Annotated in this window: 52 protein-coding genes and 1 tRNA gene; 25 read left to right on the top strand and 28 right to left on the bottom strand. The window is 71.8% G+C overall.

From position 1 onward, the window contains the following. Together DEJ02_RS16865 and DEJ02_RS16860 are read left to right on the top strand one after the other, a co-directional pair. A partial coding sequence (locus tag DEJ02_RS16865) for a M23 family metallopeptidase (protein ID WP_111033895.1) occupies nucleotides 1-792 on the top strand: 792 nt, incomplete at its 5' end. A gap of 61 nt (nucleotides 793-853) precedes the next feature. Beyond that, nucleotides 854-1,702 carry an NAD(P)-dependent oxidoreductase gene (locus tag DEJ02_RS16860; protein ID WP_258378768.1) on the top strand — a complete coding sequence of 283 codons (849 nt, stop codon included), beginning with the start codon at nucleotides 854-856 and terminating at the stop codon, nucleotides 1,700-1,702. Nucleotides 1,703-1,778: 76 nt separating this feature from the next. Here DEJ02_RS16860 and DEJ02_RS16855 read toward each other — a convergent pair whose 3' ends face one another. Next, nucleotides 1,779-1,982: a hypothetical protein gene (locus DEJ02_RS16855; RefSeq protein WP_017886198.1), complete on the bottom strand. Its 204-nt coding sequence runs from the start codon at nucleotides 1,980-1,982 to the stop codon at nucleotides 1,779-1,781. 10 nt (nucleotides 1,983-1,992) lie between these two features. After that, complete coding sequence (locus DEJ02_RS16850) at nucleotides 1,993-2,511, bottom strand: MarR family winged helix-turn-helix transcriptional regulator (RefSeq protein WP_111033889.1); 519 nt, start codon at nucleotides 2,509-2,511, stop codon at nucleotides 1,993-1,995. A gap of 131 nt (nucleotides 2,512-2,642) precedes the next feature. Here DEJ02_RS16850 and DEJ02_RS16845 point away from each other — a divergent pair, with 131 nt between their 5' ends. Continuing rightward, entirely contained in the window at nucleotides 2,643-3,536 is an 894-nt protein-coding gene (locus tag DEJ02_RS16845; protein ID WP_111033888.1) for an alpha-E domain-containing protein, read from the top strand. A 196-nt stretch (nucleotides 3,537-3,732) separates the two neighbouring features. Here the strand turns inward: DEJ02_RS16845 and DEJ02_RS16840 are convergent, their stop codons facing one another. After that, entirely contained in the window at nucleotides 3,733-5,070 is a 1,338-nt protein-coding gene (locus DEJ02_RS16840; RefSeq protein WP_372444931.1) for an MFS transporter, read from the bottom strand. Next, entirely contained in the window at nucleotides 5,067-5,477 is a 411-nt protein-coding gene (locus DEJ02_RS16835) for a MarR family winged helix-turn-helix transcriptional regulator (RefSeq protein WP_111033887.1), read from the bottom strand. The genes DEJ02_RS16840 and DEJ02_RS16835 overlap by 4 nt, the downstream gene beginning before the upstream one ends. A gap of 95 nt (nucleotides 5,478-5,572) precedes the next feature. Between DEJ02_RS16835 and DEJ02_RS16830 the strand changes: the two genes are divergently transcribed. After that, entirely contained in the window at nucleotides 5,573-6,325 is a 753-nt protein-coding gene (locus DEJ02_RS16830) for an SDR family NAD(P)-dependent oxidoreductase (RefSeq protein WP_111033886.1), read from the top strand. A 180-nt stretch (nucleotides 6,326-6,505) separates the two neighbouring features. Here DEJ02_RS16830 and DEJ02_RS16825 read toward each other — a convergent pair whose 3' ends face one another. The 3 genes from DEJ02_RS16825 to DEJ02_RS16815 all read right to left on the bottom strand — a co-directional run bounded on the left by DEJ02_RS16825 (nucleotide 6,506) and on the right by DEJ02_RS16815 (nucleotide 9,047). Continuing rightward, nucleotides 6,506-7,447, bottom strand: coding sequence for an acetamidase/formamidase family protein (locus DEJ02_RS16825; protein WP_111033885.1), 942 nt, complete (start codon nucleotides 7,445-7,447; stop codon nucleotides 6,506-6,508). A gap of 161 nt (nucleotides 7,448-7,608) precedes the next feature. Further along, nucleotides 7,609-7,878 carry a hypothetical protein gene (locus tag DEJ02_RS16820; protein ID WP_111033884.1) on the bottom strand — a complete coding sequence of 90 codons (270 nt, stop codon included), beginning with the start codon at nucleotides 7,876-7,878 and terminating at the stop codon, nucleotides 7,609-7,611. 11 nt (nucleotides 7,879-7,889) lie between these two features. Beyond that, nucleotides 7,890-9,047, bottom strand: coding sequence for an inorganic phosphate transporter (locus tag DEJ02_RS16815; protein WP_111033883.1), 1,158 nt, complete (start codon nucleotides 9,045-9,047; stop codon nucleotides 7,890-7,892). Between the two features lie 105 nt (nucleotides 9,048-9,152). Between DEJ02_RS16815 and DEJ02_RS16810 the strand changes: the two genes are divergently transcribed. From DEJ02_RS16810 to DEJ02_RS16800, 3 genes are all read left to right on the top strand, one after another. Further along, complete coding sequence (locus DEJ02_RS16810) at nucleotides 9,153-10,022, top strand: alpha/beta hydrolase (RefSeq protein ID WP_111033882.1); 870 nt, start codon at nucleotides 9,153-9,155, stop codon at nucleotides 10,020-10,022. A gap of 131 nt (nucleotides 10,023-10,153) precedes the next feature. Further along, complete coding sequence (locus DEJ02_RS16805; RefSeq protein WP_027465073.1) at nucleotides 10,154-11,203, top strand: biotin/lipoate A/B protein ligase family protein; 1,050 nt, start codon at nucleotides 10,154-10,156, stop codon at nucleotides 11,201-11,203. A 166-nt stretch (nucleotides 11,204-11,369) separates the two neighbouring features. Then, on the top strand, nucleotides 11,370-11,699 hold the full coding sequence (locus DEJ02_RS16800) for a hypothetical protein (RefSeq protein ID WP_111024936.1): 330 nt from the start codon (nucleotides 11,370-11,372) through the stop codon (nucleotides 11,697-11,699). Between the two features lie 37 nt (nucleotides 11,700-11,736). Here the strand turns inward: DEJ02_RS16800 and DEJ02_RS16795 are convergent, their stop codons facing one another. After that, nucleotides 11,737-12,027, bottom strand: coding sequence for a GNAT family N-acetyltransferase (locus DEJ02_RS16795; protein WP_027465074.1), 291 nt, complete (start codon nucleotides 12,025-12,027; stop codon nucleotides 11,737-11,739). 66 nt (nucleotides 12,028-12,093) lie between these two features. On the opposite strand from DEJ02_RS16795, the gene DEJ02_RS16790 reads away from it, so the two are divergent. Then, the gene (locus DEJ02_RS16790; protein ID WP_111033893.1) at nucleotides 12,094-12,984 is read left to right on the top strand and encodes a site-specific DNA-methyltransferase; all 891 of its coding nucleotides are present in this window, start codon (nucleotides 12,094-12,096) and stop codon (nucleotides 12,982-12,984) included. Nucleotides 12,985-13,177: 193 nt separating this feature from the next. Here DEJ02_RS16790 and DEJ02_RS16785 read toward each other — a convergent pair whose 3' ends face one another. From DEJ02_RS16785 to DEJ02_RS16750, 8 genes are all read right to left on the bottom strand, one after another. Then, nucleotides 13,178-15,646 (bottom strand): MDR family MFS transporter, encoded by a 2,469-nt coding sequence (locus tag DEJ02_RS16785; protein WP_111033881.1) that lies wholly within the window; start codon nucleotides 15,644-15,646, stop codon nucleotides 13,178-13,180. Between the two features lie 222 nt (nucleotides 15,647-15,868). Beyond that, nucleotides 15,869-17,488 carry a phosphoglucomutase (alpha-D-glucose-1,6-bisphosphate-dependent) gene (gene pgm, locus DEJ02_RS16780; protein WP_071406014.1) on the bottom strand — a complete coding sequence of 540 codons (1,620 nt, stop codon included), beginning with the start codon at nucleotides 17,486-17,488 and terminating at the stop codon, nucleotides 15,869-15,871. Nucleotides 17,489-17,631: 143 nt separating this feature from the next. Continuing rightward, complete coding sequence (locus tag DEJ02_RS16775) at nucleotides 17,632-17,877, bottom strand: hypothetical protein (RefSeq protein WP_111033880.1); 246 nt, start codon at nucleotides 17,875-17,877, stop codon at nucleotides 17,632-17,634. Between the two features lie 126 nt (nucleotides 17,878-18,003). Then, complete coding sequence (locus DEJ02_RS16770) at nucleotides 18,004-18,666, bottom strand: bifunctional 2-polyprenyl-6-hydroxyphenol methylase/3-demethylubiquinol 3-O-methyltransferase UbiG (RefSeq protein ID WP_111033879.1); 663 nt, start codon at nucleotides 18,664-18,666, stop codon at nucleotides 18,004-18,006. Next, nucleotides 18,663-19,334 (bottom strand): DUF2064 domain-containing protein, encoded by a 672-nt coding sequence (locus DEJ02_RS16765; protein WP_111033878.1) that lies wholly within the window; start codon nucleotides 19,332-19,334, stop codon nucleotides 18,663-18,665. The genes DEJ02_RS16770 and DEJ02_RS16765 overlap by 4 nt, the downstream gene beginning before the upstream one ends. Then, nucleotides 19,331-20,080: a glycosyltransferase family 2 protein gene (locus DEJ02_RS16760; protein WP_027465082.1), complete on the bottom strand. Its 750-nt coding sequence runs from the start codon at nucleotides 20,078-20,080 to the stop codon at nucleotides 19,331-19,333. The genes DEJ02_RS16765 and DEJ02_RS16760 overlap by 4 nt, the downstream gene beginning before the upstream one ends. Nucleotides 20,081-20,465: 385 nt before the next feature. Then, a complete protein-coding gene (locus DEJ02_RS16755) occupies nucleotides 20,466-21,536 on the bottom strand; it encodes an NAD(P)-dependent oxidoreductase (RefSeq protein ID WP_111030820.1) in 1,071 nt (356 codons plus the stop codon). Further along, complete coding sequence (locus tag DEJ02_RS16750) at nucleotides 21,533-22,474, bottom strand: MTAP family purine nucleoside phosphorylase (protein WP_111033877.1); 942 nt, start codon at nucleotides 22,472-22,474, stop codon at nucleotides 21,533-21,535. The genes DEJ02_RS16755 and DEJ02_RS16750 overlap by 4 nt, the downstream gene beginning before the upstream one ends. A gap of 107 nt (nucleotides 22,475-22,581) precedes the next feature. On the opposite strand from DEJ02_RS16750, the gene glp reads away from it, so the two are divergent. The 7 genes from glp (at nucleotide 22,582) to DEJ02_RS16715 (ending at nucleotide 28,479) form a co-directional block, all read left to right on the top strand. Next, nucleotides 22,582-23,808 (top strand): gephyrin-like molybdotransferase Glp, encoded by a 1,227-nt coding sequence (gene glp / locus DEJ02_RS16745; protein ID WP_111033876.1) that lies wholly within the window; start codon nucleotides 22,582-22,584, stop codon nucleotides 23,806-23,808. Continuing rightward, complete coding sequence (gene moaC, locus DEJ02_RS16740; RefSeq protein WP_276514737.1) at nucleotides 23,805-24,320, top strand: cyclic pyranopterin monophosphate synthase MoaC; 516 nt, start codon at nucleotides 23,805-23,807, stop codon at nucleotides 24,318-24,320. The genes glp and moaC overlap by 4 nt, the downstream gene beginning before the upstream one ends. Next, on the top strand, nucleotides 24,317-24,829 hold the full coding sequence (locus DEJ02_RS16735; RefSeq protein WP_071406005.1) for a molybdenum cofactor biosynthesis protein B: 513 nt from the start codon (nucleotides 24,317-24,319) through the stop codon (nucleotides 24,827-24,829). The genes moaC and DEJ02_RS16735 overlap by 4 nt, the downstream gene beginning before the upstream one ends. Then, nucleotides 24,826-25,266 carry a molybdenum cofactor biosynthesis protein MoaE gene (locus DEJ02_RS16730; RefSeq protein ID WP_111033875.1) on the top strand — a complete coding sequence of 147 codons (441 nt, stop codon included), beginning with the start codon at nucleotides 24,826-24,828 and terminating at the stop codon, nucleotides 25,264-25,266. Before DEJ02_RS16735 ends, DEJ02_RS16730 begins: the two co-directional genes overlap by 4 nt. Before the next feature lie 85 nt (nucleotides 25,267-25,351). Then, nucleotides 25,352-25,750 carry a PLDc N-terminal domain-containing protein gene (locus DEJ02_RS16725; RefSeq protein ID WP_042537802.1) on the top strand — a complete coding sequence of 133 codons (399 nt, stop codon included), beginning with the start codon at nucleotides 25,352-25,354 and terminating at the stop codon, nucleotides 25,748-25,750. A 2-nt stretch (nucleotides 25,751-25,752) separates the two neighbouring features. Next, complete coding sequence (locus DEJ02_RS16720) at nucleotides 25,753-26,427, top strand: hypothetical protein (protein WP_111033874.1); 675 nt, start codon at nucleotides 25,753-25,755, stop codon at nucleotides 26,425-26,427. 204 nt (nucleotides 26,428-26,631) lie between these two features. After that, a complete protein-coding gene (locus tag DEJ02_RS16715) occupies nucleotides 26,632-28,479 on the top strand; it encodes an ABC-F family ATP-binding cassette domain-containing protein (protein ID WP_111033873.1) in 1,848 nt (615 codons plus the stop codon). A gap of 6 nt (nucleotides 28,480-28,485) precedes the next feature. Here DEJ02_RS16715 and DEJ02_RS16710 read toward each other — a convergent pair whose 3' ends face one another. Both DEJ02_RS16710 and DEJ02_RS16705 read right to left on the bottom strand, forming a co-directional pair. Beyond that, nucleotides 28,486-28,962: a VOC family protein gene (locus DEJ02_RS16710; protein ID WP_146249327.1), complete on the bottom strand. Its 477-nt coding sequence runs from the start codon at nucleotides 28,960-28,962 to the stop codon at nucleotides 28,486-28,488. 47 nt (nucleotides 28,963-29,009) lie between these two features. Next, nucleotides 29,010-29,504 carry a MarR family winged helix-turn-helix transcriptional regulator gene (locus tag DEJ02_RS16705; protein WP_027465090.1) on the bottom strand — a complete coding sequence of 165 codons (495 nt, stop codon included), beginning with the start codon at nucleotides 29,502-29,504 and terminating at the stop codon, nucleotides 29,010-29,012. 79 nt (nucleotides 29,505-29,583) lie between these two features. On the opposite strand from DEJ02_RS16705, the gene DEJ02_RS16700 reads away from it, so the two are divergent. The 5 genes from DEJ02_RS16700 to DEJ02_RS16680 all read left to right on the top strand — a co-directional run bounded on the left by DEJ02_RS16700 (nucleotide 29,584) and on the right by DEJ02_RS16680 (nucleotide 32,712). Continuing rightward, nucleotides 29,584-29,655, top strand: a tRNA-Gln gene (locus DEJ02_RS16700). Between the two features lie 180 nt (nucleotides 29,656-29,835). Further along, nucleotides 29,836-30,447 carry a nucleotidyltransferase family protein gene (locus tag DEJ02_RS16695; protein WP_181433366.1) on the top strand — a complete coding sequence of 204 codons (612 nt, stop codon included), beginning with the start codon at nucleotides 29,836-29,838 and terminating at the stop codon, nucleotides 30,445-30,447. Between the two features lie 44 nt (nucleotides 30,448-30,491). Beyond that, entirely contained in the window at nucleotides 30,492-30,872 is a 381-nt protein-coding gene (locus DEJ02_RS16690) for a hypothetical protein (RefSeq protein ID WP_111033870.1), read from the top strand. A 113-nt stretch (nucleotides 30,873-30,985) separates the two neighbouring features. After that, complete coding sequence (locus DEJ02_RS16685) at nucleotides 30,986-32,257, top strand: FAD-dependent monooxygenase (protein ID WP_111033869.1); 1,272 nt, start codon at nucleotides 30,986-30,988, stop codon at nucleotides 32,255-32,257. After that, entirely contained in the window at nucleotides 32,254-32,712 is a 459-nt protein-coding gene (locus tag DEJ02_RS16680; protein ID WP_220038397.1) for a MarR family winged helix-turn-helix transcriptional regulator, read from the top strand. The genes DEJ02_RS16685 and DEJ02_RS16680 overlap by 4 nt, the downstream gene beginning before the upstream one ends. A gap of 25 nt (nucleotides 32,713-32,737) precedes the next feature. Here DEJ02_RS16680 and DEJ02_RS16675 read toward each other — a convergent pair whose 3' ends face one another. The 4 genes from DEJ02_RS16675 to DEJ02_RS16660 all read right to left on the bottom strand — a co-directional run bounded on the left by DEJ02_RS16675 (nucleotide 32,738) and on the right by DEJ02_RS16660 (nucleotide 36,700). Further along, a complete protein-coding gene (locus tag DEJ02_RS16675; RefSeq protein WP_111030798.1) occupies nucleotides 32,738-34,204 on the bottom strand; it encodes an SDR family oxidoreductase in 1,467 nt (488 codons plus the stop codon). A 30-nt stretch (nucleotides 34,205-34,234) separates the two neighbouring features. Next, nucleotides 34,235-34,690 (bottom strand): GNAT family N-acetyltransferase, encoded by a 456-nt coding sequence (locus DEJ02_RS16670; protein ID WP_258373901.1) that lies wholly within the window; start codon nucleotides 34,688-34,690, stop codon nucleotides 34,235-34,237. 61 nt (nucleotides 34,691-34,751) lie between these two features. After that, nucleotides 34,752-35,729, bottom strand: coding sequence for an SDR family NAD(P)-dependent oxidoreductase (locus DEJ02_RS16665; RefSeq protein ID WP_111033867.1), 978 nt, complete (start codon nucleotides 35,727-35,729; stop codon nucleotides 34,752-34,754). Beyond that, nucleotides 35,726-36,700: a chlorophyllase gene (locus DEJ02_RS16660; protein WP_111033866.1), complete on the bottom strand. Its 975-nt coding sequence runs from the start codon at nucleotides 36,698-36,700 to the stop codon at nucleotides 35,726-35,728. The genes DEJ02_RS16665 and DEJ02_RS16660 overlap by 4 nt, the downstream gene beginning before the upstream one ends. 155 nt (nucleotides 36,701-36,855) lie before the next feature. On the opposite strand from DEJ02_RS16660, the gene DEJ02_RS16655 reads away from it, so the two are divergent. Further along, complete coding sequence (locus DEJ02_RS16655) at nucleotides 36,856-37,458, top strand: TetR/AcrR family transcriptional regulator (protein WP_111033865.1); 603 nt, start codon at nucleotides 36,856-36,858, stop codon at nucleotides 37,456-37,458. 155 nt (nucleotides 37,459-37,613) lie between these two features. Next, a complete protein-coding gene (locus DEJ02_RS16650; protein WP_111033864.1) occupies nucleotides 37,614-37,907 on the top strand; it encodes a hypothetical protein in 294 nt (97 codons plus the stop codon). Between the two features lie 8 nt (nucleotides 37,908-37,915). On the opposite strand, the gene DEJ02_RS16645 is transcribed toward DEJ02_RS16650, so the two are convergent. From DEJ02_RS16645 to DEJ02_RS16630, 4 genes are all read right to left on the bottom strand, one after another. After that, nucleotides 37,916-38,107 (bottom strand): hypothetical protein, encoded by a 192-nt coding sequence (locus tag DEJ02_RS16645; RefSeq protein ID WP_146243421.1) that lies wholly within the window; start codon nucleotides 38,105-38,107, stop codon nucleotides 37,916-37,918. Then, on the bottom strand, nucleotides 38,104-39,126 hold the full coding sequence (locus DEJ02_RS16640) for an arsenic resistance protein (protein ID WP_181440410.1): 1,023 nt from the start codon (nucleotides 39,124-39,126) through the stop codon (nucleotides 38,104-38,106). The genes DEJ02_RS16645 and DEJ02_RS16640 overlap by 4 nt, the downstream gene beginning before the upstream one ends. Next, entirely contained in the window at nucleotides 39,126-40,253 is a 1,128-nt protein-coding gene (locus tag DEJ02_RS16635; protein ID WP_181440409.1) for an NAD(P)/FAD-dependent oxidoreductase, read from the bottom strand. The genes DEJ02_RS16640 and DEJ02_RS16635 overlap by 1 nt, the downstream gene beginning before the upstream one ends. A gap of 107 nt (nucleotides 40,254-40,360) precedes the next feature. Continuing rightward, on the bottom strand, nucleotides 40,361-40,693 hold the full coding sequence (locus DEJ02_RS16630; RefSeq protein WP_146249326.1) for a hypothetical protein: 333 nt from the start codon (nucleotides 40,691-40,693) through the stop codon (nucleotides 40,361-40,363). A 66-nt stretch (nucleotides 40,694-40,759) separates the two neighbouring features. Between DEJ02_RS16630 and DEJ02_RS16625 the strand changes: the two genes are divergently transcribed. Together DEJ02_RS16625 and mtnN are read left to right on the top strand one after the other, a co-directional pair. Further along, nucleotides 40,760-41,716 (top strand): serine hydrolase, encoded by a 957-nt coding sequence (locus DEJ02_RS16625; RefSeq protein WP_111033860.1) that lies wholly within the window; start codon nucleotides 40,760-40,762, stop codon nucleotides 41,714-41,716. 57 nt (nucleotides 41,717-41,773) lie between these two features. Next, entirely contained in the window at nucleotides 41,774-42,481 is a 708-nt protein-coding gene (gene mtnN / locus DEJ02_RS16620; protein ID WP_110864380.1) for a 5'-methylthioadenosine/S-adenosylhomocysteine nucleosidase, read from the top strand. 41 nt (nucleotides 42,482-42,522) lie between these two features. On the opposite strand, the gene DEJ02_RS16615 is transcribed toward mtnN, so the two are convergent. Further along, nucleotides 42,523-43,401 carry a serine hydrolase gene (locus DEJ02_RS16615; protein WP_111033859.1) on the bottom strand — a complete coding sequence of 293 codons (879 nt, stop codon included), beginning with the start codon at nucleotides 43,399-43,401 and terminating at the stop codon, nucleotides 42,523-42,525. Between the two features lie 186 nt (nucleotides 43,402-43,587). On the opposite strand from DEJ02_RS16615, the gene DEJ02_RS18570 reads away from it, so the two are divergent. Beyond that, the gene (locus DEJ02_RS18570) at nucleotides 43,588-43,743 is read left to right on the top strand and encodes a hypothetical protein (protein WP_155896774.1); all 156 of its coding nucleotides are present in this window, start codon (nucleotides 43,588-43,590) and stop codon (nucleotides 43,741-43,743) included. 54 nt (nucleotides 43,744-43,797) lie between these two features. Here DEJ02_RS18570 and DEJ02_RS16610 read toward each other — a convergent pair whose 3' ends face one another. Beyond that, nucleotides 43,798-46,221 carry an excinuclease ABC subunit UvrA gene (locus DEJ02_RS16610; RefSeq protein ID WP_111033858.1) on the bottom strand — a complete coding sequence of 808 codons (2,424 nt, stop codon included), beginning with the start codon at nucleotides 46,219-46,221 and terminating at the stop codon, nucleotides 43,798-43,800. Between the last annotated feature and the right edge of the window lie 231 nt (nucleotides 46,222-46,452).

Raw genomic sequence — 46,452 nt, 5'->3', positions numbered from 1 at the left:
CCCGCCACCCCGGCTTCCACCCAGCCCACACGACGCATCCGGCCTCCACAGCCCAGCCGGCCCACGCGGTCGGCCGCTCCCACACAGCCGGCTGCCTCAACGCAGCCGGCCGCTCCCACGCTTCGTCGGCCCGCGTCCTTCCGGATCCCCGCCCGGCGGACCCTTCCCGCCGCGGCGGTCACCGCCGTCACGTGCCTGTTCGTCGCGGTCGGCTCCCCGCAGACCGCCGTCGCCGCTCCGGCCGCTCCGGAACCCACGTCGGCAGCCACCGGCATGCAGCACTTCGTCGCCGACGGTTCGACCGGGCCGACGGCCGGCCGCGACGACTTCTCGGTCGGCCGTGCTGCCGCGGCGCTCCGGGTCCCCGGTGGCTCGGGCCCGACCGGTGGAGCCGCCCGTCCCACGGCCGGTGCGATCCCGGACGCCGGTGGCTTCGGCTCCCGCTGGGTCGTCGGCTGTGCGGCGTGCTCGTCGAACCACCAGGGGGTCGACTTCGCCGCGGCCATCGGGACCCCGGTCGTCGCCGCGCTGCCCGGCCGGGTCGTCTCGGCGGGTGTGCTCGGTGGGTACGGCAACCAGGTCCTCCTGCAGCACGCCGACGGCACCGCGACCCGGTACGGGCACCTGTCGGTGATCGACGTCCGCCCCGGCCAGGTCCTCCGCGCGGGGGAGCGCCTCGGGGCCGTCGGCAACACGGGCGTCTCGACCGGCGCCCACCTGCACTTCGAGGTCATCGTGGCCGGCACCCCGATCGACCCGGCCGCCTGGCTGCAGGCTCGCGGGCTCCTCTGACGGCGTCGGGCGTAGCGTCGGAGCGGTCGCGGCACGCTGTCGCGCCAGGACGGAGACGCACGTGCGAGTGACGGTGTTGGGGACGGGTGCGATGGGTGCCGGCGTGGCGGGATCACTGCTCCGCGACGGCCACGAGGTGACGGTCTGGAACCGCAGTGCCGACAAGGCCTCGCCCCTCGGTGACCGCGGCGCGACGGTGGCGAGCGACCCGGGCACTGCCGTCGAGCACGCCGAGGTCGTCCTGCTCACCCTGTTCGACACCGATGCGGTCGTCGACGTCCTCGAGCAGGCTGCCGGCGACGCTCCGACCGACGCCGTGTGGGTGCAGGCCTCGACGATCGGGGTCGACGGCACCGCGACGATCGTGCAGCTGGCCGAGAAGTACGGCATCACCCTCGTCGAGGCGATGATGCTCGGCACGAAGGCCCCGGCCGAACAGGGCAAGCTCACGATGCTCGCGGCCGGCCCGGCGGACCTGCTCGACCGTGTCGACCCCGTGCTCGACGCGATCGGCGCGAAGACCGTCCGTGCCGGCGACCACGTCGGCGACGGCACCGCGCTCAAGCTCGCCGCGAACGCCTGGATCGCATCGATCACCGCGGCGACCGGGCAGTCCCTGGCCCTCGCGGCGGCGCTCGGGCTGGACCCCGCGCTGTTCCTGCAGGCCATCGAGGGCAGCGCGAGCGACTCCGCCTACGCCCACACCAAGGGCGCCGCGATGATCGCCCGCGAGTTCCCCGCCCAGTTCGCACTCGACGGGCTGCGGAAGGACATCGGGCTCATCACCGATGCCGCCCGGACCGCGGGGGTGTCCACCACGCTGCTCGAGGCACTCGGCCGCGTCTACGCCGATGCCAGCGCAGCCGGGCACGGGGGTGACGACATCGCTGCGGTCGGCACCGCGTTCTGACGCACAGGCACACGCACACGCACACACGCACGCACACGCACACACGCACGCGCACAGGCACGGATCCGCCGAGCGATCAGCCCCGACGGAACAACTGCCGCAGGCGCTTCGTGAGCCGCCCCACGGCCTCGTCGTTCATGGTGTTGGCGAGGTCGAAGGCCTCACGAGCCGGATCGGACCCGGCCTGGATGCGCCGGAGTGCGGCGTCGGCGCGGGCCCGCGAGTCGAGCTCGGCGAACGGCATGTCGTCCTCGGGGTGGTGCTCGCCGCGAGGGTCCATGCGGTCCAGGTTACGCGCGACGGAGGTGGTCCGAGTCAGCGTCGAGCTCGTCCACGACGCGGACCATCTCGTCCAGGAAGTCCACGACGACGGCCATCTCGTTGCTCGGCAGGTGCTCGGTGACCTCGAGCGCGCGGGCGTCGAGCTCCTCGATGACCCGGAGCGCGTGCCGCATCGAGGTGCCGGTGGCGGTGAGGATCACGCCACGGCGGTCGTTCGGGTCGGCGTGCCGTTCGACGTGACCGCTGCGGACGAGCCGGTCGACGAGCGCCGACGTCGACGCCGCGGTGATCTCGAGCCGCTCGGCGAGGTCCTTCGCGTTGACGGTGCGGCCGTCGTGCTCGGCGTCGATCAGGAACCGGAGCGCCAGCAGGGCGTTCTCGCCGATCCCCAGTGCCTCGCGCGCTCGGCGCTGGGCGGCGCTCTCGGCCGTTCGGTACCGCCGCAGGGCGTTGAGGACGTCCACGGCGGAGACCGCGGAGTCCTCGTACCAGTACCCCGCGGTGCTGGTCATCACCTCGGACGTCATGCCCCAATGCTAGACGCTCTAGTTAGATTGTCTAGCGAGCGCGGAGACGGGACACCTGCAACACCCGTGACGCGGTTCTGTAACACCCCGGCAACGCCGGCTCGTTAGGTTCTGGACATGCAGGAGCAGCCGTGCTGAGCCGCCTCGCGGGGAACGTCTTCCACGTGGGGAGCGCGGTGGAGCGCACCGACGTCGTCGCACGGTTGCTCGACGTCTACGTCGCCCGCCGAGAACCAGGCACCCTCGACGACGACCGGCTCGTGTCCACCGAGCTCCGCAGTGTCATCGGGACCACCGGCCCCGCGAACGACCCGGACCGTGCCGCCACGGTCGACGCCCTCGCGCTCGACCGGCACGAACCCGCGTCCATCGCCGCCGCGGTCGCCGTCGCCCGCGACCACGCACGCCGCGCCCGCGAGGTCGTCTCGAGCGAGCTCTGGGACTGCCTCGACGTCACGCGGTCGCGGATGCCCCGGAAGATCGCCCCCGACCGGGCGCACGAGTTCCTCGGCTGGGTGCGGGAGCGCAGTGCCCTCGCCATCGGGGTGGTCGAGGGGGATGCCAGCCGTGACGAGGTGTGGGAGTTCTTCACCCTCGGACGCTCGCTCACCCGCTGCGCCTCCACCGCACGGCTGTTGGCGTCGCGGCTGCTCGAGCCGGATGCGGTCACCTCGTGGACGGCGGCGCTCCGGGCGTGCGGCGCGGGCGAGGCCTTCCTGCGCGGCCGTGACCACGCCCCGGTGCCGTCCGACGCCGCCGCCTTCCTGCTCCTCGACGCGCACAGCCCGCGGTCGTTGCGGTTCACCGTGCACCGCGCGGCCGAGTGCCTGGCCGACGTCGCCCCGTCCTGCGTCGCGGACGATGTCGCCGGGTTCGACGAGGTCCGCGCCCTGCTCGACGGCATCCCCGAGGAGTCGGCGCTCGCGGTGGCGGGTGACGTCGGGCAACGGCTGGCGGTGGCTGCCGACCGCGTCGCCGCGGCCCTCGACGAGCGCGTCTTCGCGTCGTCCGCACCCGTCCTCTGAGCCAACCCGGAGCCGGTGTTCGGCGCCGGCTCGGCGCACGTGCGTCGGAACCGGGTCGGTCCGCGCGTCGCGACCGCGGCCGTGTGCCCGGGTGGCGCCGGACGGGAGGCCCGTGGCGGCGCCGGTGCGGGCCTCCCGTCCGACGGTCGGTGCGTCACGGGCCGTCGGCCGACGGGCAGGGCGACCCGCCGGTCCGTCAGACGGCGCTGGAGCGGTCGGCGAGCGTCTCGTCGCGTTCCAGCTCGCGGCGGAGCGCCGCGCGCGAGCCGACCACCGGCACGGCGTGCGTGATCGCCAGGTGCAGCCGCGAGTCGGCGTCGTAGCGCAGCCGGACCCGCTGGTACCGGACGAGCCAGACGAGCGCGATCCCGAGTGCGACGAAGCCCGAGGCCGCGCCGACGACGATCGCCCAGCGTGGGCCGAAGGCGTCCGCGACGGCACCGACGAGCGGGGCGCCGATGGGGGTGCCGCCCGCGAAGATCGCCATGTAGAGCGCCATGACGCGGCCGCGCATCGCGGGCTTCGTCGTGGTCTGCACCAGGGCGTTCGCGGTCGTCATGAAGGTCAGGGATGCGAGTCCGACGAACACCAGCACGATCGCGAAGGTCCAGTACGTCGGGGCGAGGGCAGCGGCGGTGCACGCGAGCCCGAACCCGCCCGCCGCGAGGACGAGGGTGCGCATCCGCGGCTTGTCCCGGCGGGCGGACAGCAGCGCACCGAGCACCGAGCCGATCGCCATCACCGAGTTGAGCAGCCCGAACTCGCCGGCGCCCTGGTGGAACTCGACCCGCGCCATCGTCGAGGTGAAGATCGGGAAGTTCACGCCGAACGTGCCGACGACGAAGATCATGCAGAGCACGACGACGATGTCCGGCCGGGTGCGGACGTACCGGAAGCCGGCGACGATCTGCCCCTTGCCGCGGCCCGCCCGGACCCGTTCGGCGAGCTGGGCGGGGTCGACGAACCGGAGTGCGAGCAGGACGGCCAGGAACGACCCGGCGTTGATGACGAACACCCATCCGGAGCCGATCGCCGCGATGAGCACACCGGCGACCGCGGGGCCGATCAGGCGTGCGGCGTTGAACGACGCGGAGTTCAGCGCGACGGCGTTCGAGACGTCCTCGCCCTGCACGACGTCGGAGACGAAGGCCTGCCGGATCGGGGCGTCGAACGCGGCGACGATGCCGAGTGCCAGGGCGAAGCCGTACAGTGCGAGCAGGGTGGCCGTGTGCGTGAGGACCATGACGCCGAGCCCCAGCCCGAGCAGCCCCATCAGGCCCTGGGTGAGCATGAGCATCTTCCGGCGGTCGAACCGGTCGGCGGCGAGCCCGGTGAGCGGCAGGAGCAGCAGCTGGGGGCCGAACTGCAGGGCCATCGTGATGCCCACCGCGACGGCGTTGTTGTCCGAGAGCTGGGTCAGCACGATCCAGTCCTGGGCGGTGCGCTGCATCCAGGTGCCGACGTTCGACACCAGGGCCCCGGCGAACCAGATGCGGTAGTTGCGTCCGGCGAGGGAGCGGAACATGGCGGTCACTGCTGGGCCAGCCTCCTCATGATCTCGGTGGCGGCGGCGAGGGTGCTCCGCTCGTCGGCGGTGAGTGCTGCGAGTCGCGGGGAGAGCCAGCCGTCGCGGCGGCGTCGGGTCTCCTCGACGAAGGCGGCTCCGGCAGGTGTCGCGCCGAGCAGCACCTTGCGGCGGTCGTCGCCGTGCCCGCACTTCGACACCAGGCCCCGCTCGACCAGCACCGCGATGGTCTTCGTCATCGAGGGCGGGGTGACGCCGTCCTGACGGCTCAGGTCGGCCAGGGTCATGGCGCCGTCGCGGTGCAGGCGGGCGAGGGCGGAGAACTGCGCGTCCGTGACGCTCGAGTCGGCCTTCTGGGCACGGAGGGTGCGGGACAGCCGGTTCACCGCGATGCGGAGGTCGGTGGCGTCGGTCATCGGTCGTTAGCCTATCTCATTAGTTCAGCGAACGAACTTGATTTCGGGTGTACCGTGCTCTTAGACAACACGTGTTGCCGAGAGAGAAGGAGAACATGTCCGAGTTCGAGGGCAAGGTCGCCGTCGTCACCGGTGGTGGCAGCGGCATCGGCGAGTCCGTCGCGAAGGAGCTCGCCGCGGCGGGCGCCGCGGTGGTCGTCGCCGACATCAACCTGGCGGGCGCCGAGCGCGTCGCCGCGTCGATCGTGGAGGCCGGTGGCACCGCTCGCGCGTTCGAGGCGAACTCCGCGGTCGCCGCGGACAACGAGCGCATGGTGCAGTTCGCGGTCGACACGTTCGGCGCGCTGCACCTCGCCGTGAACAACGCCGGCATCGCTGCGGCGCCGCAGCCGATCGGCGAGTACGACATCGCCGCCTGGGACCGCGTCCGTGCGGTCGACCTGGACGGCGTCTTCTACGGGCTGCGCTACGAGATCCCCGCGATGGTGGCTGCCGGCGGTGGCGCGATCGTGAACATGGCGTCGGTGCTCGGCGTGGTCGGGATGGCCCAGAACGCCGCGTACGTCGCCTCGAAGCACGCGCTCGCCGGGCTGACCAAGGTCGCGGCGCTCGAGTACTCGTCGCAGGGCGTCCGCACGAACGCCGTGGGCCCCGGGTTCATCGACACCCCGCTGCTCCGCAAGTCGCTCTCGCCCGAGGCCATCGCGGCACTCGAGGACGAGCACGCCTCGAAGCGGCTCGGCACCGACGCCGAGGTCGCCGCGCTCGTGCTGTTCCTGCTGAGCGACAAGGCCTCGTTCATCACGGGCAGCTACCACCTGGTTGACGGCGGCTACTCCGCTCATTGACGGGTCGGGCGTACCTGGTCGTTCCGGGCGTACCTGGTCGAAACGGGCGTACCTGGTCGGTTCTTTCGACCAGGTACGCCCGTTTCCGCTTTCCAGCGCGGGTGCGATGGGAAGGAACGTCGTACGGGAGGCCCGCCCAGCGTGTGCCGGTCGGCTCGCGCTGGGCGGGCCTCCCGGCCTTCAGAGCCGCGTGTCCGTCAGGATCGCGTCGTGCGGGAGCAGGGCGTGCACGCCCCACGTGCGGTTCGCGACCTGCGTGATGCGCATGCTCACCGCCACGCTCGCCATCGCGAGGGCCTCGGCGCGGCCGATCCCGTGCAGCCCGGCGATCCAGTCGACCATCCGGTCGAGCGCCGTGGCCGTCGCGACGTTGAGATCGGCATCGAAGCCGAAGGTGATGCGTCCGGCGGGGGTGTCGGCGTGCACGCCCTCGACCGGGGCCGCATCGAGGAGCGTCAGGGTCATCGTCGTCGTCATGCCGCACTCGACCGCCGTGCCGGAGACCTCGCCGTCGCCCTGGGCCGCGTGCCCGTCGCCGACGTGGAGCAGGGCGTCCGGCACCGTCACGGGCAGGTACAGGGTCGAGCCGGCGATCAGCTCGCGGCAGTCGACGTTGCCGCCGCCGACCGTGCGGGGCGGGATCGTGGAGTGCTCCCCGGTGGGCTCGGGTGGGACGCCGACGACGCCGAGGAACGGTGCGGTCCGTACCCCGAGGCCGAGCTGGTTCACGGCGACTCCGGCGGACACGTCGATGTCCCAGAGCAGCGGGCCGCGCGACGCCGGGTCGGTCAGGCCGAGTGCGCGGTTCACGGGGGAGTCGACTCCGCCCGAGGCCGTGTAACCCCAGTCGTCGGGCACGAGGTCGTCGAAGCGCACCGCCAGGACCATCCCCGGACGTGCTCCCGCGACGGCGATCGGCCCGACCAGGCAGTGGCCCCGGCGCGGGTCGATCAGGGTCGGAGCGTCCAGGCCCGGGCCCGGCTGGCGTTCCGTGTAGCCCGCGGCGCTCAGGGTGCGGACGGTCACCGTGTCGCCCGGTTCGACGGTCAGGACCGGCTGGCGTTCGGCGGTGAAGACGTCGACGGCGGAGTCGACCGTGGCGTCGAGGTGGTGGGTGGTCACCGTTCGATCATCCCAGGCGGGTGGGGTGCGGGGCGGGGCGGTTCCGGGCGTACCTGGTCGGATCGGGCGTACCGGGTCGGATCGGGCGTACCCGGTCGGAAGTTCTGACCAGGTACGCCCGATTCCACCAGCCATCGCGGGTGTTCTGGGAAGGAACGTCCTCAGTGGAACTGGGGGATCGTGAGCCAGATGCCCGCCAGCACGGCGACGATGCACAGGGCGAAGCACAGCACGGCTCCCGCCAGTGCCGCCGGCGGGGTGTGCCCGGAGCGTGGGGTCTCATCGGAGTACTGCGTGCGCTCGCCACCCGCGTCGTCCGGCTGCCCCGTGCCGAGCAGCCGCAGGCCGAGCGTGTACACGAGCACCAGGCCCACGGCGGCCACGAAGCCGACGCCGGCGACCGTGCCGATCGCGGTGAAGTCGATGTCCATCGTCGTTCCCCTCAGTTCGTCGCGCCGGTCGGCTGCGGCTCGGCCTGCTCGGCCGGCCCGGACTCGGTGGTGATGTCCTCGTGCGAGATCGGCTTGCGCTTGGCGAGGACGTAGAACGTGAGCCCGCCGGCCAGGGCGAGGACCGCGACGAGCACCAGCCCGAAGGCCGAGGTCGACGCGAGCCAGGTCGCGAGCGCCCCGACCACCGCAGCGGCCGGCAACGTGATGACCCACGCGATGACGATGCGGCCGACGACCGACCAGTGCACATCGGCGAGCTTCTTGCCGAGGCCCGAGCCGACGACCGCGCCGCTCGTCACGTGGGTCGTCGAGAGCGCGAAGCCCAGGTGCGACGAGATGAGGATCGTCGCGGCGGAGCTCGTCTCGGCGGCGAAGCCCTGCGGCGACTGCACGTCGGAGATCTTCTTGCCGACGGTCTGCATGATCCGCCAGCCGCCCATGTACGTGCCGAGGCCGATCGCGAGCCCGCAGGCCAGGATCACCCAGAGCGCCGGGCCGGTGCCGGCGGCCTGGTAGTTCGCGGCGATGAGGGTCAGCGTGATGACGCCCATCGTCTTCTGCGCGTCGTTCGTGCCGTGCGCGAGCGACACTAGCGACGCCGAGATAGTCTGCCCGTGCCGGAACCCGGTCGCCGCACCGTGCGTCGTCGCGTTCTTCGTGAGCACGAACGCCAGGTACGTCGCGACCAGGGCGATCACCCCGGCGATGACCGGGGAGAGCAGCGCCGGCAGCACGACCTTCGACACCACCGTCGCCCAGCTGATCGAGTTCAGCCCCGCGCCGATGATCGAGGCGCCGATGAGCCCGCCGAACAGCGCATGGGTGGACGAGGACGGCAGCCCGAGGTACCAGGTCGCCAGGTTCCAGAGCACCGCGCCGACGAGCCCCGCGAAGATCATCGTGGGGGAGATGTGGATGCCGTCCTGCCCCTCGCGGATGATGCCCTGCGAGACGGTCTTGGCGACCTCGGTGGACAGGAACGCGCCGACCACGTTGAGCACGGCGGAGATGAGCACGGCGGTCCGGGGCTTGAGCGCTCCCGTGGCGACCGACGTGGCCATGGCGTTCGCGGTGTCGTGGAAGCCGTTCGTGAAGTCGAACACGAGGGCCACGACGATCACCAGCGTGACGATGACGATGACGTCCATGCGCAGGACGCTAGGCCCGCCTGGGACCCCCTGCGTGAACGCCGGGTGAACAGGTCCGTGATGGAGCGCGTCTGCGAGGATGGCAGTGTCTGGAAGGATGCGGGTGTGCCGACTTTCTCCGCCGCTCGCGGCGACGCCTCGTTCACCGACGCCCACGGCGTCGAGATCGTCTACTCGACCTGGCGTGCGGCTCGGCCGAAGGGTGTCGTGCAGATCGCGCACGGGGTCGGGGAGCACGGGCTCCGGTACGAACCGCTCGCGCAGGACCTGGTGCGCGCCGGCTACACCGTGCACGCCAACGACCACCGCGGGCACGGTCGCACCGGCCTGACCCAGTGGGACGGCGACCACGCCAAGCTCGGTCGGCTCGGCCCCGGCGGCCTGCGCGCGGCGATCGCCGCGGTCGAGCAGATGAGCGCGGTCGCGCGGGCCGACGAACCCGGGCTGCCGCTCGTGCTGCTCGGGCACTCGTGGGGGTCGCTGATGGCGCAGCGGATCGTGAACACCTCGTCGGACCGCTACGACGGCGTCGTCCTGTCCGCGAGCGCCTACCGGCTGCCCGGCTGGATGAACAGCGGCGACCTCAACGCCCGGCACGCGGGGTTCGGGCCCACCAAGTACGAGTGGCTCACCCGCGACCGGAAGATCATCGACGCGATGGCGCTCGACCCCCTGGCGGTCGAGGCCGACGTCATCGGGCTGTTCGGGCTCGCCGACACGCTCCGGCTGCTCGGGGTCCCGCGACGGGGCATCCCGCACGACCTGCCGATGCTGCTGCAGGTCGGCTCCGACGACACCCTCGGGGGTCCGCGCTCGATCGAGCGTCTGGCGCAGGCGTACCGCCGACGCGGACGACTGTCCGACGTGACCGTGCAGGTGTACGAGGGCGCGCGGCACGAGGTCTACAACGAGACGAACCGCGCAGAGGTCATCGGCGACCTGGTCGCGTGGCTCGACCGGGTGACGACGCGCTGACGGCGCTCGCCGCGTCCTGCGACGCGACCGGCGACGGACTGGAGGCTCGTGGCGGCGCCGCCACGCGCCTCCAGGCCGTCAACAGGCCGGCTCACTGCCGGGCCGTCGGCCGTCCGGAATAGGGTTGCGGCATGCACGGTGAGTACAAGGTCCCCGGAGGCAAGCTGGTCGTCGTCGACCTCGAGGTCGTCGACGGCACGATCCAGCAGTTCCGCCTGGCGGGTGACTTCTTCCTGGAACCCGACGACGCGCTGCCGCTCATCGACGCGGCCGTGAACGGGCTCCCCGCCACCACCGACGCCGCGGGCATCGCCGCAGCCGTGCGGGCGGCCCTGCCGACCGATGCGGTGCTGCTCGGCTTCACGCCCGAGTCCGTCGGTGTCGCGGTGCGCCGCGCGCTCTCGCGGGCTTCGACCTGGCGCGACCACGACTGGCAGATCGTGCACGAGGGGCCGATCAGCCCGAACGAGCACCTCGCGCTCGACCAGGTGCTGACCGAAGAGGTCGGTGCCGGCCGTCGCGGTCCCACGCTGCGCATCTGGGAGTGGGACCAGCCGGCCGTCGTGATCGGGTCGTTCCAGTCGCTCAAGAACGAGGTCGACCCCGCCGGCGCCGAGAAGTACGGCGTGCAGGTGGTCCGACGCATCTCCGGCGGCGGCGCGATGTTCATGGACGCCGGCGCCGTCATCTCCTACTCGCTGTACGTGCCGTCCGACCTGGTGCAGGGCATGACCTTCGCCGACTCGTACGCGTTCCTCGACGAGTGGGTGATCGAGGCGCTCAAGTCCCTCGGCATCGAGGCCTACTACCAGCCGCTCAACGACATCACCTCGACCAAGGGCAAGATCGGCGGGGCCGCACAGAAGCGCCTCGGCACCGGGTCGCTGCTGCACCACGCCACCATGAGCTACGACATGGACGGCGAGAAGATGGTCCAGGTGCTGCGCATCGGGCGCGAGAAGATGAGCGACAAGGGCACCACCAGCGCCGCGAAGCGCGTCGACCCGCTCCGCTCGCAGACCGGGCTGTCCCGCGCCGAGATCATCGAGCGGCTGATCGGCACCTTCACCCGGCTGTACGGGGCGACCGAGGGGCACGTGACCGAGGCCGAGCGGGAGCGCGCGCAGGAGCTGGTGCGGACGAAGTTCGCGACGAAGGAGTGGCTCGAGCGGGTGCCGTGAGCCCCGTTCCGATCGACGGTGGACGCGACGGCCGGAGCTGAGGGGGGACGTCCCGGCCGCCGCTGCCTCGAGTGTGCGCCTCGACCTCATGAACCAGACGTGTGGATGATGAGAATCCCCCGCGCGGCTGATCCGCTCGCCGCGCAGCCCACGTAGCGTCGCTGCCGTGAACTGGTTGATCTTCCTGGGGGCGGTGGCCGCCGTGGCCGTCGTGGTGTGGATCGCCGATCGCATGGGGTGGATCGACCTGTCGAACAAGTCCCAGCGCAGCGGCGGATCCGGAGGCATGGGCGGGATGCTGGACGAGGTGTTCGCACCGACCCGGCACGAGACGCAAGCCGAGTACGAACGGCAGGCGCGCCTGCCGAAACAGGCCCCGTCACCGGCGGACCACGACCACGACCTGCTCAGCGGCAGCGTGCTCATCCGGGTGCCGACGGTGCGGAGCGCCGGGCGGCACGAGGCCCGCGCGGGGACGCACGACCGCTCGTACTGAGCGGACGGGCGCCGCGCTCGTCTGGGGGTCGCCCGCGTCAGCGCGTCGTGAGCTCCTGGTAGTCCGGGTGCCGCTCGATCCACGCGTGCACGTAGCTGCACTGCGCGACGACCCGGCGTGACGAACTCGCACGCACGTCGTCGAGGGCGTGCTGCACCAGGATCGACGCGTGCCCACCGCCGCGGTGCTCGGGATCGACCTCGGTGTGTACGAAGCGGATCTCGTCGCCGTCGATCTCGTACGCCGCGAGGCCGATGACCTCGCCGTCCTCGATCAGGGAGTACTGCTGCTTGTCGGTGTCGTTGCGGACCTCGGGTGCTGCTGCCATGCACTCGACCGTACGCCGGGGCCTGGGCGTGCGGTGCGTGCCTGCTCGGTGCGCGACAATGGGTCCGTGCGCAGGGGAGACGACCGAGGCCCGGACCGCGTCGTCCTCGGCGACGCCCTCGACGTGGTCCCCGCCTACCCGGACGGCTCCTTCACGCTGGTGTACCTCGACCCGCCGTTCAACACCGGCCGGTACCAGCGTCGGCACGCGACCTCCGCCGTGCCGAAGGCCGACGGCCCCGTGATGGGGTTCCACGGCCGGACCTACGAGCGGGTGCGCGGCGACCTGATGCGCTTCGACGACCGGTTCGAGGACTACTGGTCGTTCCTCGAACCCCGACTCATCGAGGCCTGGCGGCTGCTCGCCACTGACGGCACGCTGTACCTGCACCTCGACTACCGCGAGTCGCACTACGCCAAGGTGCTGCTCGACGCGCTGTTCGGCCGCGAGTCGTTCCTGAACGAGATCGTCTGGGCCTACGACTTCGGTGCCAAGTCCAAGACGCGCTGGCCCACGAAGCACGACACGATCCTGGTCTACGTGAAGGACCCGTCGCGGTACTGGTTCGACTCCGAGGCCGTCGACCGCGAGCCGTACATGGCGCCGGGGCTCGTCACACCCGAGAAGCGCGAGCGCGGCAAGCTGCCCACCGACGTCTGGTGGCACACGATCGTGTCGCCGACCGGCCGTGAGAAGACCGGCTACCCCACGCAGAAGCCCGAGGGGGTGCTGCGGCGGATCGTGCAGGCGTCCTCACGCGAGGGCGACTGGGTGCTCGACTTCTTCGCGGGCAGCGGGACCACGGGCGCTGTGGCGCATGCGTTGGGGCGGCGGTACGTGCTGGTGGACGACAACCCGGCGGCGATCGACGTGATGCGGAAGCGGTTGCCGGGTGCGTCGTTCGAGGTGGCCGGAGCGCCGGCGGCAGCGGCGGGGGACGCGGCGCCGGCGGTCTGAGGCTGGCGGGGTCTGCGACCGGTGCGCATGGTGCATACGGGTGCACCGAGCGACAATCCACGAGTCGTTCGACGCGCGTTCTGTCGGAAGATGCACACGCACACGATGCGGGTGCATGCTGCGACGATCCACGAGTCGTTCGACGCGTGGATCGTCGGAACATGCACACACACCGAGCCAGCGCCCGCGCCAACTACTCGGCCGAGTGCCGCCCGTGCGCGTGCGCGTCGCCAGCGTCGTCAGCGTCCGTCCGGGAGGCCCGGCTCGCCTCCGCCGCGTCGGCTCCGGCCCCGTGGACATCCGGCTCCACGACCGGGGCAGCGTGGGCAGCCCGGGTCCGGATGGCACCGGTCGTCGTCGGGGGCTCGTCGACCGGCGCAGCCGCCGAGTGTGCACCGTGCGTGGTGGCGTTCGGCAGCGGCGCGCGGGTGTCGTCGACCCCGATCGGCAGCACCGAGACGTCCGACGCTCCGGCGGCGCGGGCAGACCGAGGCTGCACGTCCGGCGACGTCGGAACGTCTGGCGAGGTCGGGACTTCGGCGGAGGACGACCCCGTCGGCACCGGACCAGCCCCAGGTGCGGCTGCGGCAGCGGCTGCAGCGGCGCTCCCGTCCGACCCCGCACCGGCTGCCGTGCGAGCGGCATCGGCCTGCTCCTGCAGCGCCGACGTCTTGCGGAGCGGCGGCACCCGGAAGAACCACGTCAGCACGAACGCGATCAGGATCACCGCGAGGCCGACGTAGTAGACGCGGACGGCCGAGTCGCTGAACCCGACCAGGAACGGACGGCTGAGCCGGGGGTCCGCCCCGTTCAGGAACGACGTGTCGCTCGTCGCCGAATCGGTGGACGAGCTCGCGGCCGAGTCGCCGCTCTTGAGCTGCTTGATGAGCGTCGGGGCGACCTGGTCGACGACGTTCTCCCGCTGCGCCTTGTCCGAGTAGTCGATCTGCAGCGTGCCGTCGACGACCGAGGCGTTCGCCTTCGTGGCCGCCGTCTCGAGCGCCTGCTGCTCGGCTGCGGGCTTCGCGTCGTCGACCTGCTGGGCGATGATCGTGTCCGCTGCGGCGGCGGGGACCGTGCCCGCGGCGACCTGCCGCTGCACGGCTGCGGTCACCTGCTTCGTCACGGCGGCGTCGGCAGCCTGCTTCGCCTGCGCGGTGCCCTGGTCGAGACCGTCCTGCACGTTCTTCTGCACCGGGTCGACGATCTTCGTCCAGATCTCGTCCATCACGCCCTGGTTCTTGGACGCGTTCGCGACCGAGGGCGTCATCGCGGCGTTGAGCGCGCTCTTCAGGTCGGACTCGTTCTGCATCGCGGCGCTGATGTTCGTCGGCATCAGGGTGAACAGCACGGAGAGCAGGACGGCGGTACCCATCGTGCCGCCGATCTGGCGGAAGAACGTCGCCGCGCTCGTCGCGACACCGATGTCCCGCGGCGAGACCGAGTTCTGCGCGGCCAGGGTCAGCGTCTGCATGAGCTGCCCGAGTCCGAGCCCGATGCCGAACATGCCGAGCATCAGGAACCACAGGGGCCGGTCGGCGGTCAGGAACGTCAGGACCGTGAAGCCGATCGCCGTGAACGCCGTTCCGGTGATCGGGAAGACCTGGTAGTTGCCGGTCTTCGAGATGATCTGGCCCGAGGCGATCGACGAGATCATCAGGCCGAGCACCATCGGCAGCATGGCGAAGCCGGACTCGGTCGGGGTCACGCCCTTGACGATCTGCAGGTACAGCGGGATCGTCAGCATCGCGCCGAACATGCCGAAGCCGACGAGCACCGACAGGATCGCGGACATCGAGAACACCCGCGATCCGAACAGCTTCATCGGCAGGATCGCGTCGTCGCCCATGGCCCGCTCGACGATGATGAACGCGATCAGGCCGAGGGCACCGATGGCGTAGCAGGCGAAGGCGGCGGGGGAGTCCCAGCCCCACTCACGGCCCTGCTCGGCGATGAGCAGCAACGGCACGAGCGTGACGATGACGAGCGTCGCGCCCCACCAGTCGATGCGGGGCTTGCCGCGGTCGCCGAACTTCGGCAGGTGCAGGAACGTCAGCACCATGAAGAGGGCGATGATGCCGATCGGCACGTTGATCAGGAACACCCAGCGCCAGCCGGCGATGAACAGCAGCTGGTCCGCGCCGGCGAAGACGCCACCGACGAGCGGGCCGATGACGGACGAGATGCCGAAGACCGCCAGGAAGTAGCCCTGGTACTTCGCCCGCTCGCGTGGGGCGAGCATGTCGCCCATGATCGCCAGCGGCAGGGACATCAGACCACCGGCACCCAGGCCCTGCAGCGCGCGAAACCCGGCGAGCATGAGCATCGAGGTGGAGAACGACGCCGCGAACGAGCCGACGATGAAGATGCCGATCGCGGTGATGAAGAGCGGCCGGCGACCGAAGATGTCGGAGAGCTTGCCGTAGATCGGGGTCGTCACCGTCGAGGCGATGAGGTACCCGGTGGTGACCCAGGCCTGTTGGTCGAGCCCGTGCAGGTCGTCACCGATGGTGCGGATCGCGGTGCCGACGATCGTCTGGTCGAGGGCACCGAGGAACATGCCGGCCATCAGGCCGTAGATCACCAACAGGATCTGTCGGTGGTTCATCACGACGTTGGACGCCGTGGTGGGGGCCGCGGGTGCGGTCGCCGTCTGGGTCATGAGCAGGGTCTCCCGGGTACCGATGCGCTGGCAGAACGATTTTTGCGCTGCCTGCAAAGTTACAACTGCCGCAAGTGCTCGGTCGCACCGAGGCGGCTTCCTGAGTGGATCGGCAGTCACGGTACGCCCGGTGCGCCCCGGCGGTACACGGCCTGGAGGCCCGGCTCGGCTCCGTCGGACGGGCTGCGGTGTCCGAGACCCGCAGCCCGTCCGACGAGGGCGCTACGCGCCCAGTGCTGCGTCGACGATCTCCTTGGCCTCGCGCTGCACCTGCTCGAGGTGCTCCTGCCCGACGAAGCTCTCCGCGTAGATCTTGTAGACGTCCTCGGTGCCCGACGGGCGCGCGGCGAACCACGCCTTGTCGGTGACGACCTTCACGCCACCGACGGCTGCGTCGTTGCCCGGGGCCTTCGACAGCTTCGCGGTGATGGGGTCGCCGGCCAGGGTGTCCGCGGTGATGGCGTCGCCGTCGAGCTTGCCGAGGCGGGCCTTCTGCTCCTTCGACGCAGCGGCGTCGACGCGCTGGTAGACCGGCGCGCCGAAGCGCTCGGTCAGCTCGGCGTAGAGCTGCGAGGGGGTCTTGCCGGTGACGGCGACGATCTCGGACGCCAGGAGCGCCAGGATGATGCCGTCCTTGTCGGTGGTCCACGCGGTGCCGTCGGTGCGCAGGAACGACGCACCCGCGGACTCTTCGCCGCCGAAGGCCACCGAGCCGTCGATCAGGCCGGGGACGAACCACTTGAAGCCGACCGGGACCTCCCACAGGCGACGCCCCAGGGACTCGGCGACGCGGTCGATGATGCTCGACGACACCAGGGTCTTGCCGATCGCGGCGTCGTCGCGCCACTCGGGCCGGTGCGCGTAGAGGTACTCGATCGCGACCGCGAGGTAGTGGTTCGGGTTCATCAGCCCGCCGTCGGGCGTGACGATGCCGTGCCGGTCGGAGTCGGCGTCGTTGCCGGTGAGCACGTCGAAGTCGTCCTTCCGGGCGAGCACCGAGGCCATCGCCGAGGGGCTCGACGGGTCCATCCGGATCTTGCCGTCCCAGTCGAGCGTCATGAACGCCCACGTGGGGTCGACCTCGGGGTTCACGACGGTCAGGTCGAGGCCGTAGTGGTCGCGGATGGCGTTCCAGTACGGCAGCGAGGCACCACCGAGCGGGTCGGCACCGATCTTCACGCCGGCACGCTTGATCGCGGCGATGTCGATGATGTTCTCGAGGTCGGCGACGTACGTGTTCAGGAAGTCGTAGCGCTCGGGCTCGGCGTCCTCGGTGCGCTGCACCTCGGCGTTGCCACCCTCGATGATCGCGTTCGCCCGGTTCGCGATCCAGCTCGTGGCGTCGCTGTCGGCGGGACCACCGTGCGGCGGGTTGTACTTGAAGCCGCCGTCGCGGGGCGGGTTGTGGCTCGGCGTGATGACGATGCCGTCGGCCGTGTCCGGGTTGCCGGCGCGGTTGTAACGGATGATCGCGTGGCTCAGCGCGGGCGTCGGCACGAAGCCGTCCTCGCTGTCGGCGAGCACGCGGACGCCGTTGGCGGCGAGGACCTGCAGCGCGGTCTGCTCGGCGGGGGCCGAGAGGGCGTGGGTGTCGCGGCCGATGAAGAGCGGCCCATCGGTGCCCTGGTCGCGGCGGTACTCCACGATCGCCTGCGTGATGGCGGCGATGTGGGTGTCGTTGAAGGCAGTGTCGAGCGACGACCCGCGGTGTCCGGACGTGCCGAACACGACCTTCTGCTCGGGGACCGAGACGTCGGGCACTCGGTCGTGGTAGGCGGCGAGGAGCTCGTCGAGGTCGACGAGGTCGTCTGCGGTCGCTGGGGTGCCGGCGCGGTCGTTCATGCGTCCATCCTGGCATCGGCCGCCCTGGCGCGTTCGGGGGAAGTGCACCAGAGGCCGGGAACGCGAGCGAGCGGCCGCCCCACCCGGGTTGAGGGGGGACCCCCGGGGTGGACGACCGCTCGCGGTCTGTGGAGGCAGGTGCCTCAGGCGATGCGGAACGAACCCGTCGCCGTGCGGAACGAACCGGTCACGGTGCGCGTCGAGGACGTCGCGGTGCCGGGACGGCGGAACTGCGTGTCGACGAAGCGGCCGAGTGCGCGGCTGATTCCGGTGCCGGTGTAGCTGCCGACCGGGCTGCGGGTTGCGTCGCCGGTGAAGGCGCCGAGCTCGGCGCGGGTCTCGAGGCCGGTCACGTAGGCGCCGCCCAGGGGGTTCTGACGGTTCTGCATGGGTGCTCCTCGTCGTCGTGCCGAGGTCCGCAGGTCACCGAGCCGGCGACCGCGACGCCGTCGGCTGGATGAGCACAACTCTACGCGCTTGTCTTGCATCATGCAAAACAAGCGCGTGTCGGAGCCTCAGGCGAGCAGCTCGCAGAAGTTCCGGCCCTCGGCCGTCCAGCTCTGCCGCGCGACCAGTCCGGCTTCCGCCGCGTGCCGGTGCAGGGCGTCGAGGCCGACCTCGGCCCAGGGGAACCCAGCGCTCTCGTTGCCGTCGGCGTCGACCACCCGGGCGGTGTACACGCGGTCGGCCGTGACCTCGGGGTTCGTCTCGACGATGACCCGGCCGCCGGCGCGGACGATCTCGCGGCAACGGGCGAGCAGGGCCGTGGGGTCGCCGCCGATGCCGATGTTCCCGTCGATCACGAGTGCGGTGTCCCAGTGGCCCTCGTCGGGCACGGTGTCGAACACGGAACCCTGCAGGGCGGTGCCGCCGGAGCGCTGCGCGATGGCGACGGCCTCGGCCGAGACGTCCACGCCGAGCGCCGGGATGCCCCGGGACCGTGCGGCGACGAGCATCCGGCCCGGGCCGCACCCGATGTCGATGACCCCGCCGTCGACGTCGTCGAGCAGCGAGCGGTCGACACGGTCGGCGGCGGCGCTCCAGCGGCCGACGTCCATCGTGGTGACGGCGTCGGGGCGGTCGGCGTCGGTCAGGCGCAGGTGACCGTCGGTGCGGAGCGCACGGGCGTACGGCTCGCCGCCGCCGGCACCGAACGAGACGGGTGCGTGCATGGTCATCGGGTGCTCCCCACGGTCTCGGCACGGAGTGCCCGGGTGAAGTCGGAGTCGGGAGCGAGGTCGGCGACTCGCTCGGCGTCCGGCATGGTGTCGACGTCGAGCAATTCGCCGAGCACGCCCACGTCGAGTCCGGCGTCGGTCAGGCGTGCGAGTTGCACGGCTCCGGTGTCGTCACGCGACATCGGGACGCCGCGCAGCAGGTCGCCGGTGGGCTGCCGCAGGTACAGCGACCAGAAGCCGCCGTCCTCGGCCGGGCCGAACCAGGCATCGCGGGCGGCGTCGTCGAACACCGGGGCGAGGTCCGCGGTGGACACCTGCGGGGTGTCCATGCCGACGAGCAGCAGCGGACCGTCGACGGCGTCGAACAGGAACCCGAGGCGCTCGTCCAGGCCGCCACCGGGCTGGTGCAGCACCTCGAACCCGTCGGCCGCGGCGGGCACGACGTCGCCGTCGAAGAACAGGACCCGGCGTGCCGCGGGCAGTGCGCGGACGGTCGCCAGGGTGTCGGCGAGGCTCGCGGACGCGACGCGTGCGGCGCCCTCGGGGGAGAGCGCCGGCGTCAGCCGGGTCTTCACCTTGCCGGGCAGGCACTCCTTCGCCACGACGGCGACGGTGACGTCGGTGCGCGCAGCGTCGCCGGCGTGGACGTGGGTGGGGTCGACGGTCACGAGCGGGCCTCCTCGACCACGGGGGTGGACTCGGCCGCCTGGCGGAGCGGTCCCGGTGCGACGACCCGGACACGGGCCTCCCGGCGGTACGCACGGAGCAGACGGGACATGTCCCGCACCGCGTTGATCGTGCCGCGGAGCGTGCCGGTCACCTTGCTGTCGCCGATGCGCTGCGCGTACCCGATGTCGGACTCGTCGACGCGCCAGCCGGCGGCGTGCGCGGCCAGGACCATCTCGAGCGGGTAGCCGCTGCGTCGGTCGCGCAGGTCGAGGGAGACGAGGTCCTCGCGGCGCATCACGCGCATCGGGCCGAGGTCGCGCAGGCGGTAGCCGGTCGCGCGGTGCATGAGGACGGCGAGGACGCGGTTCGCGAAGCGCGCGTGCGGGGCCCACGCGCCGCGGCCGGTCGGGACGCGACGGCCGAGTGCCAGGTCGACGCGGCCACTGGCCACGCGATCGACCAGGGGCGGGAGCTCGGCGGGGTCCATCGAGGCGTCGGCGTCGCAGAAGGCGACGAAGTCGGCGGTCGCCGCGGCGACCCCGGCGGCACAGGCCGAACCGAACCCCTTGACGGGTTCCGTCACCACCAGGGCACCGTGGGCACGGGCCACGTCGGCCGATCCGTCGGTCGATCCGTTGTCGACGACGATGGCCCGGTAGCCCGTGGGGAGCCGTGCGATGACCTTCGGCAGGGCGTCCGCCTCGTCGAGGCACGGCAGGATCACGTCGACAGTCATGTCCGTCATTCGGTGCGGTCGGTCGGATCGACGGGTCTGTCCTGGCATGCACTCGACACAACACGACGACGCGCTGCGGGGTACAGGAAACTGCCGGGTCCTGGTCGTTCAGCGCGTCTGGTTCGCGCACGGTCCCCAGAACGGGGGACAGGGTGCGCGTGTATCGCGCGTTCCGGGTGTCGCAAGACGCCGTCGTGTCGTCGAGACGCCGCCGGATGCGGCGGCGTCTCACGCACCAGGAGGCGTGGTGCAGTCACGACGGCGTCTTGCGTGGCCCTGGGGGCGGGGACTGCGGACGGGAGGAGCGGGGCGGCGCCGTCACGGGCCTCCCGTCCGGTTGCTGGTCGCGCTCTCAGGCACGGCCAGCGGTGCGCCGCCCGCGCACGCGTTCCGGCTAGCGGACGGCGCTGCGGAGCGGTGCCGTCGCGAAGTCGCGCATGCCGGCCTCGAAGTCGACCTCGGCGTGCCAGCCGAGCTCGGCGGCGATGCGTGCCGAACTCGCGGTGACGTGGCGGACGTCGCCCAGGCGGTACTCGCCGGTGACGACCGGCTGCGGGCCGTCGGGTCCGGCGATCGCGGCGGCCATGTCTCCGATGGTGTGCACGGTGCCGGAGCCGACGTTGTACGCGCGGAACGTGTCCGACGGCAGGTCGGCGGTCGCCGCGATGGAGGCGGCGTTCGCGCCGGCGACGTCGTCGACGTGCACGAAGTCGCGTCGCTGGGCGCCGTCCTCGAAGACGCGGGGTGCCTCGCCGCGGGCCAGTGCCGAGCGGAACAGGGAGGCGACACCGGCGTAGGGGGTGTTCGCGGGCATGCCCGGTCCGTAGACGTTGTGGTACCGGAGCGCGATCGCGCGGCCGCCCGTGGCACGGGCCCAGCTCGAGGCGAGGTGCTCCTGCGCGACCTTCGTCTGCGCGTAGACGTTGCGGGGGTCGAGCGCGGCGGACTCGTCGATCAGGCCGGGCAGCAGGGGCTGACCGTCGGGGCCGATCGGGTCGAAGCGGCCGGCGTCGAGGTCCTCGCGGCGGCGGGCCGGCGGACGGGTGGGTTCGCCGGAGGCGGTGGTGTACGCGCCCTCGCCGTAGACGACCATCGAGCTGGCGACGACGAGCCGGCCGATGTCGTGCCGGTCCATGCCGGCGAGGACGTGGGCGGTGCCGGCGTCGTTCGACGAGACGTAGTCGGGGGCGTCTTGGAAGTCCACGCCGAGGCCGACCTTGGCCGCCTGGTGGCACACGACGTCGATGCCGTCGAGGGCGGCGTCGAGGGCGACCCGGTCGCGGACGTCGCCGTGCACGAACGCGATGCCCTGCTGCTGGTGGGCGCGGATGACCTCGGCGGGGTCGCCGTGCACGTCGTCGCGCAGGGAGTCGAGGACGCGGACCTCGTGGCCGTCGGCCAGGGCGCGGCGGACGATCGCGGAGCCGATGAAGCCGGCGCCGCCGGTGACGAGGAGGCGGCTCATGCGGTGGCGCCCGTGGTGGCGGTGGCGGCGGGCTGGGCCTTCGTGGCGGTGGGGCCCGCGGGCTGGGCCTGCATGATGCTGGCGCTCGCGCTGGTCGGGACGAGTTCGCGCGGGGTGAAGTCGGCGGGGATGGCGGCGACGATCTGGCCGATGGCGCGGACGATGACCTCGTTGGCGCGGGCGAGGCGTTCCATGACGAGCGCGTGGGTGACGACGGCGCCGGCGTCGTCGATATCGGGGCCGCTGGCTGCGGCTGCGGCTGCTGCGGCGGCCTCGTCCTCGGTCGGGGCCAGGCCGGCGTCGGCGTCGGTGACGAACGACAGGTTCACCGTGGCGATGCCGAGTTCGGCGGCCAGGGGGACCTCGGGCGTCATCGTCATGTTGATGGTGTGGCCGCCGGCCTGGCGGAGCCAGACGGACTCGGCGCGGGTGGAGAACCGGGGGCCCTGGATGACGACGCAGGTGCCGGTCGGGCGGAACGGCACGTCGAGTCCGGCGACGGCGTCGATCGCCGCGCGGCGGAGCGTCGGGTCGAACGGGTCGGCGAAGGACAGGTGCTGCACGTCGTCCTCGAAGAACGTGTCGGCGCGGCCCCAGGTGCGGTCGATGAGCTGGTCGGTCACGACGAAGGTGCCCGGGGCGTAGTCGGGGTGCAGGCCGCCGACGGCGCTCGAGGACACGATCGCGCGGACGCCGAGCGAACGGAGCGCCCAGACGTTCGCACGGTGGTTGATGCGGTGTGGGGCCACGGAGTGCTCACGGCCGTGGCGGGTCAGGAACGCGACCCGTCGTCCGGCCATCGTGCCGATGCTGATCGGGCTCGACGTCGGGCCGAACGGGGTCGGGACGTCGAGCTCGTCGGCGGTGCCCTCCTCGAACAGCTGGTAGAGGCCGGAGCCTCCGATGACACCGATCGTCACGGCTTCGTCGTTCTCCACAGGTCCTCCGGTTGGTCGTCGGCGCGGGCTGCGCGCTGGATACGCTACTGACGGCGCCACCGGGCGAACCGGGAACGGCGCCACCAACCCCCTGTTCGGAGGCACCTGTGCGAACGATCGGTCAGCACCGCGACGACCTGGCGGCGTTGCTCGCGCCGGTGGTGGCGGGCCTCGGAGCAGAAGAACTGCCGCTCGACGAACTCGCCGGTGCGGGTGCCGGGTTCGCCCACCGCGTGCTCGCGGCGGCCGTCCTGTCGCCCGTTCCGCTGCCGCCGTTCGACAACAGTCAGATGGACGGGTTCGCCGTGCAGGCCGCGGACGCGGGGCAGGCCGTCCGGGTCGTCGCACCCATCCCGGCCGGCGTGGTGCCCGAACCGCTCGAACCCGGCACGGCCGCGCCGATCATGACCGGTGCACGGATCCCGACCGGTGCCGACGCGGTGTTCCCGGTCGAGGCGACCGAGCCCGGTGCGTTCCCGGCTGCGCTCGAGCTGCCACGGGTGACGGTGCCCGCCGACCTGACCGCCGGCACCTTCGTGCGGGTGACGGGCAGCGACCTGCCGACCGGCGCCGAGCTCGCTCCGGCCGGTTCCGCCGTCACGCCGGCGCTGCTCGGCGCGCTGGCTGCTGCGGGGGTGACGACCGTGTCGGTGCGCCGACCGCTGCGGGTCCTCGTCGTGTCGACCGGCTCGGAGCTGCAGGGCGCCGACACGGACGCCGCGACCATCGGTGACGCGAACGGCATCGCGCTGCGGGCCGCCCTTGCCCAGGTCGGTGCGGACGCACGGGCCGTCCGGGTGCCCGACGACGTCGCTGCCTTCGACCGGGCGCTCGATGCAGCCGTGGGGGACTGGGCCGACCTCGTGCTGACCACCGGGGGCATCAGCGCCGGGGCGTACGAGGTCGTTCGGCAGGCGCTCGAACCCCGGGGGCTTGCGGTGACGCCGGTCGCGATGCAACCGGGTGGGCCGCAGGCGTTCGGCAGCGTCGTGTTCGGTGCCGGTCGCGCCGTGCCGGTCGTGTCCTTCCCCGGCAACCCGGTGTCGGCGCTCGTCTCGTTCGAGGTGTTCCTGCGCCCCCTGCTCGCCGCCGCCGTCGGACTCACGCCGGACCGCCCCACGCAGGTCCTGCCGGCGGCGTCCGCTGCCGGCTCACCCGTCGGCAAGCACCAGGTCCGTCGCGGCCGGGTGCAGGACGGTGCCGTGCACTTCGTCGGTGGGCCGAGTTCGCATCTGCTCGTGCACTACGCCGCCGCCACCCACCTGGTGCACGTCCCCGTGGGGGTCGACGCCGTCGAGGTCGGCGACCCTCTGACCGTCTGGAGCCTCCGATGACCGACCCGTCCGCTGACCAGATGCGGTCCGAACCGACGCCGACCGACGAGTTGTCGCACGTCCGCGCTGACGGCAGCGCGCACATGGTGGACGTCTCCGCGAAGGACGTCACCGACCGGTCGGCCACCGCCACCGCCACCGTCGTCACCCGTCCCGACGTCGTCGCACGCATCCTCGACGGCTCGCTGCCCAAGGGCGAGGTCGTCGGCACCGCCCGCATCGCCGCGATCATGGCGGTGAAGAAGACCTCCGACCTGATCCCGCTGTGCCACCCGCTGCCGATCGCCGGCGTTCAGGTCGACATCACCGGCACCGACGACCGCGTGCTGATCGAGGTGTCGGTCCGCACGACCTCGCGCACCGGCGTCGAGATGGAAGCCCTGACCGGGGCGAGCGTCGCCGCCCTGACGGTGTACGACATGGTGAAGGCCGTCGACCGAGCGGCCGTGATCACGGACGTCCGCGTGCTCGAGAAGCACGGCGGACGCTCCGGGGACTGGAGCAACCGATGACCGCCGAGCCGACCAGGGGCCGGGCCGCCGTCGTCGTGGTGTCCACGCAGGCCGCCGCCGACCCCGCACTCGACCGCACCGGACCCGTCATCGCCGACTGGCTGCGCGACCACGGGTTCACCACGAGCGACCCGATCATCGTCCCCGACGGCGGCGCGATCACCGAGACCGTCACCGCGGAGCTCCTGGCCGACGCCCGGGTCGTCATCACCACCGGCGGCACCGGGGTCACCCCGACCGACCGGACCCCCGAGGCCGTGGCGGGGCTGATCGACCTCGAACTGCCCGGCATCACCGAGGAGATCCGTCGACGCGGACTCGCGGGTGCCGGCCCGACCGCGCTGCTCACCCGCGGCGTCGCCGGGGTCACGAACGCCGGCTGTCTGCTCGTCACCCTGCCCGGGTCGCGCGGTGGCGTGTCCGACGGGCTCGCCGTGCTCGACGGAGTACTCGACCACGTGGTCGCCCAGGTGCACGGCGAGGGCCACGCCCCGCGGAGCGCCTCGTGAGCACCACCGAGGCCGCCGCACGGGTCGTGCTCGCCGACGTCGTCGACCGCGACATCAGCGTCGACGAGGTCGCGGCCGTGGTTGCCACCGAACAGGACGGCGCCGTGGTGACCTTCGCCGGCATCGTCCGTGACCACGACGGTGGCAAGGGCGTCACCGCGCTCGACTACGAGCGGCACCCCAGCGCCGGCGACGTCATCACCGAGGTCGCCCGGACCATCGCAGAGGGCCACCCCGACGTCCGGATCGCCGTGCTGCACCGCGTCGGGGCGCTCGGCATCGGGGACGTCGCGCTCGCCGCAGCGGTGTCGTCGTCGCACCGGGCGCAGGCGTTCGCCGCGTGCGGTGCCCTGGTCGACATGGTGAAGGAGCGCGTGCCGATCTGGAAGCACCAGCGGTTCACCGACGGGACGGATGAGTGGGTCGCGGCGCTGTGACCGGCCCCCACCCTGTGCACCTTCGCAACCGGGACGCTCGTTCGGGGCATGGTGAGACTCCAAGCGGATCCATAGAATCGCGAACATGAGCGTCTTGCTGCCCGGGATCACCGTCATCCTGCTGGTCTTCGCCCTGATCGACATCCTGACGAAGACGGATGACCAGATCCGCGGCCTGCCGAAGATCGCGTGGGTGATCCTCGTGATCCTGGTCCCCGTCGTCGGCAGCATCGTCTGGTTCGCCATCGGCCACGACTGGGCTCCGGGCGAACGCAACCACGGTCGGTACATCGAGCCGACCCGCCACGAGGACCGGTACGCCACCCTCGGCGACGCCCGCAGTGCCCACGGCGCCAAGCGCGTCACCGGCACCGAGCAGGAGCTCGCCGAGCTCGAGCGCGAGATCGAGTACTGGGAGGCGCAGGCTCGCCTGAAGCGCGCGAAGGAAGCCGCGGGCGAGGGCGACACCGCCCCCGCGAGCTGATCGTGTCCACGCCGGCCCCGCATGAGTTCGCCGGAGCCACGGTCTCCGAGGAGACCTGGCAGCAGGTGGAGGACCGTCTCGCGGGGGCGCCAGTCGGACCGCGTGTCCGCCGTTCGATGGTCCGGCGGGTCATCTGGATCGTGCTGGCCGTCGTCGCCGCGGTTGCAGCCGGGTGGCTGAGCGCCGAACACCTGCCGCGCTTCGAGCTGCCCTCGACCGGAAGTGGCCTGCCGGACTGGGCGTTCTTCGTCATCGTCCCGCTCATGATCGTTGGCCCGGTCTGCTGGGTCACCGCAATCGTCCGAGGCGGTGGACAGTTCCAGAGCGCGCTGTCCGACCCGATGCTCGGGCTTCCTCGTGCCGTCCGCCGACGGATCGAGCGCATGGCTCGTGGGCAGCAGCCCGCCGATCCGCAGCACCGGACCGCGCTCGTCGCACTCGCCGGCCGTCGGCTCGGTCAATCGACATCGACGTTCTGGCTCGCGCTCGGATGGACGCCGTTCGCGTTCGCGCAGTTCCTGCTCAACTGGGCGACGTTGTTCGGGCTGCTGTACGCGCTCCTCACCGTGTTCTTCCTCGCGATGCTGCTCTGGACCGTCAGCAAGCGGAAGCAGTGGCGAGCGTTCCTGCAGGAGACCGAGCCCCGCGCCGGAGCCGAGCCGATCCCGGCGAGCTGACCCGGGCCTCCAGGCCGTCGCACCGTGCGCGGTCCGTCGGCTGGTGCGAGGTTGCGCGCTCCGTGCGCCGCTACAAGCTCGCACCGAGCGGGCAACCTCGCACCACTCGAACAAGCGCGCACCGTGCGACCAGGGCCGGCCGGCCGAACACCCGAATCACCCGCCCCGCACCCACCACCCCACCACGCCACCTACCCTTGACGCGTGGCACATCTCCTCGGCGCCGAGAACCTGCATCTCGAGTTCCCCACCAAGGTCGTCTTCGACAACGTCACCCTCGGCATCGACGAGGGTGACCGGATCGGCGTCGTCGGCCGGAACGGCGACGGCAAGTCGACCCTCCTCGCACTGCTGTCCCAGCGCCTCGAGCCGGACGGCGGCCGCGTCACGCACCGCCGCGGGCTGACCATCGGGTACCTGGACCAGCGCGACATCCTGCCCGAGGGCGCGACCGTCGGCAGTACCGTCGTCGGCGACCTCGAGGAGCACGAGTGGGCCGGTGACCCGAAGATCCGCGACATCATCGGCGGCTTGGTCTCCGACATCCCGTGGGACGTCAGCGTCGACGAGCTGTCCGGTGGGCAGCGTCGCCGCGTGGCACTCGCGCGGCTGCTGGTCGGCGACTGGGACGTCCTGTTCCTGGACGAGCCGACCAACCACCTGGACGTCGAGGGCATCGAGTGGCTCGCCGGGCACATCAACCGCCGCTGGTCGTCGAACCAGGGCGGCATGGTCGTCGTGACGCACGACCGGTGGTTCCTCGACGCGGTGTCGACCGACACGTGGGAGGTCCACGACGGCGTCGTCGACCCCTTCGAGGGTGGCTACGCCGCGTACATCCTGCAGCGCGTCGAGCGTGACCGGCAGGCTGCCACGATCGAGCAGCGCCGGCAGAACCTGGCCCGCAAGGAGCTCGCGTGGCTCCGCCGCGGCGCCCCGGCCCGCACGAGCAAGCCGAAGTTCCGCATCGACGCGGCGAACGCCCTGATCGACGACGTCCCGCCGATCCGCGACACCGTCGCGCTGTCCCGGACGGCGACCGCGCGCCTCGGCAAGGACGTCGTCGACCTGCTCGACGTGAGCGTCTCGTTCGACGGCACGCAGATCCTCGACCGCATCGAGTGGCGCATCGCACCGGGGGAGCGGACCGGCATCCTCGGCCCGAACGGCGCCGGCAAGTCCACGCTGCTCAACCTGGTCTCCGGCCGTCTGCAGCCGACGAGCGGACGGGTGAAGACCGGCAAGACCGTGCAGGTCGCGGTGCTCGACCAGCAGCTCGCCGACCTGCAGCAGTTCGCCGACGACCGCGTGCGCGAGGTGGTGGCCCGCAAGAAGACGAGCTACGTCGCCGACGGCAAGGAGATGACGCCGTCGCAGCTGCTCGAGCGGCTCGGCTTCACCTCGGAGCAGCTCTCCACGCCGGTCAAGGACCTGTCCGGTGGGCAGAAGCGGCGTCTGCAGCTCATGCTCATCCTGCTCGACGAGCCGAACGTGCTCATCCTCGACGAGCCCACCAACGACCTCGACACCGACATGCTCGCCGCCATGGAGGACCTGCTCGACACCTGGCCCGGCACCCTGCTGGTCGTCAGCCACGACCGGTACCTGCTCGAGCGCGTCACCGACCAGCAGTACGCCGTGCTCGGCGGGCACCTGCGCCACCTGCCCGGCGGCGTCGACGAGTACATGCGTCTGCGCGAGGCCGGCACCGGTGGCGGGACCGCCTCTGCGGCTGCCGCCGCGTCTGCCGGGAGGCCCGACACCGTCGGCGGGACCGGCTCGGCCGGTGCCGTGGCCGGGTCCAAGGCTGCCGGTGCGTCCGCCATGTCGGGAGCGGACCGGCGGACGGCCGAGAAGGAGATGTCGGCGCTCGACCGGAAGATCGCGAAGGTCGGCGCGGACCGCAAGAAGCTGCTCGACCAGTTCGCGACGCACGACCAGTCCGACTACGCCGGGCTCGGCGAACTGCAGGCGAAGCTCGGTGCGCTCGAGGCCGAGGTCGAGCAGCTCGAGGAGCGCTGGCTCGAGGTCGCTGAGCTGCTCGGGGTCTGAGTCGGTCTACTCGACGGACGCGGGGTCGACCGCGTCCTGGCCGCTGTCCGCCGGTGTGGCGTCCTCGGGCGCCCCGCCGCCGGGGTTCGCCACGACCTCCCACAGGTGGCCGTCCGGGTCCTGGAAGAAGCCGGACCACATGCCCCACGGGCGTGTGTACGGCGGTTCCGGCATCGTGGCGCCCGCTGCCTGCGCCCGCTCGAGGAACCTCTCGGCCTCGGCCTGGCTGCTCGTGAAGTGCCCGATCGTGCTGCTCGGTGCCGTGGCCAGCTGCACGCCGGAGTCCTTCGCCATGTCGTCCCGGCCGTAGACGCTGACGATCAGCCCGTCGTCGAGGGTGAACATCGCCGTGGTGCCGCCGGCCTGCGTCTCGGTGGCGGGGTACTCGGTGCCGATGACGCCGCTGCCCTCGATGCCGAGCAGGGCACGGTAGAACTCGGCCGATCGAGCGACGTCGGCGACGGCGAGGGTGATGGCGTGCATGCGCCGCACGCTACGCCGGGGCCGCTCGGCCCGTGCCACGCTTTCGGTCAGTCCCCGAGACCCAGGATGAGTCGGCGGAGCAGCCCGGCCAACTGGCCCTGCTCGTCGGCGGAGACCCCGGACAGGATGTCGCGCTCGGCGGCCAGCAGGTCCGCGATCGCCGCGTCCACCGCCACCCGGCCCTTGCCCGTCAGCGAGACGAGGATGCCGCGGCCGTCCTTCGGGTCGGTCCGACGCCCCACGAAGCCGCGGGCCGCAAGACGGTCCACCCGGTTCGTCATCGTGCCGCTCGACACCAGGGTCTGCTGCAGCAGGGTCTTCGGGCTCAGCTCGTACGGCTCACCCGCGCGCCGCAGGGCCGACAGGACGTCGAACTCCCACGGCTCCATGTCGCTCGCGTCGAACGCCGTCCGCCTGGCACGGTCCAGATGTCGGGCGAGCCGGTCCACGCGGGACAGGACCTCGAGCGGGCCGAAGTCGAGGTCGGCACGCTCACGACCCCACGCCGCGACGATGCGATCGACCTCGTCCTCATGCGGCATCCCTCCATCTTGGCCGAACCCGGAGCGGACAGCCAGCCTCGTCGGTCGTGGGAGGATGGAGGAGCACCTCCGGGTGCGTTCCGCCTTGGTGTAATGGCAGCACGACGGCCTTTGGTGCCGTTAGGTCCGGGTTCGAATCCTGGAGGCGGAGCAACTCCGCGCTGACCGGTCGCATCTTCGCTGCTCAGTTCGAGCACCCCGACCGCAGGGGCGAGTGCGCTGCACCTGTCCAGGGATTGCCCGGAAGTGGTTCCTTCTGGTTGCTCTCCATCACTATAGTGATGTACGCGTCACTATAGTGATGCTGGATGACCGAGGTGAGGAGGGCGTCGTGCAGCTGCAGAGCCCGTTCGCGGCGTTGTCGAGCGGCCTCGATGGTGACGTTCTGATGGTGCTGAGCGGCCTGTCGGACCGACCCTTCACGGTGTCCGCGGTCCAGCGGCTCGTGCCCGGAGGCCGTTCGCGAAACGGCGTGAAGAAGGTGCTTGACCGTCTGACGGAGCAGGGCATCGTTGTGTTCGACGACATCGGCGGCGTGAGCACGTACGCGCTCAACCGAGACCATCTCCTCGCGTCGGCGGTCCTCGAGGTCGCCGGAGCCCGTACCCGCTTCCTCGACAGGGTCCGCGGGGAGATCGCATCGATGCCGGTCCGCTACGCAGCGTTGTTCGGCTCGGCCGCGCGAGGTGCGATGCGACCGGACAGCGACATCGATCTGTTCTTCGCCGTGGATGCCGTTTCGCGGACGGATGCTGAGGACCGCATCTACGACCTCACCATTGCCGTTCACCGGTGGACCGGCAACCAGGTGAACCCCATCGTGTACGACGTCTCGGGGGTCAGCCCCGATGACCCGCTCATCGGTTCCATCGCGAGTGAGGGCATTCCCCTCGTGGAAGACCGCCGATGGCTCCAAGCCCACCTCAGGAAGGCCGCACGTTGACTCCACCGAGACTGCCGTCGACCACTGACGGCGACAACGCTTTCATGCGCGGTCGGCTCGAGAAGGCCAAGGGCTTCCTCGAGTCAGCCGAGACGCTGTTCGAGTTCGGTGCCGAGGACGGGACCCTGGTTCCGACGTCCCCTCATGCCGACTCCTTCGTCGACCTGTGCGTCGACGCAGGGATCGCCGCGGCAGACGCCATCTGCATCGGCAGGACCGGAAGGTACAGCAGCGGGGCGAGCCACAACGACGGCGTCTCGATCCTGCAGGATGCGACAGACCGGCCGATTGCGAAGCACCTCGAGACGCTCGTTCGGGTCAAGAACAAGGCGGCCTACAGCGCGAGGTCAGTAGACGCATCGGACATCCACAATGCCGGTGCGGCCGCCCGCGCACTCGTTGCCGTCGCGGAGGATCTGGTCTGACAGCTCACCGTTCGACGCGGACCCGAAAGCATCTTCTCTGTGGAGTGTTATCGCTGTGAAGGTATGCTCTTCGTGAGGCGGCAACTCGCCGCCCCACGAGCAGAGGACCACCCATGGCGACCACGCCGCACCACCGCCCACGCGTCCTGATCACCGGCGCGAGCGTCGCGGGCCCCGCGCTGGCGTGGGGACTCGACCGATCGGGCTTCGATGTCACGCTGCTCGAGCGGTCGCCGGAGCAGCGGACCACCGGCCAGAACATCGACGTCCGGGGACTCGGGCGCGAGGTCCTCGAGCGCATGGGCCTCCGCGACACGGTGATGCAGCACCTCACCGGCGAAGCGGGCACACGGTACGTGGACCAGCACGGCACCCCGTACGCCACGTTTCCGAAGACCGAGGGCCAGGACGGTCCGACTGCCGAGATCGAGATCCTGCGGGGCACGTTCGCCGGGATCCTCGTCGATGCGCTGCCGGACACGATCGACCGCCGCTACGGGGACTTCGTCGTGGGCGCCGAACAGGACGGCACCGGGGTGAACGTCCGCTACGACAGCGGCGCTCCGGAGCGGTTCGACCTGGTCGTCGTCGCCGAGGGCCGCAGCTCGCGCACCCGTCGGATCCTGTTCGCCGACGAGACGGAGTACCGCGACCACGGCGTCAGCATCGCCTACGGCACGCTCGACCGGATCGGCAGCGACACCGACCACTGGGACTGGTACACGGCGCCGCGTGGACGTGTCGCGTCGATCCGGCCCGACAACGAGGGGACGATCCGGGCCAGCGTGTCCTTCGAGTCGGAGCCGATGGGCTTCGAGCAGCTCCCCGTCGACGTGCAGCTGCGGATCCTGCGCGAGCGCTTCCGGGGCGCAGGGTGGCAGACGGAGCGGATCCTCGACGGGTTCAGCGAGCGGTCTGACGAGTTCTACACGCAGCGGATGGAACAGGTCGTGGTGTCGCGATGGAGCAAGGGCCGGATCGCGCTGCTCGGTGACGCGGCCTGGGGCTCCGGGCCGACCGGCATGGGCACGACGCTGTCCCTGGTCGGCGCGCACATCCTGGCCGGGGAACTCGCACGGACGATCGAGCCGGCCGTCGGCGCTGATCACGGGTACTCGATCGCGGATGCCTTCGCGCGCTACGAGGAGATGCTCCGCGGGTACGCCGACAGCGCCCAGGGGCTTCCGCGCGGCGGTGCGCGCCTGCTGCACCCGTCGTCGAAGGTGGGCGTCCGCGCGGTGCGGGCGGCGCTCCGGGTGGCGTCTCTCGGTCCGGTCCGCGGCTTCGCCCAGAAGTACCTGCTGACGAGCGAGAAGCACGTCCCCGTCCTGCCGCACTACCCGACACTGCAGGGGGCCCGGAAGGCGGCAGAATCGATCGCATGACCGACCTGCGCTCCCAGACCCTCGAGGCGCTCCGCCACTACGCCGTCCGGTACCAGGAGTCGGCGCTCGACTTCGCAGCATGGATGGAGCTGCCGACCTCGGACGGCGTCGCGCTGGGGGAGATCCTCTGGGCGGAGACCGAGGGCGAGCCGATGACGGGCACGCGGCTCGCCCGGCGGATCGGGATGACCTCGGGTGCGGCGAACGCGTTGGTCAATCGACTGGAGGAGCGTGGCTTGATCGTGCGGAGCCGCGAGAGCGCGGACCGTCGGGTCGTCACCCTCCGCGTCACCGATCTCACCCGGGAACGCAGCAGTGGGTTCCTCGGGTCACGTGCCGCGGAGCTCGACGAGGCGATCGGTTCGTACGACGACGACACGTTGATGGTGGTCCGCGACTTCCTGCTCCGCTTCGCCGCGGTCCTGCCGCAGGAGACCGCCCCGACGAAGCACTGACGGAACCGGTGCGGTCAGCCGCTCGTCACCACGAACTCGGCGCGTAGTCCTTCAGGAAGACACCGAACACGTCCTCGCCCGCTTCGCCCCGGACGATCGGGTCGTAGACACGGGCTGCCCCGTCGACCAGGTCGAGCGGCGCGTGGAAGCCCTCTTCGGCGAGTCGGACCTTGGTCGGGTGCGGCCGTTCGTCGGTGATCCAGCCGGTGTCGACGCTCGTCATCAGGATGTTGTCGGTCTCGAACATCTCCTGCGCGCTCGTGCGGGTGAGCATGTTCACGGCGGCCTTCGCCATGTTCGTGTGCGGGTGCCCCGGCCCCTTGTAGGCGCGGCCGAACACCCCTTCCATGGCGCTGACGTTCACCACGTAGGTGCGGCGTCCCGTGCTCGCGGCCATCGCGGGGCGGAGCTTCGAGATGAGGATGAACGGCGCCGTGGTGTTGGCCAGCTGGACCTCGAGCATCTCGAGGGGGTCGACCTCGTCGACCTGCTGGGTCCACGAGTTCTCGTCGTGCAGGTCGGGGACCAGGCCGCCGGCGTCGATGGCGGTGCCCAGGGCGAGCCGTTCGAGCGAGCTCGATCCGGGCGCCATCGCCTGTTCGGTCAGCTCGTCGGCTCGGGCTGCGGCGGCCGCGAGGATCGGGTGCGCGGCCACCGAGCGGGCGAGCGCCAGCGGGTGCTGGTCGTTCGTGTGCCCGAAGGTCACGAGTTCGGGCAGCGGTCCGTCGGGCAGCGGCGCGAGTTCCGCGTCGACCAGCGGCTGGTAGGCCCCGGTCGACCGGCGCACGGTCTGCGTGGCGTTGTTGATCAGGATGTCGAGGGGGCCGGACGCGGCGACGTCCTCGGCGAGCCCGATCACCTGGGCGGGGTCACGCAGGTCGATGCCGACGACCTTCAGGCGGTCCATCCAGTCGGCGGAGTCGGGCAGGCTCGCGAACCGGCGCACCGCGTCGCGGGGGAACCGCGTGGTGATGGTGGTGTGGGCCCCGTCGCGCAGCAGCCGGAGGGCGATGTACATGCCGATCTTCGCGCGACCGCCCGTGAGCAGCGCCCGCTTGCCGGTCAGGTCCGTCCGGGCGTCGCGCTTCGCGTGGCTCATGCGAGCGCACGCCGGGCAGAGCTGGTGGTAGAACGCGTCGACGACCGTGTAGTGCTGCTTGCACATGTAGCAGGGCCGTGACTTCAGCAGGGTGCCCGCGGTCGTCGATGCGGTCGAGGCGCTGATCAGGACACCGCGGGTCTCGTCGTCGATCCGGTCGGCGGCCCCGGTGGCGGTGGCGGCGATCACCCGGCGGTCGGCCTCGGCGATGACGCCGCGCTTCTCGAGACGGTGCGCACGCTTGACGGCCTTGAACATCTTCGCGGTGGCCTGCCGGACCCGGATGAAGTCCGGGTGCGTCTCGTCGATCGACGGCAGCTGCTCGAGGACCCGGAGCGCGACGGTCAGGTCGTCGGGGTCGATGCCGCTGGGTTCGGGGTGCTCGGAGCTCACACGCGATCCTACGTCGGGACCGACCACCGGTCAGACGAGCTGCTGCTCCATGCACACGCTCGTCGGGTCGTCGACGTAGGGGCCGAACCGGGGGATGTCCGCGTACCCGGCCTTCCGGTACAGCGCGATGGCCGCGGCCTGCGGCAGACCGGTCTCGAGCCGGACGGTCCCGATGCCGACCGCGCGGGCCCGGTCGTGCAGGGCGTCGAGCAGCCGCGTCCCCACGCCGAGCCCACGCGCGGCGTCGCTCACGAACATGCGCTTGACCTCGCCGGTGCCGTCGCCGGCGTCGACGAGCGCCACCGTGCCGAGGGCGGTGCCGTCCTCGCGCGCCACCAGGAACGTGACGTCGGGTTGGTCCAGGTCGTCGACGTCCAGCGCGTGGTAGTTCTCGGCCGCGTACAGGCTCAGTCCGTAGTCGTCACCCTGCTGCAGCAGGTGCAGGACGTCATCCTGTCGGGGGCTCTCGATCCGCACGGTCAGCACCGTCACACAGTAGCGAGGACGACGAGAACAGTGGGCAGACGAGGCCCCCGGCCGACGGCGATCAGACCAGGAGCCCCTCGCTGACCTCCCACAGCCGCCGGGCATCGTCGGCGTCGAGCATCGCCGAGTTCGCGTCCGACGGGATGCGGTCCGCGGTCAGGGGCAGGACCCGGTCGTCGATCACGGCGACGTCGCTGTCCTTCAGGTAGACCCCGCCGACGCCGTCGAGCAGCGGGCTCGCGGCGCCGAACACGAGCGTCGCGGCGCCCTGCTCGACGGTCTTCTTGCCGACCTCGGGGTCGATGACGGTCACCCCGTGGTCGTCGACCAGTCCCTGCTCGCGGTAGGAGGCGATCCGAGAAGCGTCGTGCGGTCCGGGTCCGATGATCACGCCCGGGTGCGCGGCGAAGGCGCGGATGCCCTGGTCGGCGTACCGGCGGTCGAGCTCCACCGTGAACAGGACGTTCGCCCGCTTCGATTGCCCGTACGCGCTGACCGGGTCGTACCCGTGGGTGAACGTCAGGTCGTCCCACCGGATCTGCCCGAACCGCGCCGCACCGGACGTGACGGTCAGGACCCGCGCACCACGGGCCTCCAGGAGGGCGGGGAGGAGCGCCCGCGTGAGCTGGAAGTGCCCGAGGTGCGTCGTCGAGAACGCCAGTTCGTTGCCGCGGCCGTCGAGCCGGCGGTCCGGGGTGAAGAGCATCGCGGCACTGTTCACGAGCATGTGCAGCGGGCGGCCGGAGGCCGACCAGCGCGCGGCGAAGGCGTCGACCGACGACGGGTCGGTGAGGTCGAGGGCCTCGACGCGGATGCCCGGGATGTGGGCGACTGCTGCGGATGCCCGGTCGACGTCACGGGAGGCAACCGTGACGTCGGCGCCGGCCGCCGCGAGGGCGCGGCTGGTCTCGCGGCCGAGGCGGCTGTGTCCGCCGGTCACGACGACGTTCCGGCCGGTCAGGTCGACGCCGTGCAGGACGTCGGCGGCGGTGGACGCGGCGGTGAAGCCGCTGGGCAGGGGGTGCTGGTCGGTGATCACGAGTGGTGCTCCTTCGATTCGATGTGGCCGACGGCGGCAGCGGGGCCGGCCGCGACCGCGGCAGCAGAGCCGGCCGCGGCGGCGGCAGCAGGGCCGACGGCATCGGCGATCGCCGACCACGCGTCGGGGTCGAGGCCGAGCTCGGTCCGGAGGAACGCCGTCGTGGTGTGGCGGACGAGGTCCACACGCTCGGGGCTCTCGTCCGTGGTGGTGGTCGACTCGTAGTCCTGGATCCCGCCGAGCAGGTGCTCGCCGCCGTGGAGTGTCACCAGGTGCCGTGCGCCGGGGCTCAGGTGGTAGACGTCGGTGAACCAGTCCGGGCCCCGCGTCGAGAGCTGGGACTGGTCGTGGTCGCCGGCGACGACCAGTGACGGGGTGTGCAGCTGGCTGAAGTCGGGGCTCATGAACGCGAAGTGCTCCTGCGCGAACGGCGCGAGGTCGCCGCGCGCGATCCCGGTGGTGGACAGCAGGACCCCGGCGCGCACGCGGTGGTCGGTGCGGTCCTCGCCCGGCCGCCCGTCGGCGTCCAGGACGCGGGCCCCGAGCAGCATGCCCACGGACTGTCCGCCCCACGAGTGTCCGACCGCGGCGAGGCGTGCGGTGTCGACGCGCCCGCTCAGGCCGGGGACCGCGTCGATGATCTGGTCGAGGTCGTCGAGCACCCGCTCGAGGTCGTCGACGCGGGTCTGCCAGATGGTCGGGTAGCGCGGGTCGTCGAGCGTCAGCCCGTAGGCCTTCGCGTCGAGGAAGGTCGGTTGGACGACGACGAAGCCGTTCGCGGTCCAGTGGTCGACCAGGGGGTCGCCGGCGGTCATGGACTGGCCGAAGCCGTGGGCGAAGACGATGACGGGCAGGTCCGTTCCGGTCGTCGGTGCGGTGATCCGGACCTCGAGGTCCTGACCGCGCGAGGGTGCGGGGAGTGTGACGGGGCGCACGCTGATGACCTGTGGTCGGGGTGCTGTGGGTGCCATGCGGGGCCTTTCCGGGATGCCGTGTCGCCCGAGGACGGAGCGACTGTCGCCCGAAACGGAGCGACGTTCCGGAACGATACGGAACAACGATCCGGATTGCAAGGGGAAGCGGAGCATCGTTCCGCATCGCGTCGTTGTCGTGCGATGATCGACGCATGAGCACCCCGTCGACCGACCCCGCGCCGCGTCGCCGTCGCGACGTCGAGCGCAACGAGCGCACGATCCTCGACGCCGCTGCCGCGGTCTTCGCAGCTTCGGGCGTCGGCGCACCGGTGCGCGAGGTCGCCACCGCCGCGGGGGTCGGGGTGGGCACGCTCTACCGGCACTTCCCGACCCGTTCGGACCTGGTCGTCGCCGTCTACCGGCACCAGATCGAGGCCCTGGTCGACGCGGGGCCTGCGCTGCTCGGCTCGGAGCCGACGCCGTTCGCCGCCCTGCTGCGCTGGGTGCACCAGTTCGTCGACTTCCTCGGCACCAAGCACGGTCTGGCGCGCGTCTGGGAGGGCGACGCCGACGGCTTCACGGCGCTGCACACCCTGTTCGTCGACGAGCTCGTGCCCGTGCTCGGCCGGCTGCTCGACGCTGCGCGGGCGTCCGGCGAGGTGGTCGCGCCGACCCCGCCGTACCAGCTGCTCCGGGCCGTCGGTGACCTGGTGGCGTGGAGTCCCCAGGACCCCGACTACGACGTCCGGACGATCGTGACCCTCCTGGTCACCGGGCTGCGACAGGCGCAGCCGACGGCGACCGACAGCGCGTAGCCGGCCACGTGCACTGGTCGCGACCGGCACCGGACTGGAGGCGCGGGGCGGGCCCGTCACGGGCCTCCCGTCCGGCATCGTGACCGTCTCGGGCCGCACCAGCGCCGTCGGGGCCGGTCCGGGCCCTACGATCGTCCCGACGAAGGGGGGCCACCATGACGGAACTGGCGGACTGGGAGACCGAGGGGGCCAGGGCTCGTCCGGCTCGACCGGGTGACCACGAACCGGCGCCGGCCGCGCTGCGGGCCGTGACGATCATCGGGGTGTTGTTCCTGATCGCCGCGGGCTGCGTGTTCGTCGCGACGGCGTTCCTCCCCACGTCCGACGAGACGGCCGTGCCGGACAGCCTTCGACTGCTGATGGCGACGGTCGTGTCGGTCGGCATCGCCGTGGTCGGCGTGGTCGCCCTGCTGCTCCGACTCGTCGCCGGGGTGCTCGTCCGCCGCTGACGGCCGGCTCAGCGTCGGCCCGGCTCCGCGGGGTCGGACTCGGTGTCCCCGTGCTCCGGCAGCACGTCGACGTCGGTGACCGTGTACCCGAGCGGCACTTGGCCCAGCGCGAGCAGGAGCGCCGTCCGCCGGTCGTCGTGCTCGGTCTCGATCACCCGCCGCTCGGTCGGGACGACGACGAGTCGGACACGGTGCGTCACGGTTGCCCCCATGCTGCGGTGCCGCGCAGGCGACGCCCGGCGTGCTGACCACGTCGCCGACGCAGCAGCAGGTGGCGGACCGCGAGCAGGTGCGGGAACTCGACGAGCATGCCGACGACGATCGCCGTGGTGACCAGCGGCTGGTGGGGGAGCGCGGCGCTCGTCAGCCCGATCATCAGGGGTGCGTTGCGGGCCGCCGTCGTCATCGCGAGCAACGCCGACCGCGGGTACGACAGGGCGGCGAGGCGTGACGCCCACTCGGCCGCGCCGAACATGACGGCGAAGAAGACCACCGCGCACCCCAGCACGGCGACGAACACCGGCAGATTCGCCAGCAGCAGCCCGATGTGCGAGGCGAAGAGCCCGGCGACCATCGCGCCCACGATCCAGGGGACCGCGCGGCCGGGCAGGGCGGCGGCGCGGGCTCGAGCGCCGTCCGGCAGGAGCGCGACCCCGAGGCGGATCACCACGGCGATCGCGGCGGGCAGGACGAACCACTGCAGCAGGGTGCCGACGGTCCCCACGGCGTCGATACCGGCGTTGCCGCCCAGGACCGTGATCCACACCGGGAAGAGCAGCAGCTGGGTGACCATGTTGATCGGCAGCAGGGTCGCCCCCACGGCGGTGTCCCCGTCGCTCAGGCGGGTGAACGCCAGGAACCAGTCGGTGCAGGGCGCCAGGAAGTACAGCATCACGCCGAGCTGCACGGCCGGGTGTCCGGGCAGGGCCACGCGGGTGAGCAGGAACGCGACGAGCGGGGCGAGCAGGAAGTTCATGCTCCAGGCGATGCCGATGACCTTCCAGGCGCCGGGCGTCCGTGGCAGGCGGTGCAGGGGGACGTCGACGAACAGGGCGACGACCAGGGTGATCACCAACGCGTCCACCACCGAGCCCATCGCGTCGCCGGCCGAGGGCGAGACGCCGCCGATCACCGACCCGAGCAGGATGGCGCCGCCGACGATCGCGGGGGTGGCCCAGAGTCGTGCACCGGCGGGGCGGGCGGCCCGCTGTGCCGGCATCAGCACGCGCATTCGACACCGCAGCAGCTCAGGTCGTCGGTGAGCATCCCGGCGTCGTCCCACTCCTGCAGGGCGCCGCAGTCGCGCCCTGCTCGTTCGCCGATGACGCGGGCGACGTGGGCGAACCGCTGCCGGAACTTGTACACGAAGCAGAACTGCAGCCCACCGTGCCGGAGCGCGGTGCCTGCCAGGAACAGCCCGGGCGTGGTGGTCGACTCGTCGTCCTCGGTGAGCAGCGGCCAGCCGTCCGCGCGGGTGTCGAACAGTCTAGCGACCGGCCCGAGCCCCGGGCCGTACCCGGTGGCGAGGATCGGTGGCGCGTCCGCGACCAGGGCGGTCCGTCCGGCGACGCCGACGGTGAACCCGTCTCCGGACCGCTTGATGCCGGTGACCTGGCCGTCGTCGACCAGGGTGAGGCGTCCGCTGGCCCGCGCGGCCCCGAGCCGTTGACGGGTCCGCGGGGCGAGGCGGAACGACGGGTCCGACCCGCTGCCGGCGTCCCAGGGGTGGGACGGGTCGACGACCGTCACCGTCGCCCCCTGTTCGACGTGGTGGCACGCCAGGTCGATGCCGGACTCGAAGCCCCCCACGACGACCACGTGGCCGGGCCGCGCCACCCAGGCTGCCTCGGCGGACGCGTGCACCCCGAGCGAGGTGCCGGCGCAGCGGGGCAGGATCGGGTCGGAGAACTCGCCGCCGGCCCAGACCACGTTCCGAGTGATGACGGGGCCGCGGCTCGTGGTCACGCGGAAGCCGTCGTCGTCCGGCTCGATGCGCTCGACCTCGGTGTCGAGCAGGGTCGGCAGGTGGAAGGCCGCGACGACGCCCCGCAGGTACCGGGCGTACTCGGGCCCGGACGGGTAGTCGGTCCCCAGGCTGTAGGCGGGTGAGGTGCGCGGGTGGACCGCGTTGAGGTCGGTCGCCCCGAACCCGTTGCCGGTGAAGGACGGCGTCAGGAACCGCTGGTGCTCCGGCCACCGACGGAACGTGTCCCCGACGACGCCGCGTTCGACGACGCCGAACAGCAGGCCGTCGACGGCGTGGAGTGCCAGGCCGGTGCCGACGCCGGCCGGTCCGGCTCCGACCACGAGGGCGTCGAGGGTCTCGGTGGGGTGTGGTGCTGGCATGGGGTCGGTCTTCCCAGCAGCTGCGGCTGCGTCGATGGAACGACCACCGTGGTGTGGTCGCTGCTCACCATCTTAGTGAGAACCGTTATCAACATGCCATCGCGGCATCAGCCGACCGGCGTCGAGTACAGGACCGCCAGGGTCGCCACCAGTCCGACGACCACGATGCCGAGGTCGAGCAGGGCCAGGGTGACGAGTCGGGTGCGCTGCGGCCGGACGGCGGCCCGCACCACGACCATCGTCACGAACAACACGATGACGAGCACGAGCGCCGGCCAGCCGATCGCCGGCGCCCGGATCGCCATGAGCACCATCACCGCGGCGACGATCACGGCCGTGACGGCTCCCCACACGAGCCAGTTCGAGCCCGACGCCGTCCGGAGTGCGGGCTGGTCGCCGACGCGGGTGGGATCGGGGCGGCGGGGCTGTTGGTCGGACACGAGCCGGACGGTACGCGGCGGCCCCTGCCCGTGCCCGCAGCCGCTCGGCCACGAGAGGATGGGGGTGTGCACACCGCCGCGACCATCCTCGACGCCGTCGTCCGGCACATCGACACCACCGGGATCGCCGCACACGGCATCCACGTGCGCACGCGGACTGCGGCTCCGGGCGCCGAGAGCACCGCGGACGACGTCGCCGAGCACCACTGGACCCCCGACGTCCGACGCGAGATCCACTCCGCCGCGAAGGGCGTCTGCGTCCTGGCCACCGGCATCGCGGCCGACGACGGCCTGGTGGACCTCGACGAACCGGTCGCGACGTCCCTGGTCGGCGCCGGCCTCGGTGCGGAGACCGACCTCGCGCTCGGCGACGGCGTCGACCGGGTCACCCTCCGCCACCTGCTCACCATGACCAGCGGGATCGACATGCCCTGGTCGGCGACCGAGCTGACGGACTGGCCGGACCTGGCGGCCGAGTTCCTGCGGCGACCGTCCCGCGGCCGGGTGTTCCAGTACGCGAACGCCAGCACCTACACGGCGATGCGCGTGCTCGAGACCCGGGTCGGCGACGTCGGCGCGTTCGTCACCGAGCGCCTGTTCGCGCCGCTCGGCATCCAGGACGTCGAGTGGCAACGCTGCCCGAACGGGTTCGTCGCAGCGGGCGAGGGACTGTCGCTCCGCACCGAGGAGCTCGCCCGCATCGGACGCCTGATCCGCGACCGCGGGGTCGTCGACGGACAGCGGATCGTCAGCGCGCGGTGGTGCGACGCGATGCACACCGACTGGGTGGAGCGCGAGGGCACCGGCCCCGGCTACGAGCGGTACGCGATGGCCGGGTGGGGTGGTCCCGGCCGACTCTGGCGGCTGCACGGTGCGTACGGTCAGATGCTGCTGTTCGACGAGACCGGGGCGGGCAACGACGCCGGCACCGTCGTCACCATCACTGCCGACGACCACTTCGGCGCCGACGCGCTCGCCGCCTTCGTCGCCGACGAGCTGGCCCGCCAGGACCCCCGCCGGTAGCGACCGCGACCATCCGACCTGCACGTCCGCGCGCGCCCGGCGTGGGAGGATCGATCAGTGCAGCAGCAACCCGTCGCGATCATCATCGCGGCCATGAGCGAAGAGGTCTCGGCCTTCGCCGACCTGTTCGGCGGTGTCCCCGTCCTCGACGGCCCCGTCGGTGGCCACGACCCGCACCAGCTGCTCGACATCGGCGGCGCCACGGTCGTCGTGCGCCGCAGCGGCATCGGCTTCACGAACGCCACGGCCGCCGTCGCGCACGGCTTCCACGACTTCGGCCCGGGCATCCCGGTGATCAGCGTCGGGACCGCCGGTGGGCTCATGCACGGTGTCGCCATCGGTGACGTCGTGGTCGGCGACCGGTACGTCAACCTCAACGCCGACGCCACCGCGTTCGGCTACGCCCTGGGCCAGGTCCCCGGCATGCCGACCGGCTACGCGCCGGACGCCCGGCTCGTCGAACTCGCGATGGGCGCCGACATCGCGTGGCCCCTGCGGTCGGCGACGATCGGCTCGAGCGAGGTCTTCGTGACCGAGGGTCGTGCCCGCGCGCTCCGGGTCGCGTTCCCCGAGGTGGCCGCGGTCGACATGGAGTCGGCCGCGATCGCGCAGTTCGCCCACGTGCACGACATGCCGTTCGTGTCGGTCCGGTGCATCAGCGACCTCTGCGCGCCGGACGGTGCCGAGTTCCGTGAGCACCTGGACGACGCCGCGGCACGCGCAGCGCGTGTGGTCCACGACCTGGTGCTCGGCCTGCGTTCCTGAGTCCGCCAGCGCGCTCCCTCAGCCAGCTCGCGTGCCGGCGCTCACGCGACGACTCCCACGGCACGGAGGCGTCGGACGGCGAGCCGGTCGGCGGCTCCGGGCGCGGCGCCGAGGGCGTGCGACGCGATCGTGACGTCGCAGTGACGGAGCAGACAGACGCCGGCGTCCCGTGTCTGCCCGCTGTGCCAGATCAGCCCGTCGCGGTGCTCCCACGCCAGGAAGTCCGGCTCGATGCGTCCGATCCCCACGCCGAAGCGCAGGAGGTCGGACATGGTCGACCAGATCCCGGCGGCCGGTGCGTAGGGACCTGATCCGACGGTCCAGGGTGCACGGGGACGGCCCCGCCACGACCGGAGCAGGGTTCGTCGTTCGGGTGCCGGGTCGAGGGTGGCGCTGGTGATGCCGAGCGGAGCCAGGACCGTCCGCTCGGCGACCGTGGACCATGCCTCCTGTGCGACGTGCTCGAGCAGCCGACCGAGCACCGCGTAGCCGAGGTTGGAGTAGTCCCGCTCACCCGGTGTCGTCGGGGTCTGGCGCAGCGCACGGGTGACGTCCGCCTCGGACACGTCCGCGTACGGGTCGCCGACGATCCCGGCCGACATGCCCTGGTGCACACGGGGCAGGCCCGAGCGGTGTCGGATCAAGTCGTCGACCGTGTAGGTGGCGTCGTCGGGGACGTCCGGTAACAGGTCCCGGGCGGGGGTGTCCCGTGGGATGTCCCGTTCAGCGAGGAGGACGAGCACGGCGGCGGCGGTCACGGTCTTCGTGACGCTCGCCCACTCCACCAGCGCGTCCGCTTCGTAGCGATCGCCGAGCTCTGCGGTGACGTCGCCCCCTGTGTCGATGATCACGGCTCGGTTCGCAGCGGCCACGCTCGTCCTCCTGATCTGGTCGAAGCCACCATGATCGCAGCCGGTCATGCGGGGGATCCTCGTTCGGCGTGGACGAGCACCAGGTGCCGGAGGGGCGCGATCCGGCCCTCGGCACGGCCGGAATTGCGTTCCACGGACGTTCCGGGACGGATCGCGAACTCGCCTCCGAGGCCCTCGCTAGCCTCCATCCCGGGGGGCCAAGGAACCACGGCCAATCACACAGGGAGATCAGCCATGAGCGCCTACACGAGCGACGAGAACGTCGAACCTGCACGCATCACCACCTTCAAGCGCGTCCGCAAGCAGTGGCGTCGGACGGGTGAGGTCGGCTACACGCACAGTGGAAGCGACTTCTTCCGCGACGACGCCCCGGAAGCGGTCCAGCGGTAACCAGCGGCAGCCACGAAGTGCCCGTCAGGAGCGATCCTGGCGGGCACTTCTGCATCAGCGACCGAGCTGGTCCCGCAGGTACGGGGCGGTCCGGCTGGTGGTCGAGGCGGCGACCTCGGCTGGCGTGCCGGAGGCGACCACCTGGCCACCCTCGACACCGCCGGACGGGCCCATGTCGATGACGTGGTCGGCGCTCGCGACGACGTCCATGGCGTGCTCCACCACGACGACCGTGTTGCCCGCGTCGGTCAGGCGGGCGAGCTGGGCGGTGAGCAGCTCGACGTCGGCCGGGTGCAGGCCGGTGGTGGGTTCGTCGAGCAGGTACAGGGTGTGGCCGGTCCGCGCACGCTGCAGTTCCGTGGCGAGCTTGATGCGCTGCGCCTCGCCGCCTGACAGCTCCGGAGCGGGCTGGCCGAGCCGCAGGTAGCCGAGCCCGACCTCGCGGAGGGTCTCGAGTCCGCGCCCGGCTGCGGGCAGGGATGCCAGGAACGGCGCCGCTTCGTCGACGGTCATGCCGAGGACGTCGGCGATGGACGCCCCGTTCCACCGGACCTCGAGCGTCTCGGCGGTGTAGCGGGAGCCGTGGCACTCGGGGCACGGGGCCCAGCTGCCGGGCAGGAAGAGGAGTTCGACGGACACCGACCCCTCGCCCTGGCAGACCTCGCACCGGCCGCCGGCGACGTTGAAGGAGAACCGCCCGGCGCCCCAACCGCGGGCCTTGGCCTCGTCGGTCTGGGCGAAGGCTGCCCGGACCGCGTCGAACAGGCCGGTGTAGGTGGCGAGGTTCGAGCGGGGCGTCCGGCCGATCGGCTTCTGGTCGACCTGCACGACGCGGTCGATGAGAGGGTGCGACGTCGCGACGCCGGGCAGCACGCCGCCGACGAGCGACGACTTGCCGGACCCGCTGACGCCGGTGACCGCGGTGAGGACACCGAGCGGCAGATCGACGTCGAGCCCACGGAGGTTGTGCAGGGTGAGGTCGCGGAGTTCGAGCGTGCCGATCGGGGTCCGGACGGCGCGGTCGGCGGTCGGCTGCCGGGGCTCCAGGAAGCGCCGGGTGACCGACGCCTCGACCTCGGCCAGGCCGGCGACCGGGCCGCTGTACAGGACGGTGCCGCCGCCGGTGCCCGCACGGGGGCCGACGTCGACGATCCAGTCGGCTCGGCGCACGATGCTCATGTCGTGTTCGACGACGAAGACGCTGTTGCCGCCGGCACGCAGGTCGTCGAGGACGTCGACGAGGGACTCGGCATCGGCGGGGTGCAGCCCGGCGCTCGGTTCGTCGAGTACGTAGACGACACCGAACAGGCCGGAGCGCAGCTGCGTCGCGATCCGCAGCCGCTGGCTCTCACCGGGGGAGAGCGTCGGGGTGGCGCGGTCGAGCGCGAGGTAGCCGAGACCCAGGCCGACCAGGACCTCGACGCGGGTGAGCAGGTCGCGGGAGATCGCCACGGCGACCTCGGTGTGCTCGCCGGACGATGCCCGCGACGTCGCCGCTGCCGCATCCGTGATCGCCGCGATCGGGCGCAGGACGTCGGCCAGGCCGGTCAGCGGCAGCGCGTTCAGCTCGGCGATCGAGTGGCCGCCGATCGTGACGGCGAGGGCGGCTCGGGTCAGGCCGGTGCCGCCGCACAGCCCGCACGGGCCGGACTCGACGAACGGCAGCACCTTCTTGCGCTGGGTCTCGCTCTGCGAGTCGGCGAGGGTGTGCAGGACGAACTGGCGGGCGCTCCAGAACCGACCCTTGTAGGGCTTCGCCACGCGGTCGCGCTTCGGCTGCACCTGCACGACGGGCTGTTCCTCGGTGAAGAGCAGCCAGTCGCGGTCCTTGCGCGACAGCTCGCGCCACGGGCGGTCGATGTCGTAGCCGAGCACGGCGGTGACGTCGCGCAGGTTCTTGCCCTGCCACGCACCGGGCCAGGCGGTGATCGCGCCGTCGCGGATGCTCAGCGACGGATCGTGCACGGCCGATGCCTCGGTGACCTCGTGCGCGGTCCCGATGCCGTGGCACCGGGGGCACGCGCCGGCGACGGTGTTCGGCGAGAAGGAGTCCGATTCGAGCCGGTCGGCGCCGGACGGGTACGTGCCGGCACGCGAGTAGAGCATGCGCATCGAGTTCGACAGCGTGGTCATGGTGCCGACGGTGGAACGGGAGCTCGGGGCACCGCGACGCTGCTGCAGGGCGACGGCGGGCGGCAGTCCGGTGATCGAGTCGACGTGCGGGGTGGAACCCTGCGCGATCAGCCGCCGCGCGTACGGGGCGACGGACTCGAGGAACCGGCGCTGGGCCTCGGCGAAGACGGTGCCGAAGGCGAGTGAGGACTTGCCGGAGCCGGAGACGCCGGTGAACGCGACGATCCGGTCGCGGGGGATGTCCACGTCGACGTCGCGCAGGTTGTTCTCGCGGGCACCACGGACGCGGATGAAGTCGTCCGGCCCGGGTCGGTCGTCGGTCTGGGTCGAGCGAGGAGCGGGCATTCGCTCGATCGTAGGCTCGGCCACTGGGAGAAGCGGTACCGCCGGCGGTACCGCGAACGACGAAGAGCCGCTCCGCCCTGATCGGCGGAGCGACTCTTCGCGTCGTGCGGTGTTGCGGCAGGTGTTACTTGATCTGTGCGGTGATGGTGGCGGTGCCGACGAGGAGGCCGCGCTTGACGGCGTCGGTGCCGAAGGTCTTGTTCAGCAGGCCGGCGGCGTCTTCGGAGATGT

Origin of the sequence: Curtobacterium sp. MCLR17_042, from assembly GCF_003234695.1 — a bacterium.
In the GTDB taxonomy this organism is placed as follows: domain Bacteria; phylum Actinomycetota; class Actinomycetes; order Actinomycetales; family Microbacteriaceae; genus Curtobacterium; species Curtobacterium flaccumfaciens.
Note: the sequence above shows the minus strand (reverse complement) of the source record. Positions and strands in the feature narration are given on the sequence as shown.

Bases quoted from the DNA above. Each gene is read 5' to 3' on its own strand.
- DEJ02_RS16660 (WP_111033866.1), bottom strand. From the start codon at position 36,700: ATGGCACCCACAGCACCCCGACCACAGGTCATCAGCGTGCGCCCCGTC.
- DEJ02_RS16710 (WP_146249327.1), bottom strand. From the start codon at position 28,962: ATGCACGCCATCACCCTCGCCGTCGCCGACGTCGCTCGATCGGCCGAG.
- pgm (WP_071406014.1), bottom strand. From the start codon at position 17,488: ATGAACGACCGCGCCGGCACCCCAGCGACCGCAGACGACCTCGTCGAC.
- DEJ02_RS16725 (WP_042537802.1), top strand. From the start codon at position 25,352: ATGAGCGTCTTGCTGCCCGGGATCACCGTCATCCTGCTGGTCTTCGCC.
- DEJ02_RS16680 (WP_220038397.1), top strand. From the start codon at position 32,254: ATGACCGACCTGCGCTCCCAGACCCTCGAGGCGCTCCGCCACTACGCC.
- moaC (WP_276514737.1), top strand. From the start codon at position 23,805: ATGACCGACCCGTCCGCTGACCAGATGCGGTCCGAACCGACGCCGACC.
- DEJ02_RS16610 (WP_111033858.1), bottom strand. From the start codon at position 46,221: ATGCCCGCTCCTCGCTCGACCCAGACCGACGACCGACCCGGGCCGGAC.
- DEJ02_RS16615 (WP_111033859.1), bottom strand. From the start codon at position 43,401: ATGACCGGCTGCGATCATGGTGGCTTCGACCAGATCAGGAGGACGAGC.
- DEJ02_RS16770 (WP_111033879.1), bottom strand. From the start codon at position 18,666: ATGACCATGCACGCACCCGTCTCGTTCGGTGCCGGCGGCGGCGAGCCG.
- DEJ02_RS16635 (WP_181440409.1), bottom strand. From the start codon at position 40,253: ATGCCAGCACCACACCCCACCGAGACCCTCGACGCCCTCGTGGTCGGA.
- DEJ02_RS16850 (WP_111033889.1), bottom strand. From the start codon at position 2,511: ATGACGTCCGAGGTGATGACCAGCACCGCGGGGTACTGGTACGAGGAC.
- DEJ02_RS16830 (WP_111033886.1), top strand. From the start codon at position 5,573: ATGTCCGAGTTCGAGGGCAAGGTCGCCGTCGTCACCGGTGGTGGCAGC.
- DEJ02_RS16785 (WP_111033881.1), bottom strand. From the start codon at position 15,646: ATGACCCAGACGGCGACCGCACCCGCGGCCCCCACCACGGCGTCCAAC.
- DEJ02_RS16690 (WP_111033870.1), top strand. From the start codon at position 30,492: ATGCGCGGTCGGCTCGAGAAGGCCAAGGGCTTCCTCGAGTCAGCCGAG.
- DEJ02_RS16760 (WP_027465082.1), bottom strand. From the start codon at position 20,080: ATGACGGACATGACTGTCGACGTGATCCTGCCGTGCCTCGACGAGGCG.
- DEJ02_RS16835 (WP_111033887.1), bottom strand. From the start codon at position 5,477: ATGACCGACGCCACCGACCTCCGCATCGCGGTGAACCGGCTGTCCCGC.
- DEJ02_RS16755 (WP_111030820.1), bottom strand. From the start codon at position 21,536: ATGAGCCGCCTCCTCGTCACCGGCGGCGCCGGCTTCATCGGCTCCGCG.
- DEJ02_RS16640 (WP_181440410.1), bottom strand. From the start codon at position 39,126: ATGCCGGCACAGCGGGCCGCCCGCCCCGCCGGTGCACGACTCTGGGCC.
- DEJ02_RS16855 (WP_017886198.1), bottom strand. From the start codon at position 1,982: ATGGACCCTCGCGGCGAGCACCACCCCGAGGACGACATGCCGTTCGCC.
- DEJ02_RS16805 (WP_027465073.1), top strand. From the start codon at position 10,154: ATGCACGGTGAGTACAAGGTCCCCGGAGGCAAGCTGGTCGTCGTCGAC.
- DEJ02_RS16705 (WP_027465090.1), bottom strand. From the start codon at position 29,504: ATGCCGCATGAGGACGAGGTCGATCGCATCGTCGCGGCGTGGGGTCGT.
- DEJ02_RS16775 (WP_111033880.1), bottom strand. From the start codon at position 17,877: ATGCAGAACCGTCAGAACCCCCTGGGCGGCGCCTACGTGACCGGCCTC.
- DEJ02_RS16655 (WP_111033865.1), top strand. From the start codon at position 36,856: ATGAGCACCCCGTCGACCGACCCCGCGCCGCGTCGCCGTCGCGACGTC.
- DEJ02_RS16650 (WP_111033864.1), top strand. From the start codon at position 37,614: ATGACGGAACTGGCGGACTGGGAGACCGAGGGGGCCAGGGCTCGTCCG.
- DEJ02_RS16795 (WP_027465074.1), bottom strand. From the start codon at position 12,027: ATGGCAGCAGCACCCGAGGTCCGCAACGACACCGACAAGCAGCAGTAC.
- DEJ02_RS16685 (WP_111033869.1), top strand. From the start codon at position 30,986: ATGGCGACCACGCCGCACCACCGCCCACGCGTCCTGATCACCGGCGCG.
- DEJ02_RS16735 (WP_071406005.1), top strand. From the start codon at position 24,317: ATGACCGCCGAGCCGACCAGGGGCCGGGCCGCCGTCGTCGTGGTGTCC.
- DEJ02_RS18570 (WP_155896774.1), top strand. From the start codon at position 43,588: ATGAGCGCCTACACGAGCGACGAGAACGTCGAACCTGCACGCATCACC.
- DEJ02_RS16815 (WP_111033883.1), bottom strand. From the start codon at position 9,047: ATGGACGTCATCGTCATCGTCACGCTGGTGATCGTCGTGGCCCTCGTG.
- DEJ02_RS16820 (WP_111033884.1), bottom strand. From the start codon at position 7,878: ATGGACATCGACTTCACCGCGATCGGCACGGTCGCCGGCGTCGGCTTC.